The following is a 57671-nucleotide window of genomic DNA, read 5'->3' on the forward strand; positions in this document are numbered from 1 at the left end:
GGCGTCCCGGGGCCAGAGCACGATGGCGGCGATCAGGGTGATCAGGAAGAGGGGGGCCACCGTCACGACGAGTATCCGCCGCACCCCGGGTGGGGTGGGCGGAGCGGAACGGGTGTGGTCGGCGCCCATTCAGTGTCTCCCAACGATTCCGAGGCTGAGTACGTGTCGATGGGCGAGACGGTTCAGTGCCGCCCGGCGACCATGGCGAGGGGCGGCCTGAACGGCCCGGCGATGGCGGGGTGCCTGCCCGGCATGGGCTGCGGGCCGGCTGGCAACGGCAGCGCGGGTACACGCCGGGGAACGACCCCGGGCCGCGGGGCACGGATTTCGGCTGGCCATCGTAGGCGAATGGTAACCAGCCCGACCTTTATCGCAGGTCGCGCGGTATGTCGGCGGGTCGGTCAGCCGCGCTTCATGAGGCGGCCGACGGCGGCCATCATCTCGGTGGCCATCTCGTCGGCGCGCCCCTCGGCGGCGCCTTCGTGCATGCAGTGCCGGGCGTGGCCGTCGAGCAGGCCGAGGGCGACCTTGTCCAGTGCGGCCTGGATGGCGGAGATCTGCGTGAGCACGTCGATGCAGTAGCGGTCGTCGTCGACCATCTTCTCGATGCCACGCACCTGACCCTCCACCCGGCGCAGCCGGGCGAGGAGCTGGTCCTTGCTGGCCGTGTAGCCGCGGATCGGCACGGGTGTGCTCATGCCGGCAAGGATAACGTACCCCCCGGGGGTATGCTACGGTCGGTGCGACGGATACCCCTGGCGGGTATCGGACAGCTGCTTGGCCCAGCGTGGTGAGGAGAAACCCATGGTCAGTGCGACGTATCAGGTGCAGGGTATGACCTGTGGGCACTGTGTCGACGCGGTGAGTACCGAGATCGGTGCGCTCGAAGGTGTCGAAGATGTTCAGGTGGACCTGGCCGCCGGCCAGGTCACCGTCACCAGCGACCAGCCGCTCTCCGACGACGCGGTCCGTGCCGCGGTGGACGAGGCAGGATACGAGCTGACCGGCGCCTGAGCCGACCACCAGGCGGAGGAACGAGGATCACCCATGAACACGGCGACCAGGCTGAGCGGCTTCGCCCTCGGCCTCGCGGCGGTCTTCGGCGCGGCGTACGGGGTGGGTCAGCTGACCGGCCCGGTGAACGTGGTAGCTGCCGGCCATGACAGCGGTGACTCCGGCCATGACAGCGGAGGCGCCGGCCATGACAGCGGTGACTCCGGCCACGAGGGTGCGGCCGGACATCTGCCCGGCGGTCTGCTCGTCTCCGACCGTGGGTACACCCTGGTGCCGGTCGACGCGCCGCCCGGTGAGTTCGCGTTCCGGATCGACGGGCCCGACGGCGGTCCGGTGACCGACTACGACGTCACCCACGACGAACGGATGCACCTCATCGTCGCCCGCCGTGACCTCTCCGGTTTCCGGCACGTGCATCCGAAGCTGACCGGGGACGGCACCTGGCGGATCGCCTCGCCGCTGGACTCTCCCGGGGTGTGGCGGGTCTTCGCCGACTTCACCCCGACCGGCGGCCACCCCCTCACGCTCGGTGTCGACGTGACCGTCCCCGGCACGCTCACCGAGCGCGAACTTCCCGCACCGGCGACCAGCGCCACCGTCGACGGTTACACCGTCAGCCTCTCCGGTGTACCGCAGCCGGGTACCAGCACGATGCTGACCCTCACCGTCGCCCGCGACGGGACCCCGGTCACCGACCTGGAGCCGTACCTCGGGGCGTACGGCCATCTGGTGGCGCTGCGCCGAGGTGACCTGGCGTACCTGCACGTGCACCCCGAGGGCAGCCCGGGAGACGAAGGGAGCGGCCCGGGGCCGCAGCTCAGCTTCGCCACCGAGTTCCCCTCGGCCGGCGTGTACCGCCTCTACCTCGACTTCCGCCACCGGGCAGTGGTGCGGACCGCCGAGTTCACGGTCCAGGTCAAAGACCCGGGTGGCGCCACCGAGCCAGGCGCAGGGCAGGCCACCACCGGGCCCGAGGACGGGCACGGTGTTCCCGGGCACGGGCACGACTGACAGGACCGACCATGAGTACGAGCCGACCCCTGACCGCCGCACCGCACCTGATCGAACTGGCCATCGGCGGGATGACCTGTGCATCCTGTGCCGCCCGGATCGAGAAGAAGCTGAACCGGATGGACGGCGTACAGGCCACCGTCAACTACGCCACGGAAAAGGCGACCGTCACCTACGGTGATCCGGTCACCCCGGCCGACCTCGTCGCCGCCATCGAGAAGACCGGTTACCGGGCCAGTCTCCCACCACCACCCACTCCGGCCGCACCGGTTCCCGCCCCCGAACACCCGGATCCGCTGCCCGCGCTGCGTACCCGGTTGTGGATCTCCGTGGCCTTGAGCGTGCCGGTGATCGCGCTGGCCATGGTGCCGGCCTGGCAGTTCACCTACTGGCAGTGGTTGTCGCTCACCCTGGCGGCCCCGGTGGTCGTCTACGGCGGGCTGCCCTTCCACCGCGCCGCGCTCGTGAATCTGCGGCACGGTGCCGCGACCATGGACACCCTGGTGTCGCTGGGCACGCTGGCTGCTTTCGGCTGGTCGGTGTGGGCGCTGTTCCTCGGCACCGCGGGCACTGCGGGAATGACCCACCCGTTCAGTTTCGACATCGGCCGAACCGACGGTTCCGGCAACATCTACCTGGAGGCGGCTGCCGGGGTCACCACCTTCATCCTGGCCGGCCGCTACCTCGAGGCACGAGCGAAACGAACCGCCGGTGCGGCCCTGCGGGCCCTGCTCGATCTGGGCGTCCGGGACGTGTCCGTCCTGAGGAACGGGGTGGAAACCCGGATACCGGTCGACCAGCTCGCGGTGGGCGACCGCTTCGTGGTGCGGCCCGGCGAGAAGATCGCCACCGACGGGACGGTGGAGGAAGGTTCGTCGGCGGTGGATGCCAGCCTGGTCACCGGCGAGTCGGTGCCGGTCGAGGTGGGGGCCGGCGACACCGTGATCGGCGGCAGCGTCAACGCCGGTGGCCGACTGGTGGTAACCGCGACCCGGATCGGCGCCGACACCCAACTAGCCCAGATGGCCCGACTGGTCGAGCAGGCGCAGAGCGGCAAGGCCGCCGCGCAGCGGCTCGCCGACCGCATCTCCGGGGTCTTCGTGCCGATCGTGATCGCCCTGGCCACCGGCACGCTGGGCTGGTGGCTGGGCGCAGGAGCCGAAACAGCCACCGCCTTCACCGCCGCCGTGGCGGTGCTGATCATAGCCTGCCCGTGCGCCCTCGGCCTGGCGACGCCGACCGCGTTGCTGGTCGGCACCGGGCGAGGTGCACAAATCGGCATCCTGATCAAAGGGCCGGAGGCTCTGGAGTCCACCCGCCGGGTGGACACCGTGGTGCTGGACAAGACCGGCACCGTGACCACCGGCAGGATGAGCCTGCTCGCGGTGACCCCTGGTGAGGGGGAACGACGCGACGAGGTGCTGAGGGTGGCAGCTGCCCTGGAGAGCGGCTCGGAGCATCCGATCGCCCAGGCGGTGGTGGCGGGCGCCGCCGAGGTCGGCGCACCCTTACCGGTAACCAACTTCGCCAACGTGGCCGGGATGGGTGTCACCGGCACCGTCGACGGCCGTCAGGTGCTGCTCGGCCGGGCCCGGCTGCTGCGGGACCGGGATCTGGTCGTACCGGACGGCATCGCCCGGGCAGCGACTGACGCGGAGGCGGCGGGGCGTACGGTCGTGCTCGTCGGTTGGGACGGCCGGGCCCGTGGTCTGCTCGCCGTGGCCGACGAGGTGAGACCCACCAGCCCGGAGGCCGTACGGCGGCTGCGAGCGCTCGGCCTGAGACCGGTGCTGCTCACCGGCGACAACGCCGCTGTAGCCCGAACGGTGGCCACCGAGGTGGGCGTCGACGAGGTGATCGCGGAGGTGCTGCCGACGGAGAAGGTCGAGGTGGTGGCCCGGTTGCAGGAAGAGGGTCGGGTGGTGGCGATGGTCGGCGACGGGGTCAACGACGCCGCCGCGCTGGCGCGGGCGGATCTCGGCCTGGCCATGGGCGCCGGCACCGACGTGGCGATCGAGGCGTCCGACCTGACTTTGATCCGGAACGACCTGCTGGCCGCGGTGGACGCCATCCGGCTGGCCCGGAACACTCTCGGCACCATCAAGGGCAACCTGTTCTGGGCGTTCTCCTACAACGTGGCGGCCCTGCCACTGGCCGCCGCCGGGCTGCTCAACCCGATGATCGCGGGCGCGACGATGGCGTTCTCGTCGGTCTTCGTGGTGGTCAACAGCCTCCGGCTGCGCCGGTTCCGGTCCGCTTCCTGAACTTCCCCGGGTTGACCGGTGCGGGGCTGGGTATCTGACTCCTGTAGCGGCAGGAATCCCCCGGGGAGGCTGACATGGGTGTCGAGGACAAGTTCAACAACACCGCCGAGAACACCGGCGGCAAGATCAAGGAAGGCGTGGGGCGCGCCACGGACGACGAACGACTGGAGGCGGAGGGTCGCGGCGACCAGATGAGCGCCAACCTCAAGCAGGCCGGCGAGAAAATCAAGGACGCTTTCCGCAAATAGTCACGTACGCTCCGCCACTGCCGGGCCGGCTCACACCGGCCCGGCATCGTGCCCGCCGTACCTGATCGCCGCCTGGCTTCGTCTCGCGTTCCCGAGGCGGCGGGTCTCAGATGCCCGGCGGTCGGCCGCCGGTGAGCCGCATGGTGAAACCCTCCACGTCGCGGTGGTAGGTGACGTGATTACAGGACTGGTGAGTGATCCACAGGCCCAGCCCGCCCGGTGACCCGTTCACCGACGGCAGCAGCCCGGCGTAGGGATCCTGCGGGCCGCTACCGGAATCGCTGACCGTGGCCACGAGGCGGTCCGCACCCGCCCACAACCGGAACCGGACCGGAGAAAGGCCGTGCCGCAACCCGTTGGTGACGGTCTCGCTGACGGCGACGACGAAGTCGTCGAACTCGTCGGCCCGAAGACTGCCCGGACCGGCCCGGTGCACTGCCGCACGGGCCTGCGCCGCCGTGGGGCCGAGTAGATCGACGAGGGGCGTGGCCGTCTGGATCGGGTCGGGTGGCATCGGGCGTACCCGGCGTAGGAACGTGTCCGGGGCGACGTACGCGGCACTCGGCACATGCCGACCGTCGGCTCGGGCGAAACACGGATGGGTGGCGGCGACGTCGGCCAGCACGCCAGCTGCGGTGGTCCGCGTGTCGTACGCGCACATGCTCCACAACGGCCAGTCGTCGTACGCGTGGTTGATCGCCGACTCGTAGCGGGCCCACCAGTCCCAGGTGGGGCCGAGACCGAGCGGCGGCACCTCGCCGATGATCCGAATCTGGGTGGCGCCGTCGGCGACCAGATCGGCGAGGAGTTGGCGGTACATCCGGATGGCGGCGGTCGGCCGGCCGTAGACGTCGCCACCGGACAGGAACTCGACCTTCGTGTCGGCGGGCAACGCGGCGCGGACCAGATTGCCGGTGCGCTCCCCGAGAGCGACGAAGGTGGGCTCGTTCGCCTGGACACCGCCGACCAGGAACGGCACCACGACGGCGAGCAGTTCCTCGTCGGAGGCATAGCAGAGGGCCTCGTGGAAGTAGCCGGTGCGCCCGGCGGCCGGACCGCTCCTCACCGGGCCACCTCCACCCGCAGGTCGGGCAGGTCGAGCAGGGTGGCGAGCCGGGCAACCCCGGACCGGGCGGCCCGCAGCACCACGGTGGCCTGCCGGTCCCGGGCGTACTCGTTGAGGTGGATGAGCGCCCGGTGGTCGAGGAAGCGGAGTCCGTCGGCGTCAAGCACCAGTTCGTCGTCGACGGGCCGCAGCTCCGCGCGGTCCAACGCGGTGCGGAACAGGTCATGGTTGGACGGGTCCAGTTCCCCGGCGAGGGCGGCCTGTCCCTGGGCCAGCGGTACGGCGTACAACCGGAAAAGCAGCTGACCGAGGTTGTGTTGCGGGTGCAGGCAGGCCAATTCGGCGATCGCCGGTTCGCCCAGCTGCGACCGGTCGTACGCGCACATGGCCCGGAACGCCTCGGTGCGCATCATCTCGTTCACGCGCTGCTCGTAACGGGCGAACGCGTCGCGTCGAGCGGGAGTGCGGACCAGATCGGTGGCGTCGGCGGCGACCCGCAGGCCGGTGTAGCCGGCCGACACCGCCTCCCGGGTGGCGCGGCGGTAGGCCGCCACCTGGCTCGCCGGGTCGATCACCGCTGTGCTGCTGTACGCATCGTCGAGGGAATGAACCTGAGCGGCGCCCGTCAGCAGCGCGTCGGCGAAGTCCCGGGTATCGAGTAGTTCGTCACGGACCGGTTCGGCAGGTCCGGAGACGACGAACCAGACCCGCTCGCCGGCTGCCAGACCGGCCCGCAGGAACTCCACGGCTCGGGTCATGAACCCGGTCGGGCCGTCGTACGCCCAGCACAGGTGCCGGTGCCCCGGCGGTTGGCCGGTCAGCACGACACTGCGATCGCTCACCTCAGGTGCCCCATCAGTGCAGTCTAAGGCGTCATTCGAGGTCGGCCCGCCGCGCAGGTTCTCGGGCTTCCGGTCGGGCCGGGAACCATCCGGCGACGTCGACCGACCAATACGGCGATGACAGCCGTGACCGACGACATCAGCGGGTACGCGCTCGCCGCGGGCCGGGGCGACCGCGCCGCCGCGACAGCTTTCGTGCGGGCCACCCAGCACGACGTGCGGCGGTTCCTGACCCACCTGCCCGGGGTGCGGGACATCGACGACCTGGTCCAGGAAACCTACCTGCGTGCCTGGCGGGCGCTGCCGTCGTTCGCCGGCCGGTCCACGGCGCGGACCTGGCTGCTCGCCATCGCCCGCCGGGTCGCGGTGGACCAGGTACGCGCCGCCACCTGCCGGCCGCGTACCGCGAACCTCGGCGACTGGCAGGCAGCTGCGGAGAACACGTCGGCCGGAGTAAGCGCCGGGGTGGACGAGCAGGTGGTGCTCGGCGGTCTGCTCGACGGCCTGGCAACCGAGCGGCGGGAGGCGTTCATCGCCACGCAACTGCTCGGCCTGTCGTACGTCGAGGCCGCGCAGGTGTGCGGCGTGCCGGTCGGAACCATCCGGTCCCGGGTGGCCCGGGCCCGTGCGGACCTGGTCGCAGCGTTACGGTCGGTCGACCCACCGGTCGGACGGCCCACCGCAGCCGGTTGAGCTGAGGCCCGCCCGTCAGGCGACCCGCCGGTGCCGGTCGTCGTCACCGTGGGTGGTGCGGCTGCGGACCGGGGTGGAGTCGTACCGGGGGTGCGTGAGGCCGTGTCGGGCCTGGGCCGAGTAGGGCGGCAGCAGCCGCAGCGGGGCGGGTTCGTCGCCCTCGTCGAGGCGCAACCGCCAGCGGGACTGCTCTGGCTGGCGGCGGTCGCCCGGTTCACCGGGTTGGCGGGAGCTGCGCGCCAACAGCACGGTGATCAGGTAGCCGACCACCAGGAAGCCGTGACTCACCAGTCGTTCCACCGCGACCTGCGAGGCGACGAGATCGTTCACCGACAGCAGCACCAACGTGACCACGAAGGCGCCGAGCATCGGTAGCAGCCCCGACGGCGAGGTACGGCGCAACGCGACGAACAGGAACCCGGCACCCACCGCGACGTTCCAGGCGGCAGACTCGTGCCACAGATGCTGGCCGCTGTCATGCAGGTGTTCGGCGACCCCGGCCCGGCCGATCTGCGCCAAACCGAGGACCAGTTGCACCGCGCCGAGCAGCCCCAACGCGGCGCGTAGCCCGTCGGCCAGGGTGAGCTGCCCACCGCTCGACCGCAGCCAGCGGCCCGGCACCGCGGCGAGCGTTCGCCAACGACGGCGCGGCGGCGGGGCGGCGGCGAGGATCACCTCGGTGAGATCCGGTAGCGAGGTCACCACCTGGGTACGTGCCCGGCGCGTCACCGTCGCGGCCGAATCCAGCCAGGTCCGGCAACCGGTACACATCTCCAGATGCCCTTCGACCCTGTGCTGCTCGTCCGCCGTGGCCTCGCCGTCCAACTGCGCCGACAGGATCTCCCGCCACTGCTCGCACTGCATGTACTGATAGTCGGTTCCCCGGCCGGCATGGTTCCCGGCCGGTCCGACGAAACCCGACCACGCCGAGGTCAGGACCCGGACCGGCGAGCGGAGTGCCCGATCACCGGCCGGGCAGGCTGCCGAGTAGGACGGCCCGCGTCGACCGGTGGGCGAGGCCCTCGGCGACGCTGCCCAGCAGGCGGTCGCCGATGCCGTGTCCGTGCCGACCGACCACCAGCAGGTCCACTTCCCTGTCGTCGGCGACCGTCAGCAAGGCATCGACGGGATGGCCGGTGACGATCGCGGTGGTGGGCCGGGGCAGCCCCTCGGGCAGCCCGGCGGCCCTCTCGTCGATCATGCGTCGGGCCCGTTCGTGTTCCCGCCGGGATTCGGCGTCGGACAGGTCGGGGCTGGTCACGGTGACCAGGACAAGCTCACTGGTGCTTCCGGTCAGGGACCGGGCGATGGCGCGCAGCGCCCGGTCGGAGTGCGCGGAGCCGTCCACCCCGACAAGCACGCGCAGTCCCGAGCCGACCGGTTCCGACGGCCGGTGGCGGACGTCGACCAACTGTGGACGGGCCCGGCCCCGTTCGACGGCGATCGGGACAAACAACGGGCCGAGTAGTCCGCCCACCAGGTACCACAGCGGGCTGCGGTGCCCGCCACGGGTGACGAACACCGCCGCCGTACCCAGCCCCACGGCCAGCCACAGCACCGCCACCAGCACCACGAACCACCGTTCAGACACGGCAGGTCCCGCCGGGGATGTGTGCCTCCCAGGTGCAGCGGACGGCTTCGGCCATGCCTGCGATTACCCCGCCAGGCCGGGGGTAAGCACGCCACTCCCGTCGGGAGAAGGGAACGTGCCGCCCGTCCCCGGTGCAAGCGGAGCATCCACGGTCAGCCCCGCGCGGCTCAACCAGCGGACCGGACGAGAACCGGCGGAGTCTCGTCGCCGGTGTCCGGCGGTGGTGCCGCGCGAGGGGGAGGCGGGGGCGCGTCCAGGGGCCGCCGATTTCCGGCCGGCTGCTCCGGGTCGCCAGTCTCGCCGCGCCAGTGGGCCAGCCGTCCGGCCCGCGCGACCGCCCGTAGGCGGCGTTCCGCCCGATCCCGGACATGTGGCGTGGTGACCACCAGCAACTGGTCACCGTGGCGTAGGCGGGTGTCCGGCTCGGGTACGAAGGAGGTGCCGTCGCGGACCACGAGGGTGATCGCGGCGGGCGGAGGTAGCCGCAGTTCGCGGATGTGCACGCCGTGCATCCGGGAGTCGGTCTCGACGGTGAGGTGCAGCAGGTCCGCGTCGATGGCGTCCAGCGGTGCGGACTCGACCTGCAGGTCCGGGCCGATGCCCGCCGGGCTCAGCCGCAGGCGTGTGGCCAGCCACGGCAGCGTCGGAGCCTGGACCAGTGTGAAGACCACGACAAGCACGAACACGATGTTGAACAGTTGCCCGCTGCCGCCGACCCCGGCCACGACCGGGATGGTGGCCAGCACGATGGGTACGGCACCACGTAGCCCGGCCCAGGACAGCAGCACCTGCTCGCGTAGCGGAATCCGGAACGGCAGCAGGGTGACCAGCACCGACAGCGGCCGGGCGACCAGCAGCAGCACCAGACCGACGGCGAGTGCGGGCAGGATCGCACCGGGCAACTCGCTGGGATTGGCCAACAGTCCGAGCATGACGAACAGGCCGATCTGGGCGATCCAGCCGAGCCCTTCGGCCACCGACATGGTGGCCCGGCGGTGCGCCAACCGGGCGTTGCCGAGGATCAACGCGGCGAGGTACGCGGCGAGGAAACCACTGGCCTGGGCGAGCCCCGCAGCGGCGAAGGCCAGGATGCCGCAGGAGAAGGTGGCGATCGGATAGAGGCCCGAGGCAGGCAGCGTGAGTCGACGTAGGAACCACACTCCCGCGATGCCGATCGCGACGCCCATAGCGCCACCGACGCCGAGTTGGTAGAGCATCTGCCCCAGTAGTTCCAGCGGGTTGGGCGCGCTCAGCCCGGTGGCGCTGAGGGCGAGCACCAGGATGACGGTGGGTGCGTCGTTCAGTCCCGACTCGGCCTCCACCAGACCGGCCAACCGCCGTGGCAGCGGCAGGGTGCGCAGCACCGAGAACACCGCCGCCGCGTCGGTGGAGGACACCACTGCCCCCAGCAGCAGGGCCAACTGCCACGAAACGTCGAGTAACAGGTACGCGCCGAGGGCGGTGACCGCGACGCTGATCAGCACACCGGCGGTGGCGAGCGCCGTCGCCGGTGCCAGCACCGGCCGGATGTCGGAGAACCGGGTGGTCAGGCCACCCTCCACCAGGATCACCGCGAGCGCCGCCGTGCCCAGGGCCTGCGCCAGTGCGGCGTCGTCGAAGTGTAGGCCGAGTCCGTTCTCACCGATCAGCAGCCCGATGCCGAGATACGCCAGCAGCATCGGTACGCCGACCCGGGTGGCCACCCGGGCGGCGGTGACGCTCACCAGCACCGTCGCCGCTGCGGCGATCATCAGCAGGTAGACCTGTTGCAGGGTCATCCCGGAACCCGTCCCAGTCGCCGTCGACCCATGCTTCCGCTCCCTCACGCTCGCGTACGATGCCGGGCGCCCGCCCCCACGGACGCACAGCCGCAGCCCGTCGCCCGGCCCAGCGACCGGGTGACGACCCGTGCCACGGTCTGTCCCCCCGTTCACGTTACCGGGCTGGCAATCGTCGAACGCTCAGCGTGACGGTGAATCACTTTCCGGCCGATCCGAGGACCGCCCGTCGGCGTCGGTTGTCGGCTGCGCGACCATGGCTCGGTCACGCGTACGACGAAGAGACGGGAGCCGGCTCATGAGCGGCGGGGCAGCGCAGGGGTCCGATCGGCTGGAGGCATGGGAGCGGGTCAGCGCCGCACCGCTCACCCTACTGTCTGTGGTGTTTCTGGTGGTGTACGCGGTGCCGATCCTCGAACCGGATCTCAGCCCGCAGTTGCGGACCGCCTGCACCGTCACCGCAGTCGTCGTCTGGGCGCTGTTCTGGGTCGACATTCTCGTGCGGCTGCGGCTGGCCACGAATCGGCGGAGGTTCCTTCGGGAGCACCTGTTCGATCTGGTGGTGCTGACGTTGCCAATGCTGCGACCACTACGCGCGGTACGCCTGGTCATGGTGGTGCTGACCATCAACCGCCGCACCGAGGTGTGGGCGCGCGGTCGGCTGGCCGTGTACGTCGCCGCCACCACGGCGCTACTGGTGCTGGTCTCCGCGCTGGCCGTGCTGGACGCCGAACGCCTCGCCCCGGACGCCAACATCACCGCCTTCGACGACGCGCTGTGGTGGTCGACGGTCACCATCACCACCGTCGGCTACGGCGACTTCTATCCGGTGACCACAGCCGGCCGCTTCGTCGCCCTCGGTCTGATGATCGGTGGGATCGGTCTGATCGGTTTCGTCACGGGTTCGCTGGCGACCTGGATCGTCGAGCGCGTCTCGGCTGGCGCCGACAAGCCGACGGAGGTCACCGGCAGCGACGTAGCGGCCCTGCGTGCCGAGATCGCCGCGCTGCGGCGGCGTCTCGACGCTGAGCCGGCAGAGCGGACCGCCGACTGAGCGTCCACTGTCGGGGCACGATCGGGCGTTCCGGCCTGCGTGGCGGCACTCTTCCCGGAAGATGGTGGGCGGCGTGGGTCCGGTCTTCTGGTCGTCGGCGGGGTGACGGTGACGCTCGAACAGTCAGCGGGGACGTCACGGTCCAACGACCACCACTGCATGTCCGCCCACGAGGTCGTGCTGCTGCTGGAGACCGATCCACAGCGCGGCCTGAGCGGTGCCGAAGCCGCCGGGCGGTTGGCGCGCTACGGGCCCAACGTGCTGCCCGCCGCCGGTGGTGGCGGGCTGTTGCGCCGGGTGCTGCGACAGTTCCACAACCCGCTCATCTACGTGCTTGTCGCGGCCGGCCTGGTCACCGCGGTCCTGGGGGAGTACGTCGACTCCGCAGTGATCTTCGCAGTGGTGCTGATCAACGCCGCGATCGGGTACGCCCAGGAGTCACGGGCCGAGGCGGCCCTGGACAGTCTGCGCTCGATGGTGCGTACCGAGGCGCGGGTGATCCGCGACGGTGAACTGCGGGTGATCTCCTCCGACGACCTCGTCCCCGGTGACCTCGTGGTGCTGGAGGCGGGCGACAAGGTGCCCGTGGATCTGCGGTTGGTCAGGCTGGCCGAGCTGCGGGTCGACGAGTCGGCGCTGACCGGTGAGTCGGTCCCGGTGGACAAGCTCGAGGCGGAGCTGCCGGTGGGTACGCCGGTCGCCGACAGGCGGAACATGGTGTGGTCGGGCACGCTCGTCGCGGCTGGCGGTGGTTCCGGTATCGCGGTGGCCACCGGAGCCGAGACGGAACTCGGCCAGATCCACCGTCTGGTCGGTGCTGCGGAGGCGCTGGCCACCCCGCTGACCCGAAAACTGGCCCGGTTCAGCAGGGTGCTGACCGTGATCATCCTGGTGCTCGCGGCGGTGACCTTCGCAGTCGGCCTGCTGCGCGGCCAGGACGCGGTCGAGACGTTCACGGCGGCTGTGGCGCTCGCCGTCGGCGCGATTCCCGAAGGGCTGCCGGCGGCGGTCACGATCACCCTGGCGATCGGGGTGACCCGGATGGCCCGGCGACGAGCGGTGATCCGCCGGCTGCCGGCGATCGAGACGTTGGGTAGTACAACCGTCGTCTGCTCCGACAAGACCGGCACCTTGACAGAGAACCAGATGACGGTCCGGGCGCTGTGGACGCCGGACGCCGAATTCGAGGTGACCGGCTCCGGCTACCGGCCGGAGGGGGAGGTCCGTGACGGCGGCCGGGGCGGCGAAGCGCTGCGCTGGTCACTGCTGGCCGGCGCCGGCTGCAACGACGCGCGGGTACGTGAGCAGGACGGCGAGTGGCTGCTGGCCGGCGATCCGACTGAGGGAGCCATGCAGGTGGTCGCCGCCAAGGTGGGGATCGACCACGGCAGGCTGTCGGCCGACTATCCGCGCCGGGACACCATCCCCTTCGACTCGAAGCGGCAGTACATGGCGACGTTGCACGACGAGCGGGCCACGGGCCGGGTGGTGGTCCTGGCCAAGGGTGGCGTCGAGCGGATCGTGTCGATGTGCCGGGGTGAGATGGCATCCGACGGGGAGATCCGCCCGCTGCGTGCCGACGCGGCCCTGCGGGCCGCCGAGGAACTGGCCGGCCGTGGACTCCGGGTGCTCGCCACCGCCGTACGGCCGCCGGACGGCTCGGACGGCGGTTTCGACGAGGTCGCGCTGCCGGGCACCCTGGTCCTCACCGGATTGCAGGCGATGCTCGATCCACCGCGTGGCGCCGCCGCCCCGGCGGTACGGGCCTGCCACGGGGCAGGCATCGACGTCAAAATGATCACAGGGGACCATGCGGCGACGGCCGGTGCCATCGCCCGTCAACTAGGGTTGCTCGACGCCGACCGGCCGGAACGGGTGACCACCGGCACGGATCTCGACGGGCTGCCTGCCGAAGGGTTCGCCGAGGCGGTGGATCGGGCCGCTGTCTTCGCCCGGGTCACCCCGGAACAGAAGCTTCGGCTGGTCGAGACGCTTCAGCAGCGCGGCCATGTGGTCGCGGTGACCGGCGACGGGGTCAACGACGCCCCGGCGTTGCGGCAGGCGGACATCGGCATCGCCATGGCCCGCTCCGGCACCGAGGTGGCCAAGGAAGCAGCCGACATGGTCCTCACCGACGACGACTTCGCCACCATCGAAGCTGCGGTCGAGGAGGGGCGCGGGGTCTTCGACAACATCACCAAGTTCATCGTCTGGACGCTGCCGACGAACCTCGGCGAAGGGCTCGTGGTACTCGTCGCCATCGTGCTGGGCGCCACCCTGCCCCTGCTGCCCACCCAGATCCTCTGGATCAACATGACCACCGCTGTCCTGCTCGGCCTGATGTTGGCGTTCGAGCCGAAGGAACGCGGCATCATGCGACGGCCGCCCCGCGACCCGGGCCGGCCACTGCTCACCGGCGCCCTGGTGATACGGGTCCTGCTGGTGGCCGCGCTGCTGGTGGCGGGTGCGTGGTGGGTGTTCCAGTTCGAGTACTCGAACGGCGCCGATGTCGCGCAGGCGCGTACCGCCGCACTCAACGTCTTCGTGGTGGTCGAGACGTTCTACTTGTTCAGCTGCCGGTCCCTGACCCGCGCGGCCTGGCGGATCGGCTTCTTCACCAACCGTCTGCTGTTGCTGGGCGTCGCCGCGCAGGCGCTCTGTCAACTTGCCATCACGTACCTGCCACCGATGAACACGATCTTCGGCACCGCGCCGATCGGCCCCGACGTGTGGTTGCGCATCCTGGCGGTCGGGGCGGTGTCCGCTCTCGTGGTCGCCGTCGACAAGTGGCTGCGTCACGATCTCGGCTGAGCGTGCCTGCCGCGGCTGCCGAGGACCCTGCTGACGGTGGGGAGACGCGCCGGTCAGCCCCACAGTGCCTCAGCGATGGCGACCCCGACGAACGCGGCGCCAAGCGCGGCGACGACGCTGAGGCCGGCATTCACCAGCGCAGGGAAGTGGGCACCGTCCTCGAACAACCGGATCGTCTCGTAGCCGAACGTCGAGTAGGTCGTCAGCGCCCCGCACAGGCCGACACCGAGCAGGGCGACCAGGGGATCCGGTATCCCGCCCACCGCGGCACCCCCGATCAGGATGCCCAGGACGAGCGAGCCCGTCACGTTGACGGTGAGAGTGCCCCACGGAAAGACGGAGCCGTGACGTGCCTGTACCGCACGGTCGATCAGGTAGCGCAGCGGCGCGCCGACGGCGGCGCCGAGTGCCACCAGGAGGACGGTCATCCGGTGCCCCCGTTGCGGTGGACACCCGTCGTCATCCGGGTCACGGTCATGCCCAGACGGGCGGCTGCGAGGGCGGCGACGAGGGTGCCGGCGAGATACAGCAGGCCGGTCCGCGCCGCGCCGGACGCCACCGCCTGCTGCACCTCGACGGCGTACGTGGAGAAGGTGGTGTAGCCACCGAGGACACCGACACCCAGGAAAGGCCGGACCATCCGGTGTACCGTCCACATCTCGGTGATCAGCACCATCAGTACCCCGATGAGCAGGCAGCCCGACACGTTCACGGCGAAGGTGGTCCAGGGGAAGCCGTGCGGCGGGTGCGGCAAGGCGGCGGACAGCCCGTACCGGGCCACCGCACCGATCATGCCGCCGACAGCGATCGCGGCGAGCAGGCTGACGGTTCCACCGCGCAACTCGGTGCGTTGACGCGCAACGGTGAGGTCGACATCCGGATCGACGGGCGGTCGCTCGGCTTCCACGTCACCACCTGCCCGTACGCCGCTGCCCTGGACGGGACCGTCGGCGGTGCCACGTCGGTGGTCCGGACCTACGGAGGCCCACCGCCACGCACCCTGAGGTGCCCCGTGCAGAGGATAACGCTGCCCTCGACGTTCAAACCGGGGTGCGGCCCACCTGTCGACGGTGGGGTGCGCGGTCTCAGCCTGCCGCCCCGGACCTCCGCCGCCGGATCAGGAACACCACCGCAGCAGCCGTCAGAGCCAGCAGCACCCCTCCGCCGGCCAGCAACGGCATCGTTCCCGGGCCGTCGGAGGAACTGCCGGCGGCGGGGCTGGCGGCGGCGGGGTTGGTGGCGGCCGGCTCCGCGCTCGGGCTCGCCGACGGCGTCAGCGTCGGCTCGCTCGCGGCAGGGCTGGAACTCGGCTCGGCGGTGGCCGCAGGGTCGGCGACGGTGAACTGGTACGACCCCTGCACGGGGTGCCCGTCCTTGGAAACCACCCGGTAGGCGACGGTGTAGACGCCGTTGGCAAGAGCCGAGTCGACGGTGATCGTGCCCTTGGTGCCGCTGACCTCCGGCTCTCCGGTGGCCACCTGCTGCTTGTCGGCGTCACTGAGGGTGATGGTGGTGTACGACGGGTTCAGGTTCTGTAGGAACTGCAGCGTGATCCGGGTCGGTGCCTTCTCCAACTCGGCATCCTGGGCGGGAGTGGCCTTGCTCAGCACGTTGTGGGCGTACGCCGGGGAGACCGGACCGATCAGCAGGGTGGCGGCGGCGAGGGTGGCGGCGAGGGCGGCGGCGAGCGGCCGACGGAGGTGGCGGGACATGGCGTCATTCTCCTCGTCATTCGAGCAGTTGCTGACCGACCCAGCCACCCTCCGGGCAGCCGGGTGGGACGGCGAAGACGGCGGAGCCGATCGGGGTGGTCCACTCGTTGAGCAGGTCCTGTTCGGCGAGCCGCCGCTGGATGGGCAGGAACTGGGCGGCGATGTCGGCCTGGTACGCCGCGAAGATCAACCCACTGTCCGCGGTGCCGTCGGCGGCGGGGACGCCGTCGTAGTTGTACGGACGGCGCAGGATCCGGAGCCGGTCGTCGGTGACATGTGCGCGGGTGAGGTGGGAGAAGTCCGGTATGACCGTCAGCCCGTCGGGGCCGACAGCGGCGAAGTCGGGCTCGTCGTGTTCGAGCGTACCGGTCAACGGGGCACCGCTGTCCAGCCGCCGACCGACGGACAGTTCCCGGTCGGTGCGACCGAGCAGGTCCCAGGTCTCCATGTTCATACTGATCCGCCGCACCACGAGGGTGGTGCTGTCCCGCAGCCAGTCCGGCCCTTCGGTGACCCAGACCGCGGTCTCCAAAGGTGCGCCGGGTTTCGGGTTGGCGGTGCCGTCGAGCTGGCCAAAGAGGTTACGTTGGGTGCGGCCCGGTTCGGCGCCAGCGGCCCGCCGGAAACCCTGCTGGACCCAGCGTACGGTGGCGAAGGGGCGACTGTCCTTGACCAGGACCCGCTGGGCGTGGGCGACGGTGATCGGATCGTCGGCACAGATCTGCACCAGCAGATCCCCACCGGACCAGCGGGGTTCCAGCCGGTCGATGCGGAACGGAGGCAGGTCGGCCACGGAGGGTGGGCGGCGGTCGTCGAGACCGGCGGCAGCGTAGAGGCCGGGACCGAAGCCGAAGGTGACGGTGAGTCGGGCCGGCAGCAATCCCAACTCGGGTTCGGTGTCGGCGAGCGCGGGTCGGCCCTGTGTGAGACGGGCGGCGTCGTCGGACAGCAGCCGCAGCAGCCGCCCGAGGGAGGCCCGGTCACTGCCCGGGCGCAGGGTGAGGGCGACGAACGCGCCGTGAGCCTGTGGCTCTTCGACGATTCCGGCCTGCCGTACCCCGTGGAACGGCTCGATCAGCTCGCCGACGCCCGTATCCACCGGCTGCGCCGCCGGGTGGGCCGACGGGTCTGTGCGGGTACCGGCGACCGTGGCCGCGCCGACCACCGTGCCACCGGCGGCCAGCGCGCCGCCGGTGAGCAGACCGCGTCGGCTCACCGGCCGGCTCGCGGGCCTCACGGTGCCGGGCTGTGGCTCGTCGACATGTCCGGCATCGGCTCGCCGTGCCCGGGAGCGTAGCTCTCCTGAGCCCCGGTGAACGGCTTGGCCACCGCGCTGAACGTCTGAGTACGCCCGTCGGCGAAGCTGAGGGTGAAGGTCAGCTCGTCACCGGCCTGTACCGGCTTGGCGAGATCCATCAGCATCAGGTGGTCGCCGCCCGGTTCCAGCTTGTGCTCGCTGCCAGCTTCGATCACCACGCCGCCCTGCCTGGCCCGCATGACCATTTTCCCGTCCACCATCGCCATCTCGTGCAACTCCATCGGTGACAGCTCGGTGGCGGCGCCGGTGATCGTGACGTCGGTGTCGCTGTCGTTGACAAGCGTCGCGAAGGCCGCGGTCATCCCCTCGTCGGCGGCCTTCACCCATGGATCACGTACGCCCAGCACCCCGGCCTCGGCGGCGGGTGCGGCCGACGCGGAGGCGGGCGGCGTCGGCGCGGTCGACGCGTCCTCGGACGACGCGCAGGCGGCCAGGGACACGCTCAGTGCGGCCGCAGTGAACAGGACCGCCGGGCGCAGGAACCGGCGAGGCAGGAGGCTAGGCATGGGCTTCCTTTCGAAGATCGGTGTCATGAGGTTGGTCGGCCGGGGCCGCTCGGAAGTTCCCGACCTCTGCCGGCCACCGACTGCTGTTCCCGGGGTTGCGGGATCCCCGATGGTGCCTCCGGTCACTTTTCGATCATGTTCCGAGAGTCTCGGCCGGAAAGGGGAGCGGGCACTCTGTTCAATCCGGTGGGCGCAGCTCGACGCGGCGCAGCAGCTGCGCATTGAGCGCGACCACGATGGTGGAGGCCGACATCAGTACGGCGGCTACCGCCGGACTCAGCGCCACGCCGGCCCAGGCCAGGACCCCGGCGGCAAGCGGTAGCGCGACCACGTTGTAGCCGGCGGCCCAGGCCAGGTTCTGCAGCATCTTCCGGTACGCGGCCCGGGACAACCGGATCACGGCACTCACGCCACGCGGGTCGGACGAGGCGAGTACCACCCCGGCGGACTCGATGGCCACGTCGGTGCCGGCGCCTATCGCGATGCCGACGTTCGCGCGGGCCAGGGCGGGCGCGTCGTTCACCCCGTCGCCCACCATGGCCACTCGAAGTCCGCGCTGCTGCAGCCCAGTCACGGTGTCGTCCTTCTCCGCCGGTAGCACCTCGGCGAAGACCTCGTCCTCGCCGGAGCGGAACCCGAGTTCGGCAGCGACCGCTTCGGCGACCGGACGGGCGTCCCCGGTGATCATCACGATCTTGCGGATTCCCTGCGCCCGCAGCTCGGCAACGGCCTGCCGGGCCTCCGGCCGGACCTCATCGGCCAACGCGAGGGCCCCGAGGACGACGGCGTCGTCACCTAGCCGCAGCAGGTAGAGCACCGCCGCCCCGCGACGCGACCAGACCTGGCGGTGTCCGTCGAGATCGTCCGGGACGGTGACGTCGAGTTCCCGCAGTAGCGCCGGACCGCCGACGGCGTAGGTCACCCCGTCGACGTCGGCGCGTACCCCACGGCCGGTCATCGGTCGGAATTCGGACGCCGTCCGCCTGCCGCTCTGGTCGGCGGCCGACACGATCGCCCTGGCCAGGGGATGCTCGCTGTCGGCCTCCACCGCCGCCGCGATGGCGAGTACGTCCCGTTCGGTCGTGCCGGTGGTGGCGGCGACACCGGTCAGGGCGTGCTGGCCCCGGGTCAACGTGCCGGTCTTGTCGAACAGCACCGTGTCGACGGTGCGCATCCGCTCCAGGGCCAGCCGGTCCTTGACCAGGATGCCGCCCTGGGCGGCCACCGCAGTGGACAGGGCGATGACCAGGGGGATGGCGAGCCCGAGTGCGTGCGGGCAGGCGATGACCAGCACCGTCACCGTCCGGACGACCGCCTCGTCCAGGCTGCCCGACAGTGACCAGACCGCCAGGGTCAGCACGGCGGTGGCGGTGGCGACGTAGAACAGCCAGGCGGCGAACCGGTCGGCCAGCGCCTGCGCCCGTCCGCTGGACTGCTGGGCCTCGCCGACCAACCGTTGGATGCCGGCCAGGGCGGTGTCGGCGCCGACCGCCTCGATCCGTACCCGCAGCGCCGCGTCGGTGGCCACCGTGCCGGCCACGACCCGGTCGCCGGTGGCGCGCGACACCGGCCGCGACTCGCCTGTGATCATCGACTCGTCCAGCTCGGCACGACCGTCGATGACGGTCCCGTCCGCCGGGACCCGCGCACCGGGGCGGACCAGCACCACGTCACCGACGCTCAGGTCGGTCACCGCGACCCGGTGCGGTGTTCCGTCCGGGGCGAGTCGTTCGGCATCGTCGGGCAGCAGCGCGGCGAGGGCGGACAGGGCCCCCTGGGCCTGGCCGATCGCCTTCATCTCCTGCCAGTGACCGAGCAGCATGATCGTCACCAGAGCCGCGAGTTCCCACCAGAAGTCCAGGTCGAAGGCGCCGAACGAGGTGGCCAGCGACGCCCCGTAGGCCACGGTGATCGCCATCGCGATCAGCAGCATCATCCCGGGTGCCCGGTCTCGGATCTCGCGCACCGCGCCCTGTAGGAAGGGCCAGCCGCCGTAGCCGAAGACCACCGTGCCGAGCACCGGCCCGACCAGGTCGATCCCGGGGAAGTCCAGCTCGTAACCGAGCCAGTCCATCACCATGTGACTGGTGGCCACGATCGGCACGGTCAGCGCCAGGCTGAGCCAGAACCTGCGACGGAACTCCACCGGATCGTGCCCGGCGTGTTTGTCGTGTCCGTTGTGGTGGTGCGGGTCGTGGTGGGACATGCCATCACCTCCAACGGACCACCATACCCCCAGGGGGTATGTGTGGGTGTGGTGACGCGACTACCTGCCGACGACGCTCAGCTGGGTCGGCGGCAGCCACAGCGAAACCTCGTCGCCGGGTCGCAGGGGCGTCGCCGGCCCGGTGGTGAGGTGCAGGATGACGTCGGCACTCGCGGCCTGGACGTCGAGGTGCGTGCCCCGGTCGGTGACGGCGGTGACGGTCGCGGGGACAACGTTGGGACCGTCCTGGTCGGCAACGACGATGGCCCGCGGTCGAACGAGCAGCAGTCCCGGCCCCCGGTGGGGGGTGTCGAGCCGAAGACTGCCCAGCGCACAGTCGAATCGACCAGGGTGAGCGGTGCCGGCGATGGCGTTCGCGGCGCCGCCCAGGAAACGGGCGACCGCGAGGCTGGCAGGTCGTCGGAACAGTTGGGCGGGTGGGGCGTGCTGGGCGAGGTCGCCGTCGACAAGCACCGCGACGTGGTCGGCGACGTCGGTGGCCTCGTCACGGTCGTGGGTGACGAACAGTGTGGTGGTGCCCTCCCTCCGATGCAGGTCGGTGAGCAGGGTCCGCATGTCGCCACGCAGTTGCGGGTCCAGCGCGCTGAACGGTTCGTCGAGCAGCAGCACGGCAGGTCGGGCCGCCAGCGCGCGGGCGAGGGCGACCCGCTGCTGCTGGCCGCCGGAAAGCTCGGTGCTTCGCCGGTCGGTAAAGCCGGGCAGGGCGACGGCGTCGAGCAGTTCGGCGACCCGGTGACGGACGACGACCCGGTCGGTTCCGCGCATACGCATACCGAAAGCGATGTTCTCCGCGACGGTCAGGTGCGGGAAGAGCAGCGGCCGTTGGAAGACGACGCCAAGGTCGCGGCGGTGTGGCGGGAGCCGTAGAACACTGCGCCCGGCGAGCCGGACATCGCCTCCGGTGGGCGCGGTGAGCCCAGCGACGATCGACAGGAGAGTGGACTTGCCGCTGCCGGACGGGCCGAGGACGGCGGTGCGGGTGCCGGCCGGGACGTCCAGTGTCACCTGCCGCAGGGTCGGTGCGGTGGCACCGGGATAGGTGTGGTCGAGGGTTTCGATGCTGACGCCGGAGGTCATCGGCCGACTCCGAGCAGGGCGGTGTCGCCGCCGGCGAGCTGGCGGGCGGCCAGCGCGGTGAGCAGCAGGGGTGGGACGACGGCAACCAGCGCGATGGCGGCGGTGGCAGCCTGATTCCCGCTGCCGGCGGCGGTGGCGAACAGCAGCAGCGGCACGGTGGTCACGACGCCGCCGCCGATCAGCAGAGTCATCAGGTAGTCGCTCCAGGAAACGAGAAAAGCGAACATCGCGGCGACGACCAGGCCGCCGTGCAGACGGGGCAGGCTGATCTCCCGGAAGGCCCGCCACGGTCCGGCGCCCAGGGTGCGGCCCTGCCGCTCCAGGGCGGGATCGACGCCGGCCCAGACCCCGGACATGAGCAGAGTGGTATAGGCCGCCGCGGCAGGTAGCTGGGCCAGGACCACGCCGGTGACCGAATCGGCCAGACCGGCGCGCAGGTAGACGATCTGCGCGCCCATCGCGACGGCGAACGGTGGCACCAGCACCGGGGTGAGCAGTACCAGTTCCATCAGCCGCCGGCCAGGCAGCCGGTGCCAGGCCAGGGCGCGCCCGGCGGCTGTCCCGAGAACGGTGGCGCAGGCGGCGACGGCGACGCCGATGCCGATGGAGGTGGCGACGGCCTCGGCGAGGCCCGACTGCGGGCCGAGAGCCTGCCGCCAGCCAGACAGGGACCAGCGGGCCGGCAACAGATCAGGATAGAACCACTGGTCGGTGAAGGCCTGCACGGCAAGTGGCAGCAGCGGCCCCGCCACCCACAGGCCGGCGAGGAGCACCACCGCTGGACGGGTGAGCACCGTGCCCAACGGCCGGCGGGGTACCGGCGCCGTCACCGCAGCGCACCGGTGACCCGGCCGGCGGCCCGCCGGCTGGCCCAGGTATAGGCGACCGCCGCACCGACGGCGATCACCGCGATGAGCAGAGCGACGGCGATTCCCTCGGCCCGACCGGACAGTTCGGCGGCGGTGAACCGCTGGTACGCCAACACCGGCAACGGTTGCGGGTAGGCCCGGCCGAGCAGGGCAGGCACCTCGTACGCGCCCAGGGCGAACGAGAAGATCAACACCGCCACGGCCAGGATCGACGGGGCGAGCAGCGGCAACGTGACGTGCCGCAGCACCTGCCGGGGGCGAGCGCCGAGTGTGGCGGCGACCCGTTCGTGCTCGCCGACCGGCCCACCGAGCGCGGCGAGGACGACGATCAGCACGAACGGTGCCTCCTTCCACACGTACTCGACGATCACCGCGACGGCGTACGGGTCGGCGACCAGAGCAGGCAGTGTGACTCCGGCAGCGTGGGCGGCGCGGGCCAGCAAGCCCGAGTCGGCGAGCAGCAGCCCGACCGCCACGGCACCGATCAGATGCGGCACAGGCAGCCCGAGCTGGGCTAGGAACGTCGCCGTGCGCCGCCCACCGGAGGTGCGGCGCAGGGCCAGCGCTGCGGCGACGCCGATGACGACGGCCAGCACGGTCGAGACAAGGGAGATCCACAGACTCAGCAGCAGCCCCTCGGTGAACGCCGGTCCCTCGGTCACCCGCCGGTACGCGACCAGACCAGGACCGGTGTCGGTGAACCCGGCCAGACCGAGGCTCTGCGCGAGCCCGTACCCAAGGCCGCCACCGAAGAGCAGCACGACAGCAGCCAACGCCGGCAGGATCAGCAGCAGCCCGGTACGCCGGGTGTTCACTGTCGCAGCACCTCGCTGCGCCAGCCCTCCTCAAGCGGCGGCAGCCAGTCCGCGCGCAACTCGGGCTGACTGTTACGGGACAACTGGTCGTACGGCGGGACCTGCGGCGAGGCCGGCAGGGTGGCGAATCGGTCCCGCCACTCTGCGTCGAGCTTGTCCAGGTCCACGGCCGGGTACTGACCCCACCCGCCCGGCCGGGCCTTCTCGTACTGCAGCTCGGGTGACAGCATCAGATCAGCCAGGGCGAGGGCGGCGGAGCGGTTGGCGGCATTGGCGGGTACGGCAAGATAGTTGGTGTTGCCGATGGTGCCCTCGTCGAGCAGCAGCGTACGCGTCGTCGCCGGGAACTGACCCCGTTCTACGAGACTCGTGACCTGCGCCGGGCCGTAGGTCATGGTGATGTCGACCTGCCGGTTGGCGTACAGGTCGTTGAGTTCCTTCTCGTTCGCCGGGTAGGTTTCGCCGGCCCGCCACAGGGCGGGTCGCAGGTCGCGTAGGGTCTGCCAGAGCGGTGGGACGAACCTGTCGTAGGCAGCCTGATCGAAGCCGTCCGGAACCTGGTCGCGTCCGCCGGCCTGCGCGTAGAGGGCGTGCCTGACGAACACCGAACCGGTGAAGTCCGGTGGCGCGGGATAGGTGAACCGGCCCGGGTTGACACGGGCCCAGTCCAGCAGACCGGTCAGGCTGGTAGGTGGGTCACCGATCCGGGCGGAGTCGTAGACGAACGCGAACTGGGCGCGGCTCCACGGCACTTCGCAACCCTCGACCGGGGTGCCGAAGTCGTTGGCGACCGCCGGGTCCGACCAGTCGACGTAGCGCATGTTCGGCAGCAACTCGACCAGCCCGCACTGCCACAGCCCGGCCTGCTTACCGGTGCGGAAGTTCTCCCCGTTGATCCAGACCAGGTCCACCGACCCGCCGGAGGTGCGGCCAGCCTGCTGCTCGCCGAGCACCTTGTTGACCGCCAGGGCGGTGTCGGTGATCGGTACCCGGTTGATTCGGACGTCTAGCCGGTCGCGGGCGGCCGGAGCGACGACCTCGTCGATGTAGCGGTTGGCGCCGTCGTCGCCGCCGTACATGAACAGGTTCACCGTCTGCCCACGGGCCTCCCGCTGCACCTGCGCGAAGTCGTCGGGCTCGGGGTCGGCGTCAGACCCACCGCCGCAGGCGGTGAGAAGCAGTGCGGTGGCGGTGAGTGCCGCCAGCGCACGCCAGGGTCGTTGGTTCATCGGGTGCGCCTCCAGGCGGAATCGGAGAGGGTACGGACGGCGTGCGCGACGCGTTGCCCGGCGGTGACCGCCACGACGGCGGCCCAGACCCAGGCGATCGGCCCGGCGAAGCCGGGCAGCAGACAGAACAGGCTGTGCACGGCGATGGTTTCGGCGCCTTCGGCCCACCCGCCGAGAAAGTGCAGGGACCGCTCGTCGCCGCGTTCGCGGCCCAGCCGTTCGGCGATCGACGAGTACGCCAGCAGAGCGGCCCCGTTGACGTAGTAGGTGACCAGCAGCACCAGGAACGGTGTGGCGGATCCGTCGGCACCGACGGCGACCCCGGCGACGAACGCCCCGTACACGGTGAAGTCCGCGACGATGTCGAGGAACCCACCCAAGGCGGTGGCGGTGCCACGTCGGCGGGCCAGCGGCCCGTCGAGGCCGTCGGCGAGCCGGGACACCAGCCACGCCACAAGCGCCGGCCACCACCACCCGACCGCCGCGGCGGCGCTGGCGGCCAGACCCAACGTCAGACCGGCGGCCGTGAGTCGACCGGGCGACAACCACGACCGGTCGACGACAGCGGCGATCCGGCCCAGTGTCCCGCTCAGTACCGGCCGTAGTCGGGCGTCGATCACCGGCCGGTCCCCTCACCGACCGGCTCCGTGAGCCCCTCCCGGCGGCGGGACAGCCGCGCGGCCACCGCGCCGGCGACAGTCAGCATGGCCAGACCAGCCACCGCGACGAGGAACTGCGGCGACGTGGGATCGGTGAACGAGCCGCCGAGCGCCGTGTAGGCGACGACGCCGGGGGTCATGCCGATCGCCGACCCGACGGTGTAGTCGCGCAGCCGCACCGCGGTCACCCCGGAGCCGTAGTTGAGCAACGCGAACGGCACCACCGGTACGAGGCGCAACCCGATCACGGCGAACAGTCCACGTCGTGCCAGGAACCCGTCGAGGCGTTGCAGGCGGCCACCTACGAGACGTTCGACCGCCGGGCGACCCAGCACCCGGCCGAGCAGGAACGACGCCACCGCTCCCAGGGTCGCGCCGACAAGCACCACCACCGATCCGCCGACCACCCCGAACAGCGCCCCGGCGGCGGTGGTCAGCAGCACCCCGGGCACCAGCAGCACGGTGCCCAGGGCGTACCCGGCGACGAAGAGCAGCGGTGCCCACGCCCCGGTCGCGGCGACCCGATCACGTAGGGTCTGCACGTCCGGGGTGCCCTGCGTGGCCAGCAGCACCGCCGCGCTGGCCAACAGAACCACCAGGAACATCAGCCTCGGCCAGGGCGAACCGACGATCCGGGCCAACCGCGACGCCACCCGCGGACGCGTCCCGTCAACGGTCATCGACGCTCACCCCGCACCGGGTGCAGGGCGCGGCGGAACCGGCGTAGGCCGGTGAGGGCACGCGAGAGCAGCGGCCCGGCGAGGTCCGCACGAACCTGGGCCAGGGTGGCGTTCCACGGCCCGTCGGCGTACGTCGGGTAGGCGTGCACGGTGCCGGCCACGTCGCGTACCTGATCGCCCCGGCGGATCGCGGCAGCCAACTCGGCGATCGACTCCCCGGCGCGGGGCGAAACCACCGTGGCACCGAGCAGCCGGCCACCCGGCCCGGTCACCAGGTGGGTGAAGCCGTCGGTGCGGCCGTCGGTGACCGCACGGTCCACGTGCTCGTGCGCCACCTGCCGAGCGTGGACCCGGTCGCCGTGCCGGCGGCGGGCCTCGGCGAGGGTCGCACCGACATGAGCCACCTCAGGATCGGTGAACGTCACCCACGGCACAGCGGCGTAGTCGACCCGGCGGCGCAGCCCGAGCAGCGCGTTCGTCGCCGCGTAGCTGCCCTGTACCCCGGCCACATGGGTGAACCGAAGAGTGCCGGTGACATCGCCGGCAGCGAAGATCCGCCGGTTGCTGGTCCGCAGCCGCCCGTCGACCACGACGTTGCCCCGGTCGTCGCAGCGCACCCCCGCGGCGGTCAAACCCAGGTCCCGGGTGCGGGGTCGGCGCCCGACGGCGACCAGGATCCGGTCGACGACGATCGTTCGCCCGTCGGACAGGTGGAGCGCGTCGCCGTCGACGCGCTCGGCACCCGTCCCGGTCAGCACGGTGACACCCTCGGCGCGCAGGCGCTCGGTGATCAACGCCGCCACCTCCGGTTCCTCCCTACCCATCAGCCGGTCCGCCAACTCCACGACGGTCACCTCGACACCGAGCCGGGCCAACGCCTGACCCAGCTCGCAGCCGATCGGGCCGCCACCGAGCACAGCCACCCGCCGGGGCAGCTCCGCCAGCTCCCACAGCGTCTCCGTGGTGAGCGGATCGGCGTCGACCAGACCGGGTACGTCCGGCACGGCCGGGGCGGATCCGGTCGCGATCACCGCCCACCGGAACCGCACCTCCTGCTCGCCGCTGCCACCGGTCACCCGCAAGGTCGACGGGCCGGTGAACTCCGCCCGGCCGGTCAGCACGGTCGCACCCGCGGCGCTGATCGCGGCCGGCGAGTCGACCGGCTCGATGCGCGCGACGGCCGCCTTGACGTACGCCAGCACGGCGGCATCGTCGACCCGTGGTGGCGCGGTGTGCACCCCGAACCGGGCTGCGGTGCGTACGGTGTGTGCCGCGTGCGCCGCGGCGATGAGCGACTTGCTCGGAACACACCCGGTCCACAGGCAGTCCCCTCCGGTCCGGGTGGCCTCGACCAGCCCGACCCGCGCGCCGAACCGGCCGGCGGTCTTGGCCGCGACGATCCCCGCCGCGCCGCCGCCGATGACGGCCAGATCCCACTCCTGCACTCGGGTGCCTTCCTCGTCGTCGGTGCCGGCCTGCCAAGGATGCCCGCCCGGGCCGCCGGCACGGCATCGCGGGACGATCCTCCTTCCGGCCCGGCAGGTCGTGCCGGACGGCACGCCGGTGGACGCCCCCACCTGCACAGGACGCGCCGACGGCGTGCTTGATTGCACACCCGACGGAATCCGGGCGGCGGGAGACACTTGTGCAATCAGCGCGGCACCGGGCGAGTCCCACCCGGTCAGATGGGTGGGCAGATGAGCGACGACGAGTTCCTACAGGCCATGGACGAACACCTGGACCTGGTGTACAACCTCGCCCGACGGCTGGCCCGATCCCGGACGCAGGCCGAGGACCTGGTGCAGGAGACGTACCTGCGGGCCCTGCGGGGGTGGCGACGACGGCCACCGGACGACGTACGGGCCTGGCTCGCGACGATCTGCCTGAACACCGCTCGCGCCGGCTGGCGGCACGAGTCGGTCCGGCCGGTGGAGGTGCTGGACCCCGATGCCGGGATGACGCTGACGTCGCGCAGCGACACCGCCGGCGAAGCGATGCAGGGCCTCGTCCGTGATCAGGTGCACCGCGCGTTGTGGCAGCTGCCCCCACCGCAGCGGGAAGCGATCACCCTGATGGACCTGTGCGGATTCACCGCCGCCGAGGTCGCCGCGATGACGGACACACCGCGCGGCACGATTCTGGCCCGGGTCCACCGCGGGCACAAGAAACTCGCGGAACTGCTGCAACGACAGGGGGTCACGTCGGAGTGAGACACGACCACGACGACGCCACCGTCGGCGCGTACCTGGCCGGGGAGATGCCCGACGGGCCACGTGAGGCGTTCGAGACACACCTGCTCACCTGCGACGCCTGCTGGGACGAGGTCGACGCCGGACGCCGCGGCCGCGCCCTGGCCCAGCTGGCCCGCCAGCCGGCCCCCCCGCACCTGGCCGACCGGTTGGCGGCAGTCGTCGCCGGACACCGCCTCAACTCCGGGACCGAAGCCGCTGGCCGGGGACAGATCCGGAGCCGGCTGCGTCGGTTCCGCCTGCACGGTGCCGGTCGCGGCCGGCAGGTGTGGGTGCTGGCCGCCGCCGCGCTGGTCCTGGTCGCCGTCCTCGGCGCGGTGATCGTCGGCGGGCATGCCGCCCCCACACCGATGCCGCAGATCGCCGTCGCCGTCGCCGGTTACCACGACGACCGGCTGCCCGGCACGGCCATCCCGACCCGCCCCGGTCCGGACCTGTCCGCGCTGCGCCTGTCCGAGGCCGGTGCCAGCGCCGGCAACCTGGCCGGGCAACCGGCCACCGGGTACGCCTACCGGGACGACACCGGACGGCGCCTGATCATCTACGTCAGCGATGAACCGTTCCCGATGCCCTCGGAAACCGAGAACCCGATCGGAGCCGACGGCGCCGGGATGATGCGTCTCGACGGCGTCGTCGTCCTCTGCTCCCGCCACCCGCACACCTCCCTCGTGCTCGGTGAAGACGAGGACCTCGTCCGGCGGGCCGCCACCACCCTCGACCTGATCTGAACTCCCCGGTCCCGGCCGGGAACAGCCCGACGGGACCAGGGCGTCCGGCGGGACAACGAACGGTCCGCCGCCCGGTAGGCCGTACCGACCTCCCGGATCCCGTTGCCACCGGGCGGGAACGCCCACGTGGCGACCCCCTTCTTTGCAGCAGGGGCCGTCCGCGGTCGGACTACCGTCCGATGCCCACGCCCGTTGCAGTCCCACAGCTGCACGGTCGTACCGTTCGCCGTGGGGTGCTGCGGGTACCACGGCGCGGATCCGCCCTGGTTCACCGACCCGTGACCTGAGCCGGACCGGCCGCGCGTAGGGCAGCGCGGCGAGGACCCGAAGCAGCGCGTTTCCCCACCCGGACCGGCGGAGGCAACCACACGACCGTGCAGGGGAAGTCCTTCTCCGGCCGGGGGGCCGGCCCCCGCCACCGGCCCGACACCGATCGGCCGGCGGTTGCCACCGAGCCGGCCGGTCGGTCTCCGCCGTTCAGGTGGCGAGGAACTCCATCAGATGGCGGTAGACCAGCTCGGGGTGGGGCCAGGCGATGTTGTGCGGGCCGAGAGGAAACACCGTTGCCTTCCGTGCCTGGTATAGATGCGGGATCGCAGCGAGGGGGGAGCACGCCAAAGTGGACACCGCGTACCGGGTGAGCCCGCTGCGGGCGGCCGACCCTGCCTTCCTCGGGGAGTACCAGTTGGTCGGCCGGATCGGTGCCGGCGGGATGGGCGTGGTCTACCTAGCCGAGGACGCGGACGGCAGCTACGTGGCGGTCAAGCTGATCCACGCTGACCTCATCGCCGACCCCGAGTTCCGGGACCGGTTCCGCGGCGAGGTGGAGCGGTCCCGGCAGGTTCCGCCGTTCTGCACAGCGGAGTTCATCGCCGCCGACCTCGACCACGATCCGCCGTACCTGGTCGTGGAGTACGTCGACGGGCCGAGCCTGGAGGAAGTCGTCACCGAACGCGGCCCGCTGCGCGGCGGTGCGCTGCACTCCCTCGCGGTAGGGGTCGCCACCGCCCTGACCGGCATCCACCGGGCGGGCATCATCCACCGGGACGTGAAGCCGGACAACGTACTGCTCCCCCCGGGCAGCCCCAAGGTGATCGACTTCGGGATCGCCAAGTCGTTCGACGTTACCAGCAGCCACACCCGCATCGATGCCATGGTGGGCACCGTCGCCTACATGGCACCGGAGCGGCTCTCCGGCACCGGGGTCGAGCCGGTCACCGCGGCTGCCGACGTGTTCGCCTGGGGCTGCGTCATCACCTTCGCGGGAACAGGGCGGACGCCCTTCGGGGGTGACTCACCATCGGCGACCGCAGGACGCATCCTCACCCAACCGCCGCATCTCGACGGGCTGCCCGAGTCGTTGCGTGAACCGGTACGCCTCGCCCTGGCGAAGGACCCGGCGCACCGGCCGAGCGCCCCGGACCTGCTCGCCATGCTGCTCGGTGAGCGGCACGACGCGGCCCCGGTGACCGCACATCGGCGCCGCAGGTGGCGGTTTCCGGTCGTGGTCGCTGGGCTGCTCATCCTGGTCGGAGCGACCGTCGGTGTCCTGTCGGTCGGAGCCGGACAGCAGCCGGACCCCCCGTCACCGTCCAGCCCCGGTACCGTACCTGCGCCGGTAGCCGCTGGTACCCGGTCGGCCGCCGTCCCGTCGCCGTCGTCGCCGCAACGATCGAGCCCTCCGGTGACCCCGTCCACCACCCCGGGCCGGGTGATCGCGTCGCCCGCCCCACCCACCATCGGCCCCCCATCGGTGGAAATCCCGGCCTCGGCCAACCCGACCGGACGCAACCTCGCCCTGACCGGAACCGCCACTGCGGCCGGCGCCGAAGGGTCGCACTGGAGTGCCGGCAGGGCCGTGGACGGTGACCTGCAGAGCAGGTGGAGCAGCGAATTCACCGACCCGCAGTGGCTGACCGTGGACCTCGGCGGGCGATGGCGGATCAGCGAGGTGGTGCTGCACTGGGAGACGGCGTACGCCGTCGTGTACCGGGTGGAGATCTCGGTGGACGGCGCCTCGTGGACACCGGTCTACTCGACCTCGGCGGGAACCGGCGGCGTGGTACGGATCCCCGTCGCCGAACTGCCCGGCAGGTACGTCCGCATGTACGGCACCCGACGCTCCAGCGACTACGGCTACTCGCTGTACGAGATCGAGGTGCGCTGACCGCCTCAGGCGCCGACCACCGCCGGTTGCCGCCAGTCCGACCAGGTTCGCCGGGTCAGATCGCAGCCGGCGTGGGCCAGGTACTCGGCGAGCGGTCGTACCCGTCCGAGACCGTACCGGCCGAAGTTCGGACGGCGTAGCAGGAGGCCCACCCGGCGGCGGCTCGCCCGGTCGAGGCTCCACCAGCTTGGTGTGCCCGTGGTGCCGGTGTGGTCGGTCCAGTGCCGGGGGCTGCCCTCCCGCAGGTAGTGGTGCCAGGCCAGGGTCTCGGTCGGGTGGAACAGGTCGTAGCCCCAGGTGAAGGCGCGGGCCGACATGGTCAGTTCCTCGCCGAGGAAGTAGATGCGCGGGTCGTACGGCACCTCGCGGACGAGGCTGCCCGGGGCGAAGAGGAAGCCACCCGCCACGAACCGGGCGGGTACCGCCGGACGTGACCGGTCCGCCATCGGACGCTGGCCTAGCACCGGCAAGCCGTCTCCGGTCCAGCCCCGGACGATCGTCTCGGCCGGGAGACCGTCGCCGCGGCGGTCGTCCACCGGCTCGTACCGGGGCGGATAGCCGGTGATGACCGGTTTGCCAGCGCCGGTGTCGGCCGCGATCGTCAGCAACCGGGCATCCCAACCCGGTGCGAACCGGGTGTGGCTGTCCACCTGGAGGAACCAGTCCTCGCCGGCGTAGACGCCCATCACCTGGGCTCGCGCCCAACACGCGCCCCGGCTGGCCCGTGCGTCCACGTCGAGTAGTTCCACCCGGGGATCGGCGGCGATCGCGGAGACGTTCTCGTCCCCCCGGTGCTGCCAGCACACCACGATCCGCACCTGGTCGGGACGGGCGGCCTTGGCCAGGCAGTCTCGGACCGTCGGAACCAGCTCGGCGTCCCGGTAGGAAGCCACGGATACGAGAATTTTCATCTCCGGATCCGGGTCAGCTCGGCGTGGCCGGGCTCGCCGCGGCCGGACGGAACAGCGCCGCCAGCACCCGGTGTTCGGCGATCTCGTAGGCGACGGCCGCTGGCGGTGCTCCGGTGCCGCGAGCCTGGTGCAGCAGCCCTCGGTCCGGCGCGAGCCCGTGCTCGCGCAGATAGTAGGAGACGGTGTCGGTCCACACCCAGCTGCCGTCGGTCCGGAAGGACATCGGGACCACTGCACCCCGGTCCCGGTCCACGATGTCCTCCATCCGCTGGGTGGTCGTCAGCACCGGCCGGCCGGCGTCCAGGAACGCCAACACCTGATCCTGATCGGGGCCGAGCAGCCGCGGATGGTCGTCGTCGAACCAGGGGCCGGTGACGGCGTCCACGCCGTCGAAGACTCTGGCCACGGTGATCGGATGCGGTTCGGCGGCGGTCCACAGCAGCGCGGCGGCGCCTCGGGCCTGCATCTGGTACGCCGGCAGCGCATCGCCGTGTGCGTACACCTCGATGGTTGTTCCTGTGGTGCCGAGCAGCGTCTGCAGCTTCGCGGTGACTGCTGGCAGGTCGGCCGCCGCGGCCGTCGTGGACAGGACGAAGACCCGCGTCGCCGGGGCGTCCGGGTCGGCGGGGACCGCGAACCGCCAGGCCCGCCACAGCGCCGTCGCGCCGGGCATCCGCTCCACCGCGGCGACCGCAGCCCGGTCGACCCCGTCGGTGACCGCGTCGACGAACGCCACCGGCGCGTCGGTCAGGTCCAGCACCGGTGGTGGGGCTTCGGGGGCGAACACCGCCGGTTCCGCCAACGCGGGCTGGAACTCCACCGGGGGTAGTGGCCACTGGCCGGGCCGGCTGCCGGAAAGTGCCTCGACGGCGTCCGGATCGGCGGCAGCTACCAGTGCGAACTCCTCGTCGGTGAGGGCGAGCCCCGCGGTCACGGTGATCGAGGCGACGGTGGCGGCCACATCGCTGATGCGGCCCTGCGCCAGCGCGTACCGCGCGGCGGCGAGGACGGTGTCCGGAGCGTGACCTGCCACCCGTAGCAGCAGGCGGTGGAACTGCGGCCCGTGCGCGGTCCGGTGGAACTCAGGCATGGCGCCATCCGACCACGATTGGCGACACCGATCGAGGGTTGCACTGCGGGTCTGCCCTTACGTTCCTGTCACGTCGCCCGCGGACGCGGTCGCCACCTCGTGGACCTCCGGCGGCCCGGCGTTCTCGTCGACCAGTTGCGCCTCCGTGCCGTCGGGTCGTACCGGCTCGCGCAGGATGACGTTCCACCCCAGACGGTTGTCGAGTTCGCCCAGGTCACCGCTGATCCGGTGAAAGTCGACGGCGGTGATCGGGTGGTCGGTGACCGGTGTGAGGTGGACGACGACCGTCGGAGTGGGGGGGTCGCCGATCCGGTGGCGGGCCTGGTCGGCGAGGAGAGCCAGCGGTACCGCCATCGGGTTGGTGTCGGTGGTCGGTGGGTGGCCGGGGGGCGTGGGCTCAAGAGTGGGGCCGGCGGCATAGGCGAGCACGATCGCGCCGTCGACGGGAGCGAGGGGGGTCTGCGGGTCGACACCGGCGGTCACCCAGGCTCCGCCGTCGCATTGCCGGAGGCCGTCGAGGGCGAGCCGGATGCGTTCGTCGTCCTGTTGTTCGGCGGTGTTGAGGTCTCCGAGTCCCATCGCTGGGTCGCGGGTGCGGTCGAGGATCCGCATGAGCCGGACGGGAAGGTCGGCGGCGTTCTGGTCGATGTTCATCCCGGCCACCCAGGCGACCAGGTCGGCGGCGGCGCCCGGGCCGGCGGTGAGGTCGCCGGTCGGTTCGAGTAGCCGCAGGGCCCGGTGTGCGGCGGCGAGCCGACTCGGGCCGAAGGTGCCGATGCCGTAGGCGCGGGCGGCGAGGAAGCCGGCGGCGAGAAGGTTGCGCAGGGCGGTGGGGCCGGTGAGGTCCAGCTGCGCGGCCAGCTCGGTCAGCGCGGCCGCGGCGGTGGCGGGGTCGCTCTCGGTTCCTGGAAGCGCGGCCACGTCGAGCAGGGCGTCGATGAGGTGGTAGGGGGTGAAGCTGAGGTCCTGACCGGGTACGACGTCCAGCGGCGGAAAGGGGTGAGGGTGGGAGTACTCGTAGGCGGCCATCGGGTCGGGCAGGCCGGTGACGGTACGGGCGAGCTGGACGTCCTGCGGGGACACCGCGTGTATCAGGTCACCGGTGAGTTGCAGCTGGGGCGGCTGCAGCTCGGGACGGTGTACCCGGGTGATGTCGGTGTCGACGGCACCCTCCTGCGTGGCGAAGGTCCGGGAGACCCACATCCCGAACTGCCACGCGGACCAGGGAGTGTCCTGGGTGGGGACACCGATGACCACCCGGGGGTCGTCGTCGCCGATGACCGGGGTCGCGCCCGGCGGTCCGATCCACACCCGGTGACCGATCGAGACGAGCTCCCAACCCTGGAACATGTCCCACCGCCCGTTGCCCAGGTACGGCATTTCGTGCACCGGGGTCAGCAGGGCCGGAGCCTGCGGTGTCGGGTGGATCGTGAGGTACCTGGCGAAGGCCAGCGCGGTGGCGGTGTGTAGCCGACTGTGCGGTACGAGATGGTCGACGTGTCCGCCTTCGGTGTCGGTGACCAGCGCGGGAGCGGCGGCGAGTAGCTGATCCGGTCCGAGCAGCCCGGCCAGGTGCACCGCCTGGCCTGCGGTGATCGGGGAGGCGAGTACCAGCTCCACCAGAACCCGCGGTGGAAGCTCGGCCGTGAGGTCCTCAAGGACCCGCTGGGCTTCGGATCGATCGGCGGCCGAGATCACGAGCATCGGTCGGTCCGGGTGCGGCAGCCGATCGGGGCGGGTGTCGGGCGCGCCGGCCGGTCGTAGGTGGCTGCCGGCCGGGCCGAGACTGTCGAGCTGGTAGCCGGACGGAGGCTCCAGCCGGGTGACCGGCGTGCCGCTCCAGTCCATCACGGAGCCCAGCGACTCGAACCGCAGCTGGGTCAGGTACGCCTGCATCTCCATCGGCAGCGCGGTGTACTTCGGGTGGGTCGTCTCGAAGCGCGCATCCAGCAGCGCCTGGTCGCTGCGGGACAGCCGCTGCATGACCCGGGCGGAAAACTGGTACATCCCTCGGGCGACCGAGACCCGGGCGTCGGCACTGGTGCGCAGGACGCGAAGACTCTGGTCCTCGCCAACCTGCATGTCGTTCGCGGCGATGGAGGTCCAAGTGCGCTCCATCGCGGCATGCCGTGGGTCCTCGGGTGACCGCGATTCCCAGAGCGCGGCCTGGACTTCGGGATCAGAGGTGACCTGGTTCGCCGCCGTGGCGTCACCGACCGTGGTGGCGACCAGCTGGGAGATCACCGTCATCTGTTCGAGGTGGGTCAGTTCATGCACGAGCGAGGTCATGACCTGGTCCACCGGAAGGTCGGTTTTGAGGAGCACCTCCCACGACTGCCGGTCGAACGCGCCCCGGCGTTGTGGATCGTTGCTGATCCGGCGGACGGGCGGGGCGCCGATCGCCGTGGTGATCGCGTCGGCGATCTCCCGGTACGCCTCGAGTGGTAGCCGGCTCCGGTCGTCGTCACGCGCGGCGACCAGCTGGCGTACCCGGGCGTGCAGGGCGGCAAGGTGGTCCGCATCGGCGGACCGCAGAAGCTGGTAGTCCGGCTCGGGTACGTGGGCGGGGCCCTGCAGTGGCGGACCGTCCGCCGAGGGCTCCGTATCGGTCGACGGGTCCGGAGGCGTGATCGGGGCGGCCAGGAGGATCTCCTCCGCCTCCCGGTGTTGCGTCTCCGTCTCGTCGAGCAGTGGCACGGCGACCGCCTGGTAGTGGTCGCCCTGCCGCTCAACGTCGATCAGGGGTGCGTCGACGCGACCGAGCGTGTGGACGTGACCGGATGCGTGAATCCTGATCCGCGCATCGAGGGCGGCGGCCAGCAGCCCGACGAATGCTTCGCCGATATCGTTCCGCCAGCGTTTCTCCCAGTTGCGTACCGCGTCGGTGAGTACGGCGAACTCCACGACGCTGACCGGACGGGCCGGGTCGATCAGATGGTCCGAGAGTTGGTCGCGCAGCACCGCGTCCGGCAGGGACTGCACCGGGATGGTGACCCCGTGGGCGGTCAGGTAGTCGAACATCGCGCGCATCGACAGCGAATCGTCGTGCAGGTCGCGCGGTGGACCGTCCGCCGACGGTCTGAGCGGCACCTCCTGCTCCGCGTGCGAGCGGGCGGAGTCGGCGTCCTGCCCCGACGCGACCAGGTCGGCGGTGCGCTGCTCGACGTACCGGTCACGAAGGGTCGTCGCTGGGACGAGGTCGGGATTGCGGAGCGAGGTGACACCGGCGGACCTGAGCCGGTCGAGCAACGCCTTCCGGTTCAACGTGTCCACCTCGGCGCGGACCCGTAGGTTCCGGTTGAACCGGTACGCCTCGATGGCCGTCCCCGGGATGCCGTCCCGGCCGACCGACTGCACGTAGCGCTCGACCAGCTGCCGTAGCCCTTCCGCGGCCTGCCCCAACTCGGAGCCCTGCGGCACCAGGCCGTCGGGGTCGCGGGGCGCGTCAGGGCCGGTCAGGCCATCGAGCTGGGCGCGGACGGCATCCGGGTTCGCCAGCCAGGACCGCAGTGCCGGTGTGTCGAGTCCGGCGGCGACGAGCCGGGAGCCGACCAGCTGCGGAGCGCTTCCGACGATCGAGTAGAGCTGGCAGCGTCCGTCCCCCGGCGTCGAGACGGTCTGGAGACCGGGCTTCGGACCGGCCGGTGTAGGTGGCACGTCCCGGGACGGCGGGTCCACCTCGGGGGAGCCGGCCGGTGGGGTCTTTGCGCTGGTGTCCTTCGTGGTGCTGGCGGCGGTGTGGTCGGTGTGCTGGGACGACGGTTCTGCCTCGGGTGGCTGCGGTTCCGGCTGCCGTTCGGTGGGTGGGGTGTCGGTGGGTGCGGCCGATATGGTGGGTGGGGCTTCGGTGGGTGGGGTGTCGTCGGCGGGATCGTCCCCGCTGTCCGGCACTTCTTCGATCCGGTTGTCGCCGAGGCGGTGCACGTGGTCGGCGAGCCGCTGCGCTCCCTCGGTGTCGACCTCCGGTGCCACCCCGAGGAACCGGCTGCTGAAGTCGTCCAACAGCTGGTAATGCCGCTGGGCCAACTGCCACCAGTCCTGCCCCGCCTGGTTCCAGGTGTCGATGAGTCCGGGCAGCAACGCCTCGTAGGTGGCCCGATCGGTGCTGCCCTCCGGCGCCGCGTAGGCATCGAAGCGGGCCTGGTCGAGCCGATCGGAGGCCGACACGAAAGCGTCCGCCGCCGTGGCCAGCTCCGCCTCATGCGCCACGAGCTCCGCGAAGGCGGCCACCCGCTCGGCGGCCTCCGGCCGGGGCGTGCCGTCCGCCGGAATGTCGAGTGCGGTACGGGCGTCGTGCAGCCCCATCCGCAACGACACGGTGAGTAGTTCGGTCGGCTGCCCCGCGCTGGTCACCGTCTTCGACGGGAAGGCCGAGGACGACAGGGTCACGTCGACCTCGACCCGGTTGAAGTAGTCGACCAGGGCCGACCGGCTCCCCGGCTTGACGTTGCCGAACCCGCCCGTGGTGCTGCTGCCGCTTTCGGTGGCGGCCTGCGCGGCGCCCGCGAAGGCACCCGGACCGCCGCTCTCCAACGGCTGGTAGGGGTCGTCGACGTTGCCGCGCCCCAGGAGGGGGGCCCGGAGCCCCCGGAGGTTCTGGACCAGCGCACTCGTGCCGCTGCTGTACTCGCCGGCGTTCTGTACCGCGTGTTCGCGGTACACCTTGGAGCTGACCCCCTGCAGGGACGCCGCCTCGGGCACCAGCCTGACGACGATCTGAGCCTGCTGGCCGAAGATCTCGGCGCTGGTCACCGGAGGCAGCTCGAAGCCGTCCGGGGTCAGCATCGCCGACACGGCAGGCAGCAGGATCTCCGGGGTGAGGCTTTGGTGTATCTGGTGGGCGCCGGCATAGCCTGGCAGCCTCAAACGCCTGGCCGTGCCCGACAGTAGCCGCTCGACCGTGTTCTGCAACTGGGCGACCCGACCGAGGTCCTCGGCGCCGAACCGGGGCGGCAACGGCAGGCCGTTCAGCGTCCGCCAGCCGGGTCCCAGGCTGCTGGGGGCGTGGATCTGGTAGGTGGTGGGCCGCACCGCCGGCACGGTCCGTGGTAGGCGGACGTCGTCGGCCCACCGGTCCTGGACGATCCGGTCTTCGACGACCAGCAGGTCGCTCTCCAACGGGCTGCCCCGGTCGAAGACCACCAGGGAGAACCTGACCGGCAGCGCCATCCGTACCTTGACCCCACTAGCCGAACTCAGGTCGGACTTGACCGTGCTGGAGCTGATGTTCCGGTCGTTCTGCTCCTGGGCGGCCCGTCCGACGGTGTCACCGACCCCCACCGCGATGTTCTCGCCTTGCTGGTTCGAGACTCCGGTGCCGGCCACCCCGGCGGTGGTGAGCTGCCCGTGCCGTCGGTGGCGTGCCTCTGCGAACCCGTGGGCGTGCGTGAACTTGATGTCCAGGTCGTTGTGGTCGGCGACGAAACCCATGAACACGGGGTTGCCGGTGGTCTCGGCGACCAGGCGGACCTCGCGCGAGTGCTGGCTCGTACGGGCCGGCTTGACGTGCATGACGGACAGGCCGCCATCCACGATCGCCGGCCAGTGCTGCCGGATGCCGTCGCGACTCAACAGGTCGAGCAGGCGGCGACGGTTCAACATGGTGTCGCCGATGCCAGGGTCCGAGATCGAAGCGGAGATCTTGGCGGCGGCGTTGCTGCCCCTGCTACGGATGGCGTCGAGAACCTTTCGGACGGTGCTCCGTCCGTCATCGGTCCTCGCTGCCTCGGCCTGCAGAGCGGCAGTCAGCCGTTCAGTCAGATTCGGCGCATGGTGGACGGCGTACAGACCGAGGCCGGGCCCGTGACCGGGAGGTAGGCGCAGCTCCGGCGTCGACTGCGGCATCCACGGCGCGCCCATGGTGCCGACGTCTCCGGCGAGTGGTGGCAACAGACCCAGGCTGACCACGGCCGGGGCGGGCAGGCGCAGGGCAACTGCGTTGGTGATGGTGCCGTGTCGCTGGACCGACTTGTAGTGGTGCAGCCAGCTGCCGTGGCGCAGCGCTTTCGGAACGATCCGGTAGCGCGCCGGCTCGGTGGTGACCTCCACGGTGGCCGATGCCCGCAGGTCGAAGATGACGACGAAGGTCCGGTTCCTGCCGGGGCGGTTGCGGTCGATCGCACCGCTGACGCTTTGACTCTTCTGCTTTCCACCGGCGTACAGCAACTTCTCGTGGCGAGCGGTGCCGAGCACCCCGCCGCTGCTGGTACCACCGGTGTTGGCGCCGAGCCGGCGCAGAGTGGCCGAGAAGAGGCCCCGGAGCGCGAACTGCTTCTCCACCCGTTTGGCCGTTCCTACCTCGATCGACCCTGCCGAGCCGGGCTCGGTGGAAATCGGAACGTGTGCCGTAGGCACCACTCGGGCGTTGGTCAGGGCTGCGGCGATGGCGATGTCGGTCGCCGCACCGTCCTCGGCGGTGGTGAGCCGGTCGACCAGCCACACGCCGTTCAACATCGATGCCAGACCGTGTGCCTGCCGGAACTGGCCGGTCCGGTCGAGCAGTGCCGCCCAGACCGGCATTCCCTCGACCAGACCGTCGGTGCCGCGTACCCCCCGTAGTCGGGTCCGGGACTGGACATTGTCGTATTGCTGCGCCGCGGTGAGTGCGTCGGTGGCCAGCTTGGTGACGTACGTACTGCCGGGCAGCCCTTCGATGGCCAACCAGTCGTCGATGTTCAGCGTCGACTCGGCGTCGACCCACTCCCGTAGTGCGGACTGTTCCAGCTGGGTCCGTCGGGAGACACCGAGGGGGTCCGGGGCGGGGATGAGCGTCACCGGCAGGGAGAGTGGCGTGGCGACGACCGAGGCCGCGTCGAGCTGTACGGTCACCGGCCGGGCCTGCGTCAGGCGGAACCGGGTGAACTGTCTGCCGCCGACGGCGGTCACCTGCTCCGGGGTCGTCCGGACCATGGTCGTGCCGGTCTCCCCGGTGACCGGTCGGGGCAGCCGCGGTTGCAGGACGCGGGCGATCCCGATCCGGGACCGGGAGTCGAAGCCGGGACGGCGTGCGTAGGCGTAGACCCTCACGGTGATTTCCAGCTCGGTACCGAACGCCTCCGAGTGGGCAGTGCCGCCGATCAGTCGTCCCTCGGTGCCGGCCAGCTGCACACTGGTCTGCCTGCCCACCCGGTGCCGATACTCGAACGCTCCGGCGGGGACGAGTGCGGCGCCTCCCATGTCGCCGACCAACCGGAAGATGCCGCCACTCTCCACAGCCATGGCGGTACGCCATTCACCGTCGGCGGTGACCTTCTGCTCGGAGCTGTTGATATCTGTTGTCCGTACCGCCTCGTTCCTGCTGGTGCCCCGATGGTCGAGGGGGCTGGTGTAGCGGCCGATGACGTGCACCACGAGGTGGCGGGTGCCGACCGGTTTGGTCCGGCTCAGTCGGCCCACCAGCCCGCCGCCCAGCAGACTCTTCCTGCCCTGACGGAGGCCGGGCACCGTCAGCACACGGTCCAACTCGTCCTGATTGGCCTGCCGCTCGGACGCCGCCCGGCTGGATCCCATCCAGGAAACCTTGTCGGTCTCGCCGAAACGGGGAAGGAACCCGCCCGGGAAGCGGCGGACCAAGCCGGTCACGTTCAGGTAGAGCTGGTTGAAGGCACTGAGACCGGAGGTGACGGCACGAGCATCGGTCATCGCGTACGGCGGCGCGTTCCACCGGGTCGGTGACGGGTCGAAAGGACTCGCGTCATGCTGAAGCTGGGCCAGCCGACTGGCGGGCAGCCGACCGAGAACCACCATGTCCAGCGTGATCGGTGCGACGGTTCCGCGCTCCCCGAACGGTAGCCGCTGCAGCGGCACCTCGCGCAACCCGGTACTGATGGTGACCCGGACCCGGGCCTCCACCAGGACGTTCGGGACGTCCTTGAATTCGGTGCCGATCCGGGAAGCACCGCCACGGGAAACGGAGGTGGTTATCGACCGTAGGAAGCCGCCGAACAGGCGTCCCTGGACGTACGCCGGCCCGAAAGACCACCGGGCCGGAATGGCCGACATTCCGATCCCGACCCGGCTCGCCTGGGCCAGCTTCGTCGACGCGACCTCCCCTGGTTGCTGGCGGAACCAGGATTTGGCAATGTCCGCGGTCGCAGAAAGTTCCGTCACCGTCGCGGTGATCTTGGCGGACAGTGCGTGGTTGCCGTGCTGGCTGGTGATTGTCGACGGGTGCCCGTCGGATTCCAACGCCGGAATCAGGTTGCCCACCATCGAGGATTCCTCGAGCATGCGGCGGCCCTGATCCGCGCCGATGCTGCCCGGCGGCACGGTCTTTGTGGGCTGTAACCGGAGCAGAGTGTCCTCGGCGACATCGTTCCAGGAGTCGGTGGGTGGCACCCCCGACGGCAGGTCGATCCCGGCGCTCAGGATACGTACCGGCGTGAAGTGCTCGACCAGCATCGACGTGTGCCGGGCCGGGTCGATGGGGACGGTGACCTGCCGGGGTTGTGCGTTCGCGATGTCGTCGACGCCGCGCAGGAACAGACCCACCCGCACCGGATCGCCCGTGGTAGGGGTGGCCGGCTGCGGACCGGTGAGCCGCGCGTACGGGTCGGTGACGACCACCTCGAAGTCAACAGGCACCGACACCAGATGAGAGCCGGAGCTGCTCCGCACGATGTGCGAGTCCGTGATCTTGACGCTGTCCTGGAAGGTCTCGCTCGGGCGCGACAGCGAGACGTCGATCGAGAAACCGCCCCCGAGTCCTATCCGCTGCGGGATCATGGTGCCGGCACTGATCGTCCCCGAGCTGCCGGTGGAGGATGCCTGCTTCGAACCGTCGGACCAGTCGCTGCGGGTGTCGAACTTGGCCTTGTCCTCGGACTGGTCGATCACCTGTGCGTCCGCCGGATCCCACCGTGGCTGGACGGTGACCCGGTGCCAGCGGTGCAGGCCGTCGCGGAGGAAGAAGCTCCGGCCACCGGTGGTGAAGAACGACCGGAGCTCGTCGCGCAGTGCCCGCTGGACGGGCTCGGTGTCGACCGGAAGGTGCGACAGAATCGCCGAGATCCAGGAACTCTCGGCCGCGTGGCGTCTCACCGCCTGACGGATGCTCTGGTCCAGGCCGCTGATCAACTTGGCGAGGTCGTCGACTGAGTCGGGCTCGTTGAGCAGGTCCGGTCGGGTCCGGTAGAAACCGCGCAGCGGGTTGTCCGGGATGGGCGGAACCGTGGCGACAGTGGCGGCGGCGCTGTCGGTCTCATCGGTGTCGTCTGGTTGGTCGGTGTCGTCTGGATGGCTTTCGTCGTCGTTCTCGGGGCTGACGACTGAGGCGGTGTCGGTGTCGGCGGCGGACGCCGGAGCGGTCGTAGCAGGCTCCGCAGCCGGGAGGCGCTCGTCGAGTTCGATTTCCTCCACCTCGGGGATGGTGGGCAGGGCCGGCTCCCGGCGCAGGGTCGTGGCCGGGGGGCGCTCGTCGAGTTCGATTTCCTCCACCTCGGGGATGGTGGGCAGGGCCGGCTCCCGGCGCAGCGTCCACGCGACGTACTCGCCCGGGTTGCTGTGTCCCGGCACCTCCCCGACGGTCTGGTGCTGGCGTGGCGCGGGTGGGCTGCTGGTGGCGTTGCCGGTCAGCGGGTCCGGCGTCGGCAGGACAGAATTGCGGGTGATGCGGCTGGCGGGTGGGTGCTTCCCGGAGTGTCGCCAGGTGCCGGGCCGGGTCAGGTCCGGGCGGGGATGCCCGGCCGGGGTGTGCGAGATCGCAGCGGAGAGGATGCGGCCGTCCGGGGTGGTCCAGGCAGTGAGTTCGGGGGCGCTGACCGCGGTGATCCCGGGCTGATCGCTCAGTCGGAGGTCGTAGTCGCCGGTCGCGATGTCGCAGACGGCGAGGACGATGTGCTTGCCGTGGGAGCGTGGGTCGCTGGTGATGAGGGCGGCGAGCTGCTCGGGGGTGACGAGCTTGCCGTCGACCACGATGCCGTCGGGGGCGCCGTGGGCGAAGACCACGTAGTGGTCCGCGCGTGTGGGGTGGTCGTGCGCGGCGGTCCAGTTGTCGGTCTGATCGGGGTCGAGGAGCACGAGTCCGGCTGGCACCCGGGTACCCGCAGGGGGTGCGATGTGGGTGCCGCGGACCGGGTCGGCCGGCCCACGGGTCCCGGCGCCGGCGACCCCGGCGTCCGCGACAGTCGTGGCCGCCGCACTGGACGGCGAGGATGGAGGTCGATGTCCCGGCTGGTCGAGTTCGGCTGTGACCTGCGTGTCTGCCCCGACGTTCACCGCATCGGTGCTCAGCCCGGCGGCGGGAACGACGGCTGCGGTGGGGGCCGCCACGGTCGTCGGTGGGGAGCCCATAGGGGAACCGGGCTCGTGCCGGAGCCGGTCCTCACCGTGGGTGGCGGGCTCGCTGGGTCCGATCGGAGCCGCGCCAACCGGCGCTCTGGCCGGTTCCGGGGCGCTCTGCGCCGGTACCGGAGCGGCGGCCGGGCGGTCCGCCGGAGCGACGCCGTCGGAATCGTCGTCCCAGATGGCGTCGGTCTCCCTGCCCGGATCGTCGTCCCAGATCGAGCTGGTCTCGGAATCTGCATCCGCGTCACTGTCCCAGGTCGGGTCACGGGTCCACGTGTCTTCTGCGTCGACCCCGGCCCTGGGATCCGAGGTCGAGGTCGGGCCGCCCGTCCAGCCGGGCGGCTCGGCAGGGGCGGTGACGGATTGGTCGGCCCGGGGTTGGCTCGGGAGGGCGTCCGGTGCGGTCGGGCCCTCGATAGGTGACAAGCCGTCGACGGAGGCCGCCGTCGATGTCGGAGTCACCGCCGTCGATGGCGGAGTCACCGCCGTCGGTGGCGCCGGTCGCGGGGCTTCCGCCGGACGCGCGGGATTACCGGACTGCGTAGGGGCGGACGGGCCGCCGGTGTTGCTGGTTGGCGTGTTGCCGTTGATGCCGGTTGTGGGTGTGGCGGGTGCGGGTGGCACCGGGGCGGGCACCTGGGCGTTCGTGGCGGGGGATGGAGGGGCCAGGCCGGGCGTCCCCGCGGCCACGGGCGGTGTGATCGGAGGCGTACCAGACGAGGAAGGCGTGGCCGTCGTCCCCTCAGCTGGTCGGGTCGTGCCGTCGGCGGGGGGCCCTGCGGTGGTGCCCGGCGGTGCGGCCGTCGGAGGGGAGTTCGGGGCCGTACCGGACGTCGGGGGTGGAGCCGCCGATACGCCGGTCGGCGTATCCACCGGGTTCGTCGGGGCTGGTGCACCGGGAGAAGCCGTCTGGGCTGCGTCTCCTCCCGATGCGCTGGCACCGGTCGCGGCCGGCGGGGTGACCACACCGCCGGTTGGAGCGGGTGAACCGGCACCGACCGGGACACCGCCAGGGGCGTCCGGGGCTCCTGTCTCAGCGGGGCCGGCCGGTGCCGTCGGCGGGGTGGACGCCCCGGGGAGTGCGGGCGTACCAGAACCGGTCTGGCCGGGGTCGGCCGTCGCGTCGACGCCGCTGGCGGCCGAGGGGGCCTGCGGCGTGGCGCCGGGCAGCCCGGCGGTGCCGGGGGTGGGCGTGGCGGTGCCGGCCGGTGGGGATCCGGCAGGGGTGATCGGTGTGCCGGTGACGGGGGACGGCGGTGGAGGGGCAGGTGTGGTGGGGGTGATCGGTGTTCCGGGCGGGGTGCCGGCGACAGGGGATGGTGATGGCGGTGCGTCGCTCGGCGTGGCTACGGCGTCGGTCGCCGCCGGGTCCGATGCCGCGGGCCGGGGTGCTGTCACGTCGGCTGGGGCCGGCCCGGTGGTGGCCGGCATCGGGTTGCCCGCCACGACGCCCGGGGCCGGCGCGGGGCCGTCGGCTCCGGCGGGAGCCTCGGTGGACGCTGATCCGCCGGGATCCGGGGCGCCTGGGACCGGGGCGCCTGGGACCGGGGCGCCGGGGACCGGGGCGCCTGGGACCGGGGTGACGGGTGGCGGGGCGGGTGGTGGTGTGGGGGCGACCGGCGGTGGGGCGATCGGTGTGGGGAAGGTGGTGTCGGGGTTCTGCGGGGAGGTGTTCGGGTCGCGGTCGTGGGAGTCCAACCTCGGAGGTGGGCGGAGGTCGTTCGGACCGACCTTCGGACCGAACTGTTTACCGAACACCTCCGCGTAGTGGTGCGCCATGCCGCCGATGATCGACGAGGTGAACGTGGCAAAGGGGTTGAAGCCTCCACCGCCCACCATCATGGTGAAGAGTCCCTCGAAGAGGGTCTCGGAGAACGCGGAGAGCGTCTCCCGGCTGTACACGTCCTTGTTGATTTTCGGGTACGCCTTGCCCGCGATCCAGTGCGTGCCACTGACGCCGAGACCGATGAAGAAGCCTCCGGCGAAGGCCATCAGCAGGTTCTGGTAGTTGATTTGCTTCCGGTTGCCCTCGGCGATCTGCATGAGGTCCGCGGCCGCGGACTGCCACACCTCCTCAAGGCCCTCCTCGACCCCCTCCCAGACGAGGTGCAGCAACTGGTTCTGGAGCCGCAGGCGCAGGAAGCTGATCAGTGTGCGTACGATCTCCTGGCCGATCTTGACCAGGGCGGGTACGGCGGCGGCGCCGAACCCGCTGGCCAGCGCGATGGCGATCTCGACGACCTGGGTGAAGGCCGCGATGACGATGTTGTACTGGGTGTTCTCCGAGTCGAGGGCGAACTGGTACGCGGCGTGGCCCAGTTGGAGGGCCACCTGTGCGCCGTCCGGGACACCCCTGGTGATGTCTCCCTGGAACCCGGAGAACGCGTCGGCGGCCGGTCCGTTCAGGTGGCTGCCCAACGAGTTGCCCAGGTTGGCGGTCCCTCCCAAGCCGTTCAACAGGTGGCTGGAGAATCTGTACAGATCCTCGCCCATCGCCCGCAGCGCGGTCGGGTCGGCCTTGGGGAACTCCTCACCGACGCCGAAGAGGATGAGGTCGTAGGCCCACTGCCATTCGGGGTCGTTGGGGATGTGGAAGTCGGGCATGCCGGGTACCGGTCAGCCGGCGACACTCGGCGGGACCAGGTTGCCGTCGGCCCCGTAGGTCAGCACGAGTGGCCGGTAGCCCGGCGCTGCCGGGTCGACGGGGGGAGCGTCCCTGACGAGGAAGAACAGCCGTCCCGTCGGGTCGACCGGCTGGCCGTCGGGCTGGGTGACCGACGTACCGGCGACGGGCACCACGGCGTCGTACAGGTTGCCGTCGATCCGGACCATCCCGTCCGCGGTCGGGTTGAACGCCACCAGGTGCTGCCCGGAAGGTACCGGCCCGCCGTTCACGTAGGCGGCCGGGAAACTGAGCGACGTGGACGTGGCCGGGATGGCCGGCTCCGACGGCAACGCTCTCTCGCTGCGCTGGAACGTCGTGAGCTCGGACGACACGGCTTCGGACGGCGCGGCCTCCGCGGGTACGCCGACCGGCGCAGCCGCCAGGGGGAGGCTGCTGCGGGTCGGCTCCAGCCGGCGGAGGGTGTCCGACGGCGGCGGCCCGGTGCCGTCGTCCGGCTCGACGTGCACCGCCAGGGACCGGGTCGGCTGTAGCAGGGTCCTGGCCTGATCCGGGGGCGGTTCGGTCGGCCCGCAGAAGTCGGCGGCCATCCGGTGGCTCACGTCAGCGGCGTCGTCGTCTGCCACCTGGTAGGCGTGACCGAACTGGACGAGCCCTTCCGAGGTGTAGGCCAGCCGGCCCCTGACCCCGCCGACCATCCCGTCCAGATGGTCCATGCCCGCCAGGAACCTGGTCGAGAAGGCCGTGCCCATTTCGTCGTCGCCCCAGGCGTCGGCGTACCGCAGGCGCAGGTCCTCCGTCTCGGTCAGGTAACCGTCGTAGATGTGGACGTGCTCGCCGTAGTTCCTGCCGGTCGAGACGACGCCGTCGGGGTCGACGTAGAGCCGGCCGCGGCGGGTCATCGCGGGGCCTGGCGCATACCCAGGATCTCGCGGACGCTGGTGGCGATGCGCGGCTCGGCCGGCAGGTAGGCGTCGGTGCCGGCGGTCCCGTCGACCAGTGCGCGGGCGTCCATTCCGGCCGGGAGCATCGGGGCGAGCACCTCGGCGGCCTGCGCCAGCACGGATTCCTTCGCGTCGGCGTAGGTGGCCAGGATGACCTCCCTCAGGTCGGTGGGGGTCATCCGTTTGTACGCCGAGGTCGGGAAGCGGATGTCGGTCAGTACGCCGCTCTGCCCGACGCTGACCGTAACCTCGCGCCGGGGTGACGTGGCGGTACCCGAGAGCGCCCGCATCCGCTGCTGCATCTCGGTCAGGCTGTTGCGCTGCCGCTGGTACTCCTCGAACAGGCTCTCGATACGCGCATTGGCGTCCACTGTCTGCCTCCCTCCGTATCGGCCTCCCAGTGAAGGAGCCGATGCCGGGCCGGCGGAAGTCCCACCACGCTGAGGGGGCAGAAAGGGGCAGTAGGTCTTCCCGGGTATCTGCGCGCAGGCCGTTGCGGAAGAGCGAGTGAGTGCAGTCCTGTCCGACTTTCGTGCATCACCGCGGGTCGCCGCTGTCGCAGCCGCTCCCGGTCTGGAAAGACTCCTGTCGGCCCGTGATGGGCCACCCGCCCGCGAGGCGACGTGACCGGCGGTACCGGACGTGAGGAGTTCCACCATGACGATGCCCCAGGTGCAGACGACCGAGGAGGGCATGCGGCGTGCTGCCCAGGAGTTCTCGGACAAGGCGACCGAGTTCACCGGTTCGCTGCAGGCGGTGAACGGCCAGATGGGGGTCCTGCAGGCCTCCTGGACCGGCCAGGCTTCGGCGAACTTCAACCAGGCGATGGACAGCTGGGAGGCTGCCTTCGGCAAGGTGATCAACGAACTGGTCACGATGCTCGACGTCATGGGTGTCACCACGACGGGCTACCGGGACGCCGAGGACACGGCGGCCAGCACCGCCTCCTCCTTCGGCTCCGCACTGCCCGGCGTCTGAGCCGGCGACCAGCGCCCTGAGAAAGGACCGACATGTCGAACTACTCGTTCAACTTCCAGCAGGCTGACGCCGTCCTCCACGACATGAACCAGATCAATGTGCGCATCAAGTCGGCTCTCGCGCAGATGGAGCAGACGGTCGAGGCGAGCCTCGCCGAATGGACCGGTGCCGCGCAGCAGCAGTACTACGCGTCGAAGGCGGTGTGGAACCAGTCGGCGGATCAGATGACGGTGCATCTGGACCGCGCACGGGCCACGCTGTACCAGATCTCCGACAACTACGGAACGACCGAGCAGCGCCACGCGATGATCTGGAACGACGTCCGCGGCGGCTGAGTCGGCGTACCTCGGCTGCCGTGTCGCGTGTCGGCGCGGCAGCCGATTCCCTTCCTTGAGTGCGGGGCCCCGACAACGGAGACGATCTGATGGGCATCGACTACAGCCACCCGAACATCGAAGCACTGGACGCGCTCGGGATCCTGTCGGAGTACGACCAGGAACACGGACAGGAGGTCGGCTGGGCGCGGTCGGTCATCCAGCAGTACTGGAGGGTCGACTTCACGCTGGTCTCGGGAACCGGCGGACAGCTTCCGGTCATGGTCCCCGTGTGGGACGAGGAGGAGCGGGCGCTCATCGACTGGTTCGAGGCCGAGGTCGTCGACCAGTGGGACACCGTCGTCCCGAACATTTTGGACGATCAGGTCGGTATCGACGGCTACAACGAGGACGACCCGAAATACGAACTCGACACGACCGTCGAACACCCTGAGGACAGCGAATACTCGGGTGGGGACAATCCCAACCACGAACTGTCGGTCAGCACCGAGGCCCTGCGTCACATGGCCAACCAGATCGACCGGGTCGTCGGGCTGACCGACGGTACGAACATCCTCCTGACGGTGCGGAACCAGCTGGCCGAGCTGAACATGTTGCCCGGTGGTTTCGCCAAGGCGGAGGTGCTGCGCCAACGTATCGAAGGGGTCAGCGCGGACGACGCGGGTCTGCGCGGCGACGTCATGGGAATGCTGCTGGCCACCCACGGGGCGTTGGTCGCGGTCAAGGAGGGCCTTCTCCAGATCGCGGACGGTTACGACGACGCCGAGGAATTCAACGACATGACCGCCAGTTCCCTGCGTGAACAGATGGGCTCCGCGTGGGTCAAGATCGAAGGTCTTTCCGAGTACGGGGCCAGCAGCAGCACCAACACCGGCGGAGACCAGTAGTACCCGTACGAGCTGCCCGATTGCTGGTTGATCGTGAGTAGGACGGAATAGAGGCGGGCGTGGGGGACAACGAGAACGAAGAGAACAACCCCTGGAGGAGGGGGGTGGAGGAGGAGGCGACCTTCCGGCCCGCGGTCATCGACACCTCGAACCTCCTCGACTACCAGCAGTGGGCTGAGGAGGAGCGCGGCTGGCGCAAGCTGCTCGCATCGGTGGACGGTGGTGCGGCCCTGGAGACCGAGGAGGGCCGGGCCGAAGCCGCGAGGCTGGTCAGCGCGCAGTCGGTGATGGACGCCTCGACGGCGTTCTACAACGCCCAGGAAACGTTGATCTGGCTGGAGGACTTCATCCGTCGCCAGGCCGAGGCCATCGCCGGCCCGGAGCGAGCCTGGCAGGGGGCCGCCGCCGACGCGTTCCTGGCGAAGATGCAGTACTTCGCTGACTGGCTGGGCAGCCAGGCGGAGCGCATCGCCGGTGTAGCCGGCACCAACCACATCAACTCGGTGCCCCACCAACTGCTCAACAGCGCCAACTACCTGGCCTGGGCCCAGTACGCGATCAAGAAGCTCGACTACGACTGGGCGACCATCGCAAGGGAGAGCGGGGTCGAGCCCAGCGGAAAGCTGGTGCCGATCAGCGGTACGGCGTTCGAGAAGCCGATGGCCCGGCAGATGGCACAGGTCGTCGGCACCCTGGCCGACCAGTACAACTTCACCTATGACGCGGTGACTCCACCGGGCGGGACCGGCGAGCCGGACATCCCGGAGCCGACGATGCCGACCACGCCGCAGTTGACGACGCCGCCTCCCCTGACCACGCCGCCGCCCCCGACGACGCCGCCGCCCCCGACGATCCCGCCGCCGGATGTGACGCCGCCACCAACGAACGGGCCTCCGGAGGTGACGCCTCCGCCGACGGTCCCGCCGCCGGATGTGACGCCGCCTCCCCAGGTGACACCGCCGGGTGTGGTGCCGCCACCGGTGGTGGCACCCCCGGGCACTCCGCCGCCGGCGCAGGGTCCGCCCGACCCGGATGGGGGGCTCTCGCCTCCGCAGGTGGTGCCACCGCCGACCTCCCACAACTCCACGGTGCCGGTACCGCCAGACCTCGCTCCCGCGCCGCCCATCGTCACTCCCGCCCCGGTCGGCGGCCTGCCGGGCTTCGACAGTCCACCCACCGACGGGTCCGGCGTCGACCAGCCCCCCGGTGGTGTCGTTCCGCCGCCGGTCACACCCCCACCGGTCGTTCCGCCGCCGGTCGCAGCGCCACCCGTCGTTCCCCCGGTCGTTGCTCTGCCTCCTGCGAACGGCGGGACCAGCCAGCCGCCGGAAACGGATTCACCGGATTCCGGCGGTGCTGTCCAGCCCCCGGTGATGCCTGATGCGCCGGCCTCGCCGGACCTGCCGGACGTCCCTGCGCCGCCGCTGGCACCGGACGTGCCGGCGGTTCCCGAAGTCCCGGGTTCGTCGGGACCGGGTGCGCCGGACGCGCCGGGCGCGCCGGCTGCGCCGGCTGTTCCGGAGCTGCCGGTGGTGCCAGGTGCGCCGGAGGTTCCTGGTGCACCGGTGGTGCCGGAGGTTCCTGGTGCACCGGTGGTGCCGGCGGTTCCTGGTGTGCCGGGTGTTCCGCCGATGGTTCCGCCGATGGTTCCGCCGGGTGCTGGTGGTCCGGGTGGTGGTGGGCAGTTGCCTGAGGTGCCGGATTCGGGTGGTCTGGTGGAGGGGGATCCGGGGGATTGGCAGCCGGTGGTTCCGGGGGCTCCGGTGCCGGACGCGCCGTCGGGTGTGGGTTCTGGTGGTGCTGGTCTGGGTCCGGATGTGCCGGCTGTTCCGGAGCTGCCGGTGGTGCCAGGTGCGCCGGAGGTTCCTGGTGCACCGATGGTGCCGGCGGTTCCTGGTGCACCGGGTGTTCCGCCGATGGTTCCGCCGATGATGCCGCCCGGTGCTCCCGGACCGGGCGGGACGAACGGTGCGCCCCTTCCCGACCTGCCGGACGCCAACGGGCTCGTCACCGGTGACGAGGGTAACTGGCTGGGAAGCGGGGGCGAGGCGGACGGTCCGGCCGCGCCGGACGGCACCGCCGCGGGCGGTCCGGGCCTGGGCGCCCAGCCGGTCGGCACCCCGCCTCCGGACATGAGCACCCTGCCTCCGGGCGCGGGCAACCCACCGACGGACGTGGGCACCCCGCCGTACACCGGAATGGCCCCGCCGTTCGCCGGGATGCCGGGCGTGCCCGGCCCTGCGGGGACTCCAGGCGGTGGTGGCCCGAGCATGCCGGAAACCCCGGACGCGCAGGGCCTGATCGGAGCCGACCCGGGCAACTGGCACCCGTCGGGTAGCGGTGTCGACCTGCCCGGTGCCCCGGCGGGCGCCGAACCCGGGGGACCGGGGCTGACCGGTCCCGGCGTGCCCGCCCCGGCCGACGCGGCGGTTGACGTGCCGGCTGCGGACGTCCGCGAACCCGGGATGCCGGAATGGTCCGGGGTACCTGGCGTGTCCCTACCGGCCGTACCGGCCCAGCCAGCGGGACCGGCCGGTGGCGGCGCTGCCGTGCCGGAGCGGCCCGTCGCAGGTGGCCTCGTCGGCGCGGACGGCGCGGACTGGCTGCCACCCGGTGAACCGCAGCCCGGCGAACCGCATTCCGGTGAGCCGATCGCCCGAAGCGGGACGCCTTCGGCCGGAGTGGGCCTCGTCGCACCTGTGGAGCCTGCGCAGCCCCCACCCGTGGTGGCCGTTGCCGGGCTGGCCGCCGCAGCGTCCCTCGCGGCAGCGGCCACCGCAGAGGCCGGGTCGGGGCCGAACCGTAGCGCCCCGGCCGTACCGGGGACGAACCCCGGCACCCCGGTCCGGGCGGTCAGCCCGCCGACGCCACCGGTGGCCCGGGAAACGGCGGTTCCGGTCGAACACCGTGGCCCTGTCCTCGGCCCGCTCAGCCAGTCCGAGGACGACCGGGAGGACCCGGACCGGCCCGAGGCAGCCGAACTGCTGACCGAGCAGGCCGCGACCTGGGCGACCGAGGACCCGGACGCCGACGCACCGACCGGCGACGAGTTCGTACCGGTGATCCTGCCGGACGACGAGCAGACCGACATGACCGGCTGGGACGATGCCGCGCCGTCCTGGTTGGACGGAAGCGCTGGCGAGCGAGATCGGCGGGCGGACGATGACTGAGCACGTGGCCGGACGGGCGGTGTGGCGGCGGACGGCCACCGGACCCCGGACTGCGGACGAGGACGAGCGGCTGAGTTGCGGTGGGCGGGAACCCACCGTCGAGGAGCGGTACCTGATCATGCGGGAGCGTCGGCTGGCCCGCAAGGCCGAGGAACGCGCGCGGGCCGAGGCCGAGGCGCGCACGGTCGGACCGGCCTCCCAGCGTCGGTCCGACGACGACGAGGAGGACGACCTCAAGGCCGCCGAGCGGTTCCGCAACGACCGGTACGCGGTCGAACTGCTCCACCAGGACGATGCCGCCTGGACCGGCGGCGGCGCCGGCCCGGGGGTGCTCGGATGAGTACGGTCACCGTCAAGCGCCCGCCGCGGGCGGCCGGTCCGGACGCGCCCGAGGGCCGCCTCGACCTACAGGAGCCGCCGCTGATGGCGGAGGAGGCGCCGCTGGACTTCCGGTCGTTCGCGATGATCGTGCCGATGGGCCTCGGCATGGGCGCGATGATGGCCATGTTCGGGCTGTTCAGCCGCTCACCCATCATGTACGTCATGGGCGGTGCGATGGCCGCCGGCATGTTGCTGATGGGGGTCATGCAGATCGGCCGGGCCGCCGCCGACCGCAAGCGCAAGATGCGCGGGGAACGCCGCGACTTCCTGCGCTACATCGGCCAGCTGCGCCGGCGTGCCCGCGCCGCGGCGGACCAGCAACGGCAGTACGTGCTCTGGAACAATCCGCAGCCGAGTTGGCTGTGGTCGGTGGCGATGAGCAGCCGGCTGTGGGAACGGCGGCCCAGCCACGACGACTTCGGCCGGGTACGGATCGGAATCGGCCGGCAGAACGCCATGCTCGAACTGAGCCCGCCGTCGACGAAACCGATCGAGGACCTGGAGCCGCTGTCGTCCATCTCGCTGCGACGGTTCTCCGAGGCGTACCGGACGGTCTCCGGTATCCCGATCTCGGTGGGGCTGCGCAGCTTCACCAGCATCGAGTTCGAGGGCGATGCGGAGTCCGCGGTCGACCTGGCCCGGGCGATGGTGGCGCAGCTGGTGACGTTCCACGCGCCGGACGAGTTGCGGGTGGCGGTGCTCGCCGAGGAGGTGCACCGTGACCCGTGGGACTGGATCAAGTGGTTGCCGCACAACGCGCACCCCACCGCGTACGACTCGGCTGGGCCGGTGCGCTTGTTCTCCGGCCGGTACGAGGAGCTGATGGACCTGCTCGGCCCCGAGGTCGGCGACCGAGGTGACCACGACCGGGCGGCCCGACCGTCGGCCGTCGAACCGTTCCTGGTGATCGTGGCCCATCTGGTCGAGCTGCCGGAGAGCGCCCGTCTACTGGGTGCCGGGATCCGCAACGTGGTGCTGCTCGACCTGACCGGGGGAATGCCGGGCGGCCCGAAGGTACTGCGCCTGTCGATGACGGACGACCAGGTCTCGTATCCGGCTGGGGAGAGCACCGGCACGGCGCAGCGAGACAGCCTGGACGTGGCGGCGAGCGAGGCCCTGGCCCGGATCATCGCGCCGAAGCGGACCAGCGGCACCCTCGACGTGGTCGACGAGCCGATGGAGTCCAGCTTCGAGCTGACCACACTGCTCGGCATCCGCGACGCCTACACCATCGACGTACCGGCGTTGTGGCGGACCCGGCAGCCGCAGCGTAACCGGCTCACCGTGCCGATCGGGGTCACCGAGGACGGCGAGGTCATCGAGTTGGACCTGAAGGAGTCGGCGCAGGGCGGGATGGGCCCGCACGGGCTGCTCATCGGGGCGACCGGGTCCGGCAAGTCGGAGCTGCTTCGGACGCTGGTCTGTGCGCTTGCCGCCACGCACAGCTCGGAGATTCTCAACCTGGTGTTGGTCGACTTCAAAGGCGGCGCGACCTTCCTCGGCATGGAGCGGCTGCCGCACACCTCGGCGGTGATCACCAACCTGGCCGACGAACTGCCGCTGGTCGACCGGATGCAGGACGCGCTCAACGGCGAGATGACCCGCCGTCAGGAGGCCCTGCGGGCCAGCGGGTACGCCTCGCTGTTCGACTACGAGAAGGCCCGGGCCGCTGGGGTCCAGCTGGTGCCGTTCCCGGTGCTGTTGATCGTCGTGGACGAGTTCAGTGAGTTGCTCTCCAGCAAGAGCGAGTTCATGGACCTGTTCGTCTCGATCGGCCGGCTCGGCCGCAGCCTCGGGGTGCACCTGCTGCTCGCGTCGCAGCGCCTCGACGAGGGCCGGATCAACCGGGTCGAGGGGCACCTGTCGTACCGGATCGCGTTGCGTACCTTCTCGTCGATGGAGTCCCGGTCGGTGATCGGGGTCGGCAAGGCGTACGAACTGCCGCCCGAACCGGGCAACGGCTACCTCCGACTGGACACCACCAACCTGGTCCGGTTCAAGTCGGCGTACGTCTCCGGCCCGTACACCGGAGCGGGGGCGGTGCGGGAACGCCGCGACGACGAGCCGGTCCCGCTGCGTGTTGTCGAGTTCACCGGCCGGCAGGTCGACGCCCGGCACGACCCTGGCCGCGAGCAGCCGATCGTCGCCGAGCCGACCGAGGTGGCAGACGAGGCCGAGGCGGCGACCGGGCCGACCCTGGCCGAGGTGTTGCTCGACCGGCTGGCCGGGGCGGGGCCACCGGCCCGGCAGGTCTGGCTTCCGCCACTGTCGACCGCGCCGAGCCTCGACGCGTTGCTGCCGAGCGTGGTGCCGGACCCGGCACGTGGGATGACCGTGGACGACCCGGACGCGCAGGGCCGGCTGCGGGTACCGGTCGGTGTGGTGGACCGACCGCAGGACCAGCTCCGCGAGTTGCTGACCGTCGAGCTTGGCGGGGCCGACGGGCACGTGGGTATCGCCGGTGCACCGCAGAGCGGCAAGTCGACGCTGCTGCGCAGCCTGCTGCTGGGGCTCGCGTTCACCAACACACCGCAGGAGGTGCAGTTCTACGGGTTGGACTTCGGTGGCGGTGGGCTGTCGTCGGTCGCCGGCCTGCCGCACATCGGTTCGATCGCCACCCGGATGGAGCGGGACCGGGTGGTCCGCACGATCCAGGAGATCGGGCAGGTCATGGAGCGGCGGGAAGCCGAGTTCGCGGCGCGTGGACTGGACTCGATGCAGAGCTACCTGGCGGCTCGCGCACGCGGTGACATCGACGACCCGTTCGGGCACGTCTTCCTGGTCATCGACGGCTACTACACGATGAAGCAGGACTTCACCGAGCTGGACAGCCGGTTCCAGGAACTCGTCTCGCGGGGGCTGTCCTTCGGCATCCACGTGATCATCACGGCGACCCGCTGGTCGGAGATGCGGACCTGGCTGCGTGACCTGATCGGCACCAAGCTTGAGCTGCGGCTCGGTGACACGATGGAGTCCGAGGTGGGCTCCCGCAAGGCGGCCACCGTTCCGAACCAGCCTGGCCGTGGCCTGACCTCCGGCGGCCTGCACTTCCTGGGCGCGCTGCCACGGATGGACGGCAGTTCACAGGTGACCGACCTGGCCGAGGCGACCAAGGCGGTCACCGAGGAGATCGGCACCTTCTGGTCCGGTCCGCCGGCCCCCACGGTACGGATGCTGCCCACCGTACTGTCGGTCGAGCGGCTGCCCGGACCGGAACCGGAGTTCAAGGTCTGCCTCGGCCTGGACGAGCAGCGTCTGGCCCCGGTCTGGCACGATTTCATGACCACCCCGCACCTGCTGGTCTTCGGGGACAACGAGACCGGCAAGTCGAACGTGTTGCGTCTGGTACTGCGGGCGATCCAGCGACGGTGGACCCCGGAGCAGGCGAAGGTGGTGCTCGGTGACTCCCGCCGGGACCTGGACACCGCCCTGCCGGCCGCCTACCAGGTCGGGTTCGGCTTCACCGGCGACAAGCTCTTCGAACTCGCCGGGCAGGCTTCGGTCTCGATGAACCGGCGGGTGCCGGGCCCGGAGATCTCGTCCGAGCGGATGCGTCGGCGGGACTGGTGGGAGGGACCGGAGCTGTTCGTCGTGGTCGACGACTACGACCTGATGACCAAGAGCGGCGGGATGGGTTCGGCGCTCGAACCGCTGCTGCCGCTGCTGGCCCAGGGCCTGACCATCGGCCTGCACCTGATCGTCGCGCGCAGCACCTCCGGTGCGATGCGGGCCATGATGGACCCGGTCATCCGCCGGCTCTGGGAACTCGGCACGCCGGCGACCCTGCTGTCGTACCCCAAGGAGGAGGGCAAGTTCCTGGGGGAGGCGGCGCCCCGTCGATTGCCGCCGGGGCGGGCCCAACGGGTCACCCGCCGCGGGGTGTCGCTGATGCAGACCGGGTACGTCGAATGAGCCTTCCGGCTTCGAAGGGAGTACGCGGGTGACTGCCGCGATGCAGGGGCGGTTGTGCCGGATCAGCGTCGTCGGTCCGGACCGTAGGGTCGACCTGGCTGTCCCGTCCACCATGCCGGTGGCGGCTTTGCTGCCGATGCTGATGCGGCACGCCGTGCCGGACCGGCGGCCCGAGGGCGACGACACCGGGGGCGCCTGGGTGTTGCAGCGTCTCGGCGAGGCGCCGTTCGACCTCGGCGCCACCCCGGAAAGCCTGGACTGGCTGGAAGGGGAGGTACTGCACCTGCGCCGGGCCGAGGACCCGCTGCCCGAGCTGGACTTCGACGACCTCGCGGAGGGCATCGCCACCACCGTCAACCGCCGCCCGGACCGCTGGCAGCCGGAGTACCGCCGGCCGCTGTTCCTGGGGCTGTCCTCCGTCGCGCTGGGCCTGCTCGCCGTGCTGCTCACCGACCGGGGGCCGGTGTTGCCGCAGGTGGTCGCCGCCGGTGTCCTCGCGGCGGTGTTCCTCACCGCCGCGCTGGTCTACGCCCGCCGGGTGGCAGACGGAGCGTTCTCGCTGCTCTTCGGTGTCGCCGCCACGGCCTTCGCGGCGCTGGCTGCCGCCAGCGCGGTGGACGGGCATCCGACCGCGATCGCCGTCACCGGACCGGCGGTGCTGGCCGCCGCGACCGCAGGGGCCGGGATGGCCATGGTGCTGCTGCTGGCCCAACGGACCCTCACCCCGCATCTGCCGTTCGCGCCGATGCTGGTCCTCGCGGCGACCGGTACCGCGACCAGTGCGCTGGTGCTGGTACACCTGGCCGCGTCGCTGGCCTGGCAGCAGAGCGCCGGTATCGCCGTCACGGTGACGCTGACCGTGGTCGTGGTGGCGCCCCGGGCGGTGGTGAAGTTCGCCCGGCTGCGCGGGCCGCAGCTACCGAAGACCGGCGCCGACATGTCGTACGACACCGAGCCGGTCCCTGCCGACGTGGTGCGGGAGCGAACCGACGACGCCGACACCTACCTGACGGTGACGATGGTCAGCGCCGCACTCGCGCTGCCGGTCCTGTTCGACCTGGTGCTCGCGACTCCCGGTTGGGCGGGGTGGGCGCTGGTGTTGACGGTCGCCAGTGCAATCCTGCTGCGCGCACGTACCTTCCTCGGGTTGTGGCAGCGCGTCGCGCTGACCGCCGCCGGTACGGTCGGGTACCTGATGGTCCTCGATCGCTTCTCCCAACTGTTGCCCGACGGATGGCGGTGGGCCCTGCTGGCCGGGTTGCTGGCGGTGCTGGTCCCGCTGGTGCTGGCCGCGATGCGGCCCTGGCCGCGGCGGCTGCTGCCGTTCTGGGAGTACACGGCGACGTTCCTGGACGTGGTGACGGGGGTGGCGGTGTTGCCGGTGCTGGCGCAGATCCTCGGCCTGTACGCCTGGGCCCGCGGATTGTTCGGGTAGGCCGGGGTGCAGACGCAGCGCGACCACGTCCACGCCCACACGTTCATGATGGGCCGGCTCAGCTCGGCTCTGGTCGGGGGGGATCCGACCGGGGCGGAGATCCCCGGCCGTCG

43 protein-coding genes (2 of these 43 only partly in view) are annotated in these 57671 nt (G+C 71.2%); 18 read left to right on the forward strand and 25 right to left on the reverse strand.

What is annotated here, in order from left to right; genetic code table 11:
- Together HCA58_RS15805 and HCA58_RS15810 are read right to left on the reverse strand one after the other, a co-directional pair.
- Positions 1 to 129: the 5' portion of a YibE/F family protein gene (locus tag HCA58_RS15805; protein WP_169598600.1), read on the reverse strand. 1218 nt of this gene lie to the left of the window's left edge; 129 of the gene's 1347 nt are visible here — the first part of the coding sequence; its start codon is at positions 127 to 129; its stop codon lies off the left edge, out of view.
- A gap of 272 nt (positions 130 to 401) precedes the next feature.
- Positions 402 to 698, reverse strand: a complete 297-nt coding sequence (locus HCA58_RS15810; RefSeq protein WP_169598601.1) for a metal-sensitive transcriptional regulator — start codon at positions 696 to 698, stop codon at positions 402 to 404.
- A 106-nt stretch (positions 699 to 804) separates the two neighbouring features.
- Between HCA58_RS15810 and HCA58_RS15815 the strand changes: the two genes are divergently transcribed.
- The 4 genes from HCA58_RS15815 (at position 805) to HCA58_RS15830 (ending at position 4537) form a co-directional block, all read left to right on the forward strand.
- Entirely contained in the window at positions 805 to 1014 is a 210-nt protein-coding gene (locus tag HCA58_RS15815; protein ID WP_169598602.1) for a copper ion binding protein, read from the forward strand.
- Between the two features lie 33 nt (positions 1015 to 1047).
- Entirely contained in the window at positions 1048 to 2025 is a 978-nt protein-coding gene (locus HCA58_RS15820; RefSeq protein WP_169598603.1) for a hypothetical protein, read from the forward strand.
- 11 nt (positions 2026 to 2036) lie between these two features.
- Complete coding sequence (locus tag HCA58_RS15825) at positions 2037 to 4289, forward strand: heavy metal translocating P-type ATPase (RefSeq protein ID WP_169598604.1); 2253 nt, start codon at positions 2037 to 2039, stop codon at positions 4287 to 4289.
- A gap of 74 nt (positions 4290 to 4363) precedes the next feature.
- On the forward strand, positions 4364 to 4537 hold the full coding sequence (locus HCA58_RS15830; protein WP_169598605.1) for a CsbD family protein: 174 nt from the start codon (positions 4364 to 4366) through the stop codon (positions 4535 to 4537).
- 106 nt (positions 4538 to 4643) lie between these two features.
- Here HCA58_RS15830 and HCA58_RS15835 read toward each other — a convergent pair whose 3' ends face one another.
- Both HCA58_RS15835 and HCA58_RS15840 read right to left on the reverse strand, forming a co-directional pair.
- Positions 4644 to 5603 carry an anti-sigma factor RsbA family regulatory protein gene (locus HCA58_RS15835; protein WP_169598606.1) on the reverse strand — a complete coding sequence of 320 codons (960 nt, stop codon included), beginning with the start codon at positions 5601 to 5603 and terminating at the stop codon, positions 4644 to 4646.
- The gene (locus HCA58_RS15840; protein WP_346776002.1) at positions 5600 to 6445 is read right to left on the reverse strand and encodes an MEDS domain-containing protein; all 846 of its coding nucleotides are present in this window, start codon (positions 6443 to 6445) and stop codon (positions 5600 to 5602) included. The genes HCA58_RS15835 and HCA58_RS15840 overlap by 4 nt, the downstream gene beginning before the upstream one ends.
- A gap of 117 nt (positions 6446 to 6562) precedes the next feature.
- Here HCA58_RS15840 and HCA58_RS15845 point away from each other — a divergent pair, with 117 nt between their 5' ends.
- Positions 6563 to 7138 (forward strand): sigma-70 family RNA polymerase sigma factor, encoded by a 576-nt coding sequence (locus tag HCA58_RS15845; protein ID WP_169598607.1) that lies wholly within the window; start codon positions 6563 to 6565, stop codon positions 7136 to 7138.
- A gap of 15 nt (positions 7139 to 7153) precedes the next feature.
- Here the strand turns inward: HCA58_RS15845 and HCA58_RS15850 are convergent, their stop codons facing one another.
- The 3 genes from HCA58_RS15850 to HCA58_RS15860 all read right to left on the reverse strand — a co-directional run bounded on the left by HCA58_RS15850 (position 7154) and on the right by HCA58_RS15860 (position 10507).
- Positions 7154 to 8002: a zf-HC2 domain-containing protein gene (locus tag HCA58_RS15850; protein WP_169598608.1), complete on the reverse strand. Its 849-nt coding sequence runs from the start codon at positions 8000 to 8002 to the stop codon at positions 7154 to 7156.
- 100 nt (positions 8003 to 8102) lie between these two features.
- Complete coding sequence (locus tag HCA58_RS15855; RefSeq protein ID WP_169598609.1) at positions 8103 to 8729, reverse strand: universal stress protein; 627 nt, start codon at positions 8727 to 8729, stop codon at positions 8103 to 8105.
- A 167-nt stretch (positions 8730 to 8896) separates the two neighbouring features.
- A complete protein-coding gene (locus tag HCA58_RS15860; RefSeq protein WP_169598610.1) occupies positions 8897 to 10507 on the reverse strand; it encodes a potassium/proton antiporter in 1611 nt (536 codons plus the stop codon).
- A 298-nt stretch (positions 10508 to 10805) separates the two neighbouring features.
- Here HCA58_RS15860 and HCA58_RS15865 point away from each other — a divergent pair, with 298 nt between their 5' ends.
- Positions 10806 to 11561 (forward strand): potassium channel family protein, encoded by a 756-nt coding sequence (locus HCA58_RS15865; RefSeq protein ID WP_169598611.1) that lies wholly within the window; start codon positions 10806 to 10808, stop codon positions 11559 to 11561.
- A gap of 159 nt (positions 11562 to 11720) precedes the next feature.
- Positions 11721 to 14372 carry an HAD-IC family P-type ATPase gene (locus HCA58_RS15870; RefSeq protein ID WP_169598612.1) on the forward strand — a complete coding sequence of 884 codons (2652 nt, stop codon included), beginning with the start codon at positions 11721 to 11723 and terminating at the stop codon, positions 14370 to 14372.
- Between the two features lie 53 nt (positions 14373 to 14425).
- Here the strand turns inward: HCA58_RS15870 and crcB (HCA58_RS15875) are convergent, their stop codons facing one another.
- From crcB (HCA58_RS15875) to HCA58_RS15935, 13 genes are all read right to left on the reverse strand, one after another.
- Positions 14426 to 14800 (reverse strand): fluoride efflux transporter CrcB, encoded by a 375-nt coding sequence (gene crcB, locus HCA58_RS15875; RefSeq protein WP_169598613.1) that lies wholly within the window; start codon positions 14798 to 14800, stop codon positions 14426 to 14428.
- Positions 14797 to 15279, reverse strand: coding sequence for a fluoride efflux transporter CrcB (gene crcB, locus HCA58_RS15880; protein ID WP_169598614.1), 483 nt, complete (start codon positions 15277 to 15279; stop codon positions 14797 to 14799). Before crcB (HCA58_RS15880) ends, crcB (HCA58_RS15875) begins: the two co-directional genes overlap by 4 nt.
- Before the next feature lie 178 nt (positions 15280 to 15457).
- Complete coding sequence (locus HCA58_RS15885; protein WP_169598615.1) at positions 15458 to 16084, reverse strand: copper resistance protein CopC; 627 nt, start codon at positions 16082 to 16084, stop codon at positions 15458 to 15460.
- Positions 16085 to 16100: 16 nt separating this feature from the next.
- Positions 16101 to 17300: a Dyp-type peroxidase gene (locus tag HCA58_RS15890; RefSeq protein WP_169598616.1), complete on the reverse strand. Its 1200-nt coding sequence runs from the start codon at positions 17298 to 17300 to the stop codon at positions 16101 to 16103.
- A gap of 17 nt (positions 17301 to 17317) precedes the next feature.
- A complete protein-coding gene (locus HCA58_RS15895) occupies positions 17318 to 17908 on the reverse strand; it encodes a copper chaperone PCu(A)C (RefSeq protein ID WP_169598617.1) in 591 nt (196 codons plus the stop codon).
- Positions 17909 to 18086: 178 nt separating this feature from the next.
- Positions 18087 to 20114: a copper-translocating P-type ATPase gene (locus tag HCA58_RS15900; protein WP_169598618.1), complete on the reverse strand. Its 2028-nt coding sequence runs from the start codon at positions 20112 to 20114 to the stop codon at positions 18087 to 18089.
- Positions 20115 to 20174: 60 nt separating this feature from the next.
- Complete coding sequence (locus HCA58_RS15905; protein ID WP_169598619.1) at positions 20175 to 21212, reverse strand: ABC transporter ATP-binding protein; 1038 nt, start codon at positions 21210 to 21212, stop codon at positions 20175 to 20177.
- Entirely contained in the window at positions 21209 to 22042 is an 834-nt protein-coding gene (locus HCA58_RS15910) for an ABC transporter permease subunit (protein ID WP_346776003.1), read from the reverse strand. Before HCA58_RS15910 ends, HCA58_RS15905 begins: the two co-directional genes overlap by 4 nt.
- Positions 22039 to 22896, reverse strand: a complete 858-nt coding sequence (locus HCA58_RS15915; RefSeq protein ID WP_169598620.1) for an ABC transporter permease subunit — start codon at positions 22894 to 22896, stop codon at positions 22039 to 22041. The genes HCA58_RS15910 and HCA58_RS15915 overlap by 4 nt, the downstream gene beginning before the upstream one ends.
- On the reverse strand, positions 22893 to 24101 hold the full coding sequence (locus HCA58_RS15920; RefSeq protein ID WP_205808793.1) for an ABC transporter substrate-binding protein: 1209 nt from the start codon (positions 24099 to 24101) through the stop codon (positions 22893 to 22895). Before HCA58_RS15920 ends, HCA58_RS15915 begins: the two co-directional genes overlap by 4 nt.
- A 20-nt stretch (positions 24102 to 24121) precedes the next feature.
- Entirely contained in the window at positions 24122 to 24745 is a 624-nt protein-coding gene (locus tag HCA58_RS15925; protein WP_169598622.1) for a CDP-alcohol phosphatidyltransferase family protein, read from the reverse strand.
- Positions 24742 to 25464 carry a TVP38/TMEM64 family protein gene (locus HCA58_RS15930; protein WP_169598623.1) on the reverse strand — a complete coding sequence of 241 codons (723 nt, stop codon included), beginning with the start codon at positions 25462 to 25464 and terminating at the stop codon, positions 24742 to 24744. The genes HCA58_RS15925 and HCA58_RS15930 overlap by 4 nt, the downstream gene beginning before the upstream one ends.
- A complete protein-coding gene (locus HCA58_RS15935; protein ID WP_169598624.1) occupies positions 25461 to 26909 on the reverse strand; it encodes an FAD-dependent oxidoreductase in 1449 nt (482 codons plus the stop codon). Before HCA58_RS15935 ends, HCA58_RS15930 begins: the two co-directional genes overlap by 4 nt.
- A 252-nt stretch (positions 26910 to 27161) precedes the next feature.
- Here HCA58_RS15935 and HCA58_RS15940 point away from each other — a divergent pair, with 252 nt between their 5' ends.
- The 3 genes from HCA58_RS15940 (at position 27162) to HCA58_RS15950 (ending at position 30608) form a co-directional block, all read left to right on the forward strand.
- Positions 27162 to 27674: a sigma-70 family RNA polymerase sigma factor gene (locus HCA58_RS15940; RefSeq protein WP_240956290.1), complete on the forward strand. Its 513-nt coding sequence runs from the start codon at positions 27162 to 27164 to the stop codon at positions 27672 to 27674.
- Positions 27671 to 28441, forward strand: a complete 771-nt coding sequence (locus tag HCA58_RS15945) for a zf-HC2 domain-containing protein (RefSeq protein ID WP_169598626.1) — start codon at positions 27671 to 27673, stop codon at positions 28439 to 28441. The genes HCA58_RS15940 and HCA58_RS15945 overlap by 4 nt, the downstream gene beginning before the upstream one ends.
- Before the next feature lie 619 nt (positions 28442 to 29060).
- Positions 29061 to 30608, forward strand: coding sequence for a protein kinase (locus HCA58_RS15950; RefSeq protein WP_346776004.1), 1548 nt, complete (start codon positions 29061 to 29063; stop codon positions 30606 to 30608).
- 5 nt (positions 30609 to 30613) lie between these two features.
- Here the strand turns inward: HCA58_RS15950 and HCA58_RS15955 are convergent, their stop codons facing one another.
- From HCA58_RS15955 to HCA58_RS15975, 5 genes are read right to left on the reverse strand one after another with little or no spacing between them, the layout of a single operon-like run.
- Entirely contained in the window at positions 30614 to 31519 is a 906-nt protein-coding gene (locus HCA58_RS15955; RefSeq protein ID WP_169598628.1) for a GlcNAc-transferase family protein, read from the reverse strand.
- Positions 31520 to 31532: 13 nt separating this feature from the next.
- The gene (locus HCA58_RS15960) at positions 31533 to 32609 is read right to left on the reverse strand and encodes a hypothetical protein (RefSeq protein ID WP_169598629.1); all 1077 of its coding nucleotides are present in this window, start codon (positions 32607 to 32609) and stop codon (positions 31533 to 31535) included.
- A 57-nt stretch (positions 32610 to 32666) separates the two neighbouring features.
- Positions 32667 to 45497, reverse strand: a complete 12831-nt coding sequence (locus HCA58_RS15965) for a hypothetical protein (RefSeq protein ID WP_169598630.1) — start codon at positions 45495 to 45497, stop codon at positions 32667 to 32669.
- Positions 45498 to 45509: 12 nt separating this feature from the next.
- Positions 45510 to 46418 (reverse strand): hypothetical protein, encoded by a 909-nt coding sequence (locus HCA58_RS15970; protein ID WP_169598631.1) that lies wholly within the window; start codon positions 46416 to 46418, stop codon positions 45510 to 45512.
- On the reverse strand, positions 46415 to 46831 hold the full coding sequence (locus tag HCA58_RS15975; protein WP_169598632.1) for a YbaB/EbfC family nucleoid-associated protein: 417 nt from the start codon (positions 46829 to 46831) through the stop codon (positions 46415 to 46417). The genes HCA58_RS15970 and HCA58_RS15975 overlap by 4 nt, the downstream gene beginning before the upstream one ends.
- A 286-nt stretch (positions 46832 to 47117) precedes the next feature.
- Between HCA58_RS15975 and HCA58_RS15980 the strand changes: the two genes are divergently transcribed.
- The 8 genes in view from HCA58_RS15980 to eccB are tightly spaced (at most 59 nt apart) and all read left to right on the forward strand, a layout consistent with a single transcriptional unit that may run on beyond the window.
- Positions 47118 to 47438, forward strand: a complete 321-nt coding sequence (locus HCA58_RS15980) for a WXG100 family type VII secretion target (protein ID WP_169598633.1) — start codon at positions 47118 to 47120, stop codon at positions 47436 to 47438.
- A gap of 32 nt (positions 47439 to 47470) precedes the next feature.
- Complete coding sequence (locus HCA58_RS15985) at positions 47471 to 47773, forward strand: WXG100 family type VII secretion target (protein WP_169598634.1); 303 nt, start codon at positions 47471 to 47473, stop codon at positions 47771 to 47773.
- Positions 47774 to 47832: 59 nt separating this feature from the next.
- Positions 47833 to 48660, forward strand: coding sequence for a hypothetical protein (locus HCA58_RS15990; protein ID WP_346776005.1), 828 nt, complete (start codon positions 47833 to 47835; stop codon positions 48658 to 48660).
- Between the two features lie 59 nt (positions 48661 to 48719).
- Positions 48720 to 51830 carry a hypothetical protein gene (locus HCA58_RS15995; protein WP_169598635.1) on the forward strand — a complete coding sequence of 1037 codons (3111 nt, stop codon included), beginning with the start codon at positions 48720 to 48722 and terminating at the stop codon, positions 51828 to 51830.
- Entirely contained in the window at positions 51823 to 52170 is a 348-nt protein-coding gene (locus tag HCA58_RS16000) for a hypothetical protein (protein WP_169598636.1), read from the forward strand. Before HCA58_RS15995 ends, HCA58_RS16000 begins: the two co-directional genes overlap by 8 nt.
- On the forward strand, positions 52167 to 56123 hold the full coding sequence (eccCa, locus tag HCA58_RS16005; protein ID WP_169598637.1) for a type VII secretion protein EccCa: 3957 nt from the start codon (positions 52167 to 52169) through the stop codon (positions 56121 to 56123). Before HCA58_RS16000 ends, eccCa begins: the two co-directional genes overlap by 4 nt.
- Positions 56124 to 56151: 28 nt before the next feature.
- Positions 56152 to 57558: a type VII secretion integral membrane protein EccD gene (gene eccD, locus HCA58_RS16010; RefSeq protein ID WP_169598638.1), complete on the forward strand. Its 1407-nt coding sequence runs from the start codon at positions 56152 to 56154 to the stop codon at positions 57556 to 57558.
- A 6-nt stretch (positions 57559 to 57564) separates the two neighbouring features.
- On the forward strand, positions 57565 to 57671 hold the 5' portion of the coding sequence (gene eccB, locus HCA58_RS16015) for a type VII secretion protein EccB (protein WP_169598639.1). Its footprint extends 1258 nt past the window's final position; 107 of the gene's 1365 nt are visible here — the first part of the coding sequence; its start codon is at positions 57565 to 57567; its stop codon lies beyond the right edge, outside the window.

This window comes from Micromonospora sp. HNM0581 (genome assembly GCF_012726175.1).
Classification (GTDB): domain Bacteria; phylum Actinomycetota; class Actinomycetes; order Mycobacteriales; family Micromonosporaceae; genus Micromonospora.

Bases quoted from the DNA above. Each gene is read 5' to 3' on its own strand.
- HCA58_RS16000 (WP_169598636.1), top strand. From the start codon at position 51,823: ATGACTGAGCACGTGGCCGGACGGGCGGTGTGGCGGCGGACGGCCACC.
- HCA58_RS15860 (WP_169598610.1), bottom strand. From the start codon at position 10,507: ATGACCCTGCAACAGGTCTACCTGCTGATGATCGCCGCAGCGGCGACG.
- HCA58_RS15895 (WP_169598617.1), bottom strand. From the start codon at position 17,908: ATGCCTAGCCTCCTGCCTCGCCGGTTCCTGCGCCCGGCGGTCCTGTTC.
- HCA58_RS15970 (WP_169598631.1), bottom strand. From the start codon at position 46,418: ATGACCCGCCGCGGCCGGCTCTACGTCGACCCCGACGGCGTCGTCTCG.
- eccCa (WP_169598637.1), top strand. From the start codon at position 52,167: ATGAGTACGGTCACCGTCAAGCGCCCGCCGCGGGCGGCCGGTCCGGAC.
- HCA58_RS15900 (WP_169598618.1), bottom strand. From the start codon at position 20,114: ATGTCCCACCACGACCCGCACCACCACAACGGACACGACAAACACGCC.
- HCA58_RS15850 (WP_169598608.1), bottom strand. From the start codon at position 8,002: ATGCAGTGCGAGCAGTGGCGGGAGATCCTGTCGGCGCAGTTGGACGGC.
- HCA58_RS15865 (WP_169598611.1), top strand. From the start codon at position 10,806: ATGAGCGGCGGGGCAGCGCAGGGGTCCGATCGGCTGGAGGCATGGGAG.
- HCA58_RS15845 (WP_169598607.1), top strand. From the start codon at position 6,563: ATGACAGCCGTGACCGACGACATCAGCGGGTACGCGCTCGCCGCGGGC.
- HCA58_RS15930 (WP_169598623.1), bottom strand. From the start codon at position 25,464: ATGACCGTTGACGGGACGCGTCCGCGGGTGGCGTCGCGGTTGGCCCGG.
- HCA58_RS15905 (WP_169598619.1), bottom strand. From the start codon at position 21,212: ATGACCTCCGGCGTCAGCATCGAAACCCTCGACCACACCTATCCCGGT.
- HCA58_RS15980 (WP_169598633.1), top strand. From the start codon at position 47,118: ATGACGATGCCCCAGGTGCAGACGACCGAGGAGGGCATGCGGCGTGCT.
- HCA58_RS15870 (WP_169598612.1), top strand. From the start codon at position 11,721: ATGTCCGCCCACGAGGTCGTGCTGCTGCTGGAGACCGATCCACAGCGC.
- HCA58_RS15960 (WP_169598629.1), bottom strand. From the start codon at position 32,609: ATGCCTGAGTTCCACCGGACCGCGCACGGGCCGCAGTTCCACCGCCTG.
- HCA58_RS15955 (WP_169598628.1), bottom strand. From the start codon at position 31,519: ATGAAAATTCTCGTATCCGTGGCTTCCTACCGGGACGCCGAGCTGGTT.
- HCA58_RS15820 (WP_169598603.1), top strand. From the start codon at position 1,048: ATGAACACGGCGACCAGGCTGAGCGGCTTCGCCCTCGGCCTCGCGGCG.
- HCA58_RS15885 (WP_169598615.1), bottom strand. From the start codon at position 16,084: ATGTCCCGCCACCTCCGTCGGCCGCTCGCCGCCGCCCTCGCCGCCACC.
- HCA58_RS15965 (WP_169598630.1), bottom strand. From the start codon at position 45,497: ATGCCCGACTTCCACATCCCCAACGACCCCGAATGGCAGTGGGCCTAC.
- HCA58_RS15985 (WP_169598634.1), top strand. From the start codon at position 47,471: ATGTCGAACTACTCGTTCAACTTCCAGCAGGCTGACGCCGTCCTCCAC.
- HCA58_RS15825 (WP_169598604.1), top strand. From the start codon at position 2,037: ATGAGTACGAGCCGACCCCTGACCGCCGCACCGCACCTGATCGAACTG.
- HCA58_RS15940 (WP_240956290.1), top strand. From the start codon at position 27,162: ATGAGCGACGACGAGTTCCTACAGGCCATGGACGAACACCTGGACCTG.
- crcB (WP_169598613.1), bottom strand. From the start codon at position 14,800: ATGACCGTCCTCCTGGTGGCACTCGGCGCCGCCGTCGGCGCGCCGCTG.
- HCA58_RS15830 (WP_169598605.1), top strand. From the start codon at position 4,364: ATGGGTGTCGAGGACAAGTTCAACAACACCGCCGAGAACACCGGCGGC.
- HCA58_RS15810 (WP_169598601.1), bottom strand. From the start codon at position 698: ATGAGCACACCCGTGCCGATCCGCGGCTACACGGCCAGCAAGGACCAG.
- HCA58_RS15815 (WP_169598602.1), top strand. From the start codon at position 805: ATGGTCAGTGCGACGTATCAGGTGCAGGGTATGACCTGTGGGCACTGT.